Here is a 57,671-nt window from a genome sequence, read left to right as displayed (position 1 = left end):
GCAACGGATTAGACAGATGCGGTTTAATCCCACACCTGAACAACGCAAAATAGTCGAGTTGTCATTCCGCGCCGCCATTAACGCGGGAACCGAGCATCTACTCTTACCCACATATCAGCCAAGATTCCTGGAGTCAGTAGATGAAACAGACTAAAAAACAGCTTACCAGTAAGGTTGTGCCATTCACCGGCGAATTTTACCCAGTTCCCGATCCTGAACCTACACCAGTTGGGAATAACCTTGCTGGTTATTTGGTAATCATCGCGGCTGCACTGGTTGCTGGTTTAAGCATGGGTGCAATGTCAACTTACCAAAGCGCTTCGCAAGTGCAGTTACGCGAGATGAAAGCTCAAAGCCAACAGCTTGAGAAGGTTAAAAGTCAAGTTTGTAATAGGAACTAAACAATGGGAATCCTTACCCGAATTACCAGCGCTGCAAAATCCAGTAGCAACAAGAGTAATGAATCAACGCTCTCCACTGGGGGCCACGGCATAGATAAAAATCGAGTGCTTGCCCCCACAGATCCAACCGTCATAAACCCGATGAACGCGGGAACTTGGGAGACTGTCAGAACTGCACCGATCAACGATAAACCCCGCTACTTTAACAAGGCTGAGGCTGATGCACTTAAAGTTGTTGCACGTCAAAAAAGAGAAGAAGCGCGTCAGGCTAAACGAGCTTATAAATCGCTCAAAAGCCTGGAAGAAGCTGACGCGCAGGTGCATACCGCGCATCGTGGGTACATCAAGAAAGTCGCGGATCATGAATTGACTAAAAAACGCGCTGATGCAACGACTGCAAGGCATTTACACACCTTGCGACCTGAGTATGCACAGTTAGGCTTTGGGCTAGACCGCGCCGAAAACAAAGCCCAACAACGCATTGAAGAGTTAAAAGCCAAAATCAAGGAAAAATATTAATGGCAAAGGCGGTACACCTGGGGGCTTGGTTTCTTCTAGGCTGTATCGCCTCTAGCTCTGTGGCTTGGCTAGGGGCGTTACATCCGGCTTTGTTTCGGGTGATGTGGGTAATTTACATCATGTCTGGAGTGGCTTTAGCCCTTGCCCTGCTTACCGATGACGCGGTAAGACAGTTTCTTAAATTGTCTGAATCAGATTATTACGCCTTGTTAATTGCGATCTCCGTTTCGATTGTCTTAGGAGGAATGCTGTCATGGCTGATAGGTGGTTAAAAACCAACTGTTTGTTAGCTAGTGCAACAGCTTTTTGGCTGACTGCACTTTCTCCAGTTCCCGCGATCGCAAAGGGAGTTAGCTACAGTCTGGCGCTAGTGGCATCAGTGCAACTTGTTGGTGAATCACGCCGCTTGATTGTACAAGATGCCCGACGTACAGCACTCGCGGCTATGAACCAAGAGCTAGAACAAACAGAAATTGCACTGCACAGCCAACAGCAAGAGCAAGCGCTCTATGAAATTTACGGCACAACACCAACTTACCCTAAGGAAGTCAGGGAGGAATTAAAAACTAGCCTAGAACACTTATATAAGGAGCCGAGCGCGGATTATAGCGGTGAAACTTCCGCTTCCACAAACGACGACAAAGCCTTCTATTTGGCTGTGAAGTCACTACTGGAAGTTAGAGGGGAGACTTATGTGATTGAGCAAGTTTTGAAGATGGGGGGCCGCCGATGGGAGTCTGGCAAGCGGCGATTGCAACAGATATTGCAGCAAGGCAGGCAGGAGGAATGGGACTAATTTCAAAGCGATGGCGATCCATGAGGAACGCGATCGCTTTATCGATATCAACACTTCAACACGTTTACAAGTAAAAAATATCACATTTATGTGCGATGACAAAACATGACACTTGGGTAAAACTCAAGCCCAATAGCCCTTATGAGCCAATTTTGGATTTATTTCCAGATGGCATGATACCCATGCGCGATCCATTTGCGTTAGAGCGTGTGACCACATCGGACGGTGATGTGGTTGCCCTGTGGATAATTGACATGGAGCGCCTCAGTAGCTTTCAAGCCCAAGCCTTAGCCCAAATTATTGCCATCCACCACAACACCGATCCGCTTGAAGTAGCGCAAGAGGCAGTATCCATTGGTGGGTTTGCAATAAATAACGAGTGGGTTGAATCAATGAAATGCTGGTGTGAAGGTTTCGAGCGAGGTAGAGAACTTGCTGATTTTTTAGAAACTTCCCCACCACAAGGGACTCGTGAAGGTACTACAGCATTCTGGGAATTTCACCAAAGCCAACATGACCGATGGATTGAGGGGAACCAAGAGCCGAGGCCAATTAATTCCATTGAAGATATTCATCCATCGCTACGTACCCCTGAACTTGAACGATTAATCAACATGCATCAGGTTGAGAGTGCGATCGCGCAGGGTGGTTACTCAGTGCTGGACGTTCTCACGGGTCGAGCAATGGTTGATTCTCTAAATATCATTGACCCAGAAAACTCATATTCATTAGTTGGATATGATGACGAGTTTGAAGACGATGAAATTTATGAAGATAACTAAAACCGCCTGATGAGCCGATTGACTCGCCGGCGAAACGCGATCCATTATCGCGTCGCGGACTGGAGTCCAACCCAGACGTACAGCACATACACACAGCAGCTTAGGGCTTTTGGCATGAATCAAGCTTTTAAGCTTTTGCACTTTCGTAAGCTCGGCTACTGTAAGTGTGCTGTTCCCTCCCTATGTCGCCGGAGTTCGCGCTCCGGCATTGCCTTGAGAGTGAACTAGGCTGTTGTGGCCTTCGGGTGATTCGCAGGCATGGCATCAGGGACAAGACGAAACCACCCAGGAGGAACTGAATGATTAGAATTTTGGGACTTGATGTCAGCAAGTCCTCTGTTTCGGCTTGCCTGCTTACGGAGAAACCCGAAGACCCACGTCAATTTTATTATGAATGCCCGTTTTTGAAGTTGAGCGCTGATGCAAAGGGAATTCAAGATTTACTCGCGCTCAATGCGGACATTGCACTGTTAGAACCTACTGGCAACAATTACAGTAAGTTGTGGGGTACTCATTTAGCACGAAGCGGGGTAGAAGTTCGGTTAGTTGGTCATAAAGAACTGAGGAATTATCGAGCAAATCACCTAGCACTGCCTGATAAAGATGATGATGCAGATGCACTGGCACTCGCTTGCTACTACTTTGATTACCACCAAGATCCGCGTCGATTTGTCCAAATTCGCGATCGCAACATTGTCAGAATCCGCGAACTGGTTTTGAGACTTGCTCACCTCAACCGGGTGCAGTCCCCGATCATGAATCGGGCGCGTCAGGATTTGGCCTGGCAGTTTCCAGAAGTTGCACTAGTAAAGTCCCGCCGGGGTGAAGCTGGTGAAGCGCCTTTGCTCTGGGGTTGGCTTGCTGGAATTCGCAAAAGTACGCGCTATGACCGCCTTTACTCGCAAACTGTCGGCTTGGGAATCACCGAAACAGTTCGAGAACACGCAAAACGGATTTGTGACCTCCAGCGTGAGGAACATGTCATAGAGGGAGAGTTAAAAGAATTGCTTGCTGATCCTCGGTTTGACCATTACCGCACAGTTTTTAAACGGTTTGGATTTGGCGATCGCCTAACTGCGATCGTTCTCTCCCAGATTTACCCCATTGAGGGATTCTTAGATGCGGAGGGTAAACCAGAGGTGAGAATACGCCAGGGGCGAAACTCTAAAAAACCCACCAAACGCCACCTTTCATTGAGGAGATTTCAGAAAGCCCTCGGCGCTGCTCCCTCGATGGAAGCTTCCGGCGATAGCAAGAAAACCAAGGTCATAGGCGGATCGGATTTATGCCGCAAGTCTTTGTGGCAGTGGGTGTTTACCAGAATTGAACCGAAGCAAGCGCGCCTCAAAAATGATATTGGTAAAACATTGGGTGAACAATTAGACGCTGAAAAATTGGCGGGTCGTCCGGTAAAGCTTGTCAGAAATCGGATTGCAGCCAAAGGAGCGCGACTGCTATTTAGAGAACTGATTCAAGCCCACAATAAATTGTTAGAGTGAAAGTGCTGTGAAACATGAGAATTAAGATTTTAAAACGCAAAGGAGCGCAAAGGGAAGCGCAGAGGTTCGCAGAGGAGTTAATTCTCTGTGTTCCTCTGCGTAAACCTTTGTGTCCCTCTGCGTTAAAAAAAGGATATAAGTTATGACAACATTGGATGCCCTAATTAATTCTCTAGAAGGTATAGAAACCATCACCGACTCCGCCCAAGTCGCAAAATTATCCCAGGCTTATCACACCTTTAGCCCGGTACTTGTGCCGAAAAGTTATTGACCCTGAACAGTTAAAATTTAAGGAAATAGTTGACCCATATCAATTGATGAATCCCGGTAAAAGCAAGGTTCTTCAATTGCAAATTCAAAATTAGCAAACTACAAAAAACACATATCAGAACTTTTTCTGTATATTTGTGTAACTTGTCTTCAAAAAACTAGCTGCTAGACTTTATAATTTGTGGTTTGATTTTAAGAGCCGTGGGGATAACCCAAAATCCACCATTCCAAAATCGCCCATGATTGAAATTGACGGTTCCTACGGAGAGGGAGGCGGACAAGTTCTTCGCACTTCCTTAAGTCTAGCGGCCATCACTGGCGAACCCATACGAATTTCAGGCATTCGCGCTGGACGTAAAAAGCCAGGATTAGCAGCACAACACTTAACAGCAGTTCGGGCTGCGGCGAGGATTTGTAATGCCCAATTACGGGGTGATGCTTTGGGTTCAATGCTGCTAGAATTCATCCCAGGTAGTGCTGTGCAAGCTGGAACTTATACCTTTGATGTTAGTAAAGCACAAGTTGGTGGTTCTGCGGGTGCGATCGCTCTAGTTTTACAGACAATTCTCTTACCTTTGGCACTAGCATCTGGCAATTCTCAAGTGACACTCAAGGGTGGAACTCATGTAAACTTTAGCCCAACAGTGACGTACATTGAGCAAGTTTATCTGCCGATATTGCAACGCATGGGTGTAGAAGCTCAAGTCAAGTTAGGCGCTTGGGGATGGTTTCCCAAAGGTGGCGGAGAGGTACAATTGCAGGTAGATGGCGGTGGTAAACTCAACGGGATCAACTTACTAGAACGGGGAGAATTACAACAGGTGCGAGGGCTAGCAGTGGTAACAGAATTGCCTTCGCATATTCCCCAACGGATGGCGAATCGGGCCGAGAATTTGTTACGGGAAGCCCATGTGAAAGTTGCTGTACACGCTTTGCGAGAAAGAGGTATAGCACCGGGAGCGGGTATTTTTTTAACTGCTGAGTATGAGAACAGCTTGACAGGCTTTGGTGGATTTGGGCGATTACGATTATCGGCGGAAACTGTTGCAGAAATTGCTTGTCAGCAACTGCTTGAGTTCCATCATACCGGTGCAGCAGTAGATGAACATTTAGCAGATCAGTTATTATTACCAGCTGCTTTAGCTTCACAGGAAAGTCATTACCGGGTGGCTGAGGTGAGTAGACATTTAACGACAAATGCAGCCGTAATTGAACAATTTGGGTTGGCGCAGATTAGGGTAAATGAAGCTGAGAAAATTGTGTCGGTAAAGAGCTTGACTAGCTGAAGTAGAAGAAGCTTTAAGAGATTGCTTTATGTAAGAGTCTTCGGTTTACCAGATACCCTATAACAATATTAACCGTGCGGTTTGCGCTGCATAGAAATTTGCCTCATTTCCAAGAGTGGGAATGAGGCAAAGGTATTTTATTTAAGCGGAGACAGAAAACTTTTGATAGTTTATTTAAGAGGATTTGCAATCAAACTTGTAAGCTGCATGTGTTGTAACAATCAGCGACCAACCAATTTACAAGGCAATGCAAATGTAGTTGAGACTGAGTTCAGTTGTCTCTGATACTTGCTGTTTAATTAATTATGGAACAGAGCCTTTGAATTTACCTCTATCAAAGGCATATACTTAGGTGAAGTCAGTTTGCGATCGCAAATACAAGAAATTAGTCATTGGGCGTTGGGAATTCGTTTGGTAGAGCCTTTGAACTCCATTAATGAGTCTTTGATACTCGTTCATGAACAAGCATAAAAATTTACCTTGTCCCCTTGTCCCCTTGTCTCCCCTGCCTCCACTCCCCACTCCCTTAACCCCCCTTCTTCTCTTGCCGTTCTTTGAGTTTCAGCATGATCTCTGCGTGCATCTCGCGGGTAATTGGGTAAAAATACGTTAAAACTAAGCCACAAAGCAAACAAACTGTAGGTATAGGCCCAACAGCAATACGAATCGCAAACAGTGCAGATTCAGGTTGGATGGGTAGTGGGCTTCCGGCTACAGATTCTTTGAAACCGGATATTTGCAAAGCATTTCCCACCAAAAACAGCCCGAAAGCTAAACCAAATTTTTGCAGCAAAACCATGAAGCCATAAAAAATACCTTCTCTGCGTTGTCCGGTTTGCAGTTCATCTAATTCAATTACATCTGGAATCATCGACCAGGGAATTAGATAAGCTGTGGAGACACCAATACCAGCCATGACAGCCATCACATACATCAAAACTATTTGACCAGGCTGTAAGAAAAATAATCCGGCGGCGGCTATTATCCACAAACTCATTCCCAGAAAATAAACAACTTTTTTGCCGACTTTTTTACTCAACTCACCCCAGACAAATAGCATCAGCAGGGCAGTTGCTTGGACTGCAATCAGCACTGTGGGCACATCTGATTCTTTAAGAGCCATACAATTGACTACAAAATAGGGAATAATGCTGGCTGTAATCTGCACACCTAGCCAAGAAAAAAGATATATACCAATAACAAATAAAAAAGGTCGGTTGCTGAAGACTATTTTTAGCTGTTCGCCGAAGGGGAGAGATGCAGGTTCCTCGACTAGGATGCGTTTAGCCTCAAAAGCCAAGATGCGATCGCGGACTCCAAAAACGCACCAATATAACCCTAAAATCGAAATTACAGTACAAACTGCTGCTAAAACGAGATATGCTTGTTGGCGATCGCTAATTTTGATAAAAATAATTAGCGCTAAAATCAATGATAGAATGCTGCCACCAATAGAAAATGTAAAGCGAAAGCTGTTAAGGCTGGTGCGTTCGTCGTAATCTTGAGTTAGTTCTGGAGTCATCGCCGTATAAGGCAAATTCACAACCGTGTAAAACGCTTGAGATAGAATCCCAATCGCTACGTAGTACCAGAACAACGGCCAAATATTCTCACTCTGATTTGCACTAAATTGCGGTACAATCCACTGCAAGAAGAATAAAATTCCAAAGGGGATTGCTCCATAAAACATCCAAGGAAGACGACGGCCCCAACGCCGAGATTTCGTTTTATCAGTCAGGAACCCGACAAGCGGATCATTTACCCCATCCCAAATTTTGCCAATCATCAAAATAGTGCCAGCTAAACCCGCAGGGATACCAGCAACATTAGTAAAGAAAATCAGCAGATAAAAGACAGAGATATTTGCAGTAATTGCTGGCCCTAAATCCCCTGCACCGTAAGCTAGCTTGGTTTTCAAGTCGAGTTTTTCAGTAAGAGGATTTCGTTGGCTATCACTATCAGCAGTAGAATCATTCATAAAACTTTGCACTCATACTAAAATAAAAAGTCTGCGTAGGCATAGCCCGTCGTAGACATCGCCTTCAATACTAGCTATCTACCACTCCCGTTAGACTTATGCCAGACCTTTATGTTTCTTGGTCAGATTATCACCAAAAAATTGAACAACTGGCTATTCAGATTTATGAATCCGGTTGGGAATTTAACCAGATTATCTGTCTTGCCAGAGGAGGACTAAGAATCGGAGATATTCTCTCCCGCATATACCAGCAGCCGTTGGCAATTTTAGCAACCTCATCTTACAGTGGTGCTGGTAAGCAAGAAAGAAATAATTTAATTTTCTCCCGCCACTTAACGATGACTGCCGAAAAGTTAGGTTCCCGCATTCTCCTAGTGGATGATTTAGTAGACTCTGGCATCACACTCCAGCAGACTATACCTTGGCTCCAGCAAAATACTGATTTTCCTATTGAGGAAATTCGCACCGCCGTTCTTTGGTATAAAGCTTGTTCTGTTATAGCACCCAATTATTATGTTGATTATTTGGCTGATAACCCCTGGATTCATCAACCTTTTGAACACTACGAGCAGATGAACCCCGCAGAACTTACGCTTAAAGTAAATAAAGTTAGAAGTTAGGAGTGATGAGTGAGGAGTTATTAATTCAAAACTCCTAACTTTTAACTCCTAACTCGCCAAACTTAGGACTCCACCATCCTTTTTGCGTACTGAAATAAGCTACATCTTTATGTTTGGTATCCTTACGGGATTGTGCGTTAGAACATCGCAACATTGTCTTACTCTGCCCCTCTTTGATATAACTGTACTCCTCTAGAGGTTTCTTACATACTGGGCAGGGATATGCCGTCATTTTCACGGGAGGCTTTTGTTGATTTTCAGCTTGAACTGTTTTAGCTTGTGGTGGCTGCCAAGTTTTGTTAAAGTCGCTCCAAAACAACACGACATTTTCACAACCTTTTGTGCATTTGAGGAAATATTTCTTTTTAACTTTACTACTCGGAATTTTGGCGAGAAAATTTTTGCATTCAGGGCATCGCGTCCTGGAAGTTTCATATTTGCGCTCAGTTATCACATTAGCTTTACCTGTTGGGGAACTCGCAACTACAGTTTTAGCTTTGGAAAGCGCTGGTACAAAATAATTCTGATTCCAACTAGTTAAATAATGCTGCCAAGAGTTTTTTCCTTCGGAAATTGCATCAAGGGCATCTTCCATTTTTGCTGTGAATTCCGCCTCTAGTAAATCAGGCAGTGCTTTGAGCAAAAACGCATCAACTTCTAACCCTAACGGTGTCGGTTGCAGATGGTCTTTTTTCAACTCAACATAATTTCGTTTTTTTAAAGTAGCAACAGTAGGAGCATAGGTACTTGGGCGACCAATTCCTTTACGTTCCATCAGTTGCACTAATTTTGGTTCACTATAACGGGGTGGTGGCTGCGTCTGCTTCTTCTCATGTCCAGCATTCTCCAGTTTCAGCGCTTGTCCCTGTTGTAATGAAGGTAAAACACTATCCTTGCTAAGATTATTCCAGTACCGGGCATAACCGTAAAATTCAATCACTTGCCCTCTAGCTGACCATAGTAGAGAACCAGACTGAGTAATAACCAAAGTTTTACGCAATTGAGCAGCCCGACACTGAGAGGCAATTGAGCGTTTCCAAATCATCACATACAAATTAAACTCATCATCAGGCAGTTCTAAACGCAACTGAACTGAGGGACGAAACACATCTGTTGGACGAATCGCCTCATGTGCTTCTTGAGCCGATTTGCTACTGCGATGCTTGGCGACTTGCGACGGTACATTCGGCGGGTCATTTTGCTCTAACCATTTACGGGCGCTGGCACAAAATTCTGGACTCAGCATAACTGAGTCTGTTCGCATATATGTGATAAGCCCTGCCTCATAGAGCTTTTGGGCAACAACCATAGTTTTATCGGGAGCAAACCTCAACTTTGAACCGGCTGCTTGCTGAAGGCTGGAAGTTGTAAATGGTGGAGGTGGCTGGCGGTTAACGATTTTTCCTTCAAAATGAATCACCTGATGAGGATGTTGCTGTGCTTCTTCTACTAAACGTGTAGCCTCTGCTTCGGAAAGAACACGCTTAGACTCCGGTGTTTCTGGACTATTACCTACTTTCGCGTCATCGTGAGTTTCAGTTTCTTGGTCTGCTGCATCTTTTGGAGAATCGACCGTCCCTTTGTAAAAAGCCCGAAATCCTTCCGCATAATCTACCCAGACACTCCAGTAATCTTGGGGAACAAAAGTCAGAATTTCGTTTTCTCGCTGACAAATCAGGTGCAACGTCGCGCTTTGGACTCTGCCAACACTCTTAGCGCCGTTATTCAATGCCCAAACTAAAGGGCTACCTTTATAACCTACAAGCTTATCTAGGCAATCTCGGCACAGCCCAGCACCGATTAAGTTTTGGTCTAGCTTTCTGGGATTAGCGATCGCACTCTGCACCGCCGATGGTGTAATCTCAGTATAAATTACTCGTTTCGGTTCCCTTAAACCCAGCGTTTCTTTGAGATGCCAAGCGATTGTTTCACCTTCCCGGTCTGGGTCTGTTGCTAAGACAACTTCATCAACCTGCTTTACCGCAGACTTGAGCTTCTGAATTGTTTCCTTCGCTCGTTGGTCACGCGGAATGTAATTGCACCGAACATTACTGCCGTCCATGACAAAGCCCAAGGAATCGTCTCCTTCATTGCTGAGTTCTCGGATATGACCACAACTGGCTAGAACTTTCCAATCCGAACCCAGAATTTGACTGAGTTTTTTGACTTTTCCGGGAGACTCTACCACAAGCAGGCGTTTGATCATAGCAACTGCGTTCTAAATTTTGACCAATAAACTGGCGATTGTAATGAGCGATCGCCTATTCTCGTGATATGGATTTTCTAGAATACTCTACCAAAAAGCTTTAGCAATTGCTGAACTTTGAAGTAATTTTTTTGTACTTAAACCTTTGCTTGAGTTCTAGGTGTTTAGCATTAGCTTTTGCAACAAAACCGCTATCGTCCGGTGCAGGCGTTTATTATGCTGCATACATTAATAACAGTACATCTGTACACGGTAAAAACAATCTTTTAATTTAGCATCTTCAACAAATTATTGCTACTCTTAAAGCAGTAAATTACTATTTATTCACAATTTTCTGTCTGAAGCCTAAACTTCATCCTATGCTTATTGAATTTAGTGTCGGTAACTACAGATCGTTTAAAGAGCAAGTCACTTTTAGTATGGTGGCAGCAAACCTTGTCACAAAAGACAAAAAACTCGACGAAAACAACGTTTTTGAAATAGATAATGATTTAAAACTACTTAAAAGCGCCGCAATATACGGTGCAAATGCTAGTGGTAAAAGTAATTTGGCTACAGCTTTAGGTTTCATGAGATGGTTCATGATTAATTCTTCTAAAGAAACTCAAAGTACGGAAAAAATAGGTGTTGAGCGATTTAAACTCAGCACTGAAACCGAAGCTAAACCATCTTTTTTTGAAATTATATTTTTAATGAGTGGTAAGAGATATAGATATGGATTCGAGGCAACTATTGAGAAAGTTGTTTCTGAATGGTTATTCTATGTCCCTAAATCAAAAGAAACTAAACTTTTTGAGCGCAAACTGGACAAAATTAGTGTTTCTAAAACATATAAAGCTGATGGCATTCAGCAAAAAACAAGACATAATGCCCTTTTCTTGTCTGTATCTGCTCAATTTAATGTCCAGATTGCAGAGAAAATCTTGGATTGGCTAACAAACAGAGTTCAACTTATCTCTGGTTTAGATGATCGAGGCTATCGAGGATATACAGTTAATTGTTTAATGAATAATGAAAATAAAAATGAAATTATTCAGTTGCTCAACAAACTAGATTTAGGATTTGGTGATATTAAATTAGAAGAAATTGAGGTTACTGTTGATTATTGGTCTAGTGAAGTACCAGATGAAATCAAATCAATAATATTAAAAAATGGCGCAAGAAAAGTAACAACAGTTCAAACCATGCACCAAAAATTTGATAAAAAAGGAAATCCTGTATCTACAGAGATTTTTAACTTATATGTTCAAGAATCTGAAGGTACTCAAAAAGTCTTTGCTTTGGCAGGGCCTCTTGTTGATACACTAAAAAACGGTAGAGTCTTAATTATTGATGAATTTGATGCGAGAATTCATCCTTTAATCAGTCGTGCAATTGTGGAATTATTTAATTCTAATGAAACGAATCCAAATAATGCTCAGTTAATATTTATGACGCACGATACCAATTTGCTTAACAATAAGCTTTTTCGTAGAGATCAGATTTGGTTTACTGAAAAGAATAGATATGGTGCAACAGATTTATACTCTTTAGCAGAATACAAAATATCTGACGATGCGCCATTTGAGAGTGATTATATTCAAGGTAGATATGGCGCAATTCCCTATATCGGAAATTTGAATCATCTAATCGACTCTCATGGCTAGAACAAAAGCAAACTCTCGTGGATATTCACTGAGAAAAGTTAATACTAGGGAAGTCAAGCAGAGATTCTTAATCGTATGTGAAGGAGCAAAAACTGAACCTAACTACTTTAGAAGCTTTCGTGTCCCTAAGAATGTCGCTGAAATAGACGTGCAGGGTTTAGGAGAGAATCCCAGCAAACTAGTTCAAAGCGCCAAAGAACTGAATAAGCAAGAAGAGTATGATCAGGTTTGGTGTGTTTTTGATCGTAATTCTTGGACTATAGAAGATTTTAATAACGCTATTAAAAATGCTGAGGCTCAAGGGTTTAAAGTAGCTTATTCTAATGAAGCATTTGAATTATGGTATGTTTTACATTTTGAATTTCTCAATACTGGTATTCCTCGAAGTGATTATCTGAGGAAGTTAACTTCTTTATTTGGTCGGACATATGAGAAAAATAGCGAAACGATTTATGATGAGCTATTTGAGAAGCAAGGTATTGCTATTAAAAATGCTGAAAATCTTCTTAAACAATATGCTCCTCACATTCCAGCTAAAGATAATCCATCAACAACGGTACATTTATTAGTACAGGAACTCAATAAGTTTATTCTGTAAATAGGCTCGGAGTAGCTGTTTCATGATGTCCATTTACCCTTATATGTGCTAGTTTTTGGGAAGGCTGAGGTAGCTTTGTGACTGTTTTCCAAGAAAATTCCCGACTTTTTTAAAAAGTCGGGAATATGAATTATTTGGATTTTTACTAGTGCAGCACAGCGTAAATCCAGCTACCATCTCAATTAACAAGACTTAGGGTAAAATCCTCTTGTTAAATATAGGCAAACTTCCGCCACAATATACTAGGGAATGTCTTCTATTCCCTAATGAGGTATAGCTATTTGTGCATCGGCTACCTGGGTATTGTCAGCAACAATTTTGCGGAATAAATCGCCTTCAATTGTTTCCTGTTCTATTAACAAATCTACTAAACGCTCCAAAACTATGCGGTTTTCTTGCAATAGTTCTATTGCTCTAATGTAGGATTTGTTAACAATTTCGCGCACCTGTGAATCAATTTTGGCGGCGATTTCCTCAGAATATTCTGATTTATTCATCCAGTCACGCCCCAAAAATACCTCTCCACTCTGATTTTCTAGTGACAATGGGCCTAATTCTGACATCCCGAAGCGTGTCACCATCTGCCGTGCCATTCCTGTAACTTGTTGTAGGTCATTACCTGCACCTGTGGTCACTTCTGGCTTCCCAAAAACAATTTCCTCGGCGGCGCGACCACCCAAAGTGGCAGTAATCCTAGCTTTGAGTTGGGAACGCGAAATTAAACCCTGTTCTTCGTTGGGAGTAAACCAAGTTAATCCTAGTGCTTGTCCCCGTGGAATGAGTGTAACTTTTTGTACAGGGTCATGCCCTTCGAGGAATGTACCAACTAAAGCATGTCCAACTTCATGATAGGCAATCAACCGCTTGCTTTTGCTGTCTACTAAGGCGGTACCTTCCATACCTGCAACGACTCTATCGACAGCAGCATCAATTTCTAAAAGGGTAACAGCTTCTTTGCGCCTCCTAGCAGTAAGAATGGCAGCTTCGTTGAGTAAGTTGGCTAAGTCTGCGCCAGTAAAACCAGGAGTGCGACGAGCGATCGCTTCTAATGATACGCTAGGATCAATTTTCTTATTCCGCGCGTGGACTTTCAAAATTTCTAGTCGCCCTTTAAGATCCGGTGCATCCACCATCACTTGTCTGTCAAAGCGTCCTGGTCTGAGCAGCGCTGCATCTAGAACATCTGGGCGGTTAGTGGCAGCAATAATAATAATGCCTGTGTTACCTTCAAAACCATCCATTTCGGTGAGCAGTTGATTCAGGGTTTGTTCGCGCTCATCGTTACCGCCACCGATACCAGCACCCCGTTGTCTACCTACTGCGTCAATTTCATCGATAAATATTAGACAAGGGGCATTCTCTTTGGCTTTCTTGAAGAGGTCGCGCACGCGAGATGCACCCACACCAACAAACATTTCTACGAATTCTGAACCGGAAATACTGAAGAATGGTACACCTGCTTCACCTGCGATCGCTTTTGCTAGTAAAGTTTTACCAGTACCCGGAGGGCCAATTAACAACACTCCTTTGGGAATACGTGCGCCTACTGCGGTAAATCTTTCTGGCTGTTTCAGGAAAGTTACAACTTCTTCGAGGTCTTCTTTAGCTTCTTCAACCCCGGCTACATCTTCAAATTTTACTCCAGTTTTTGCTTCCATTTGGAAGCGAGCTTTGGATTTACCGAAATTCATCGCTTGGCTAGAAGCATTAGTAGAGCGACGCAGGAACAATAGCATTAGAGCTACCAATGGCAAAATCCACATGAGATTGATCAACAGTCCAACAGCAGCTCGACTATTAGCTGAAGAAACTTCACCAAAATCAACATTCTTATCTTTAAGGATGTTAATCAACTCTGTGTTTTGTGCCAGAAGTCTCACCTGTTGCGGTGGTGTATCAGCCTTTTGCCCTTTGAGATAAACCTTTGCTAGCTGTTCTGTTTCGTCAAGCTCTACTTTTTGGATTTCTCCCGCCTTCGCTTTCTTGATCAAGTCACCATAATTTAAAGAGGTGCTTTCTGCCTTTTGTGCCAAGACGGGAGTACTCCCAAAAATTCCTGGTAACATAATCAAACTAGCTGCAATCGCACCAACCCAAGCACCACGCTTTGGCGACTGTCTTTTTATCAATGGTTTTTTTCCCAAATTTGTCATAATAATTACCCTTTGTCTGCTGGCACAAGTTGAGCTATGGTTTTATGCCTATTCTTCTACCAAAAATTGTAATAACTGGAAATTACACTTTTCTTATCTAGTCTAACTTCCACACAAAACCATTCCCAAGTTTCTTCCGGTTATTACATGAAGTTGAGCAACCAAGATCATTATCTAGATTTATGTAGCTGTTCAGACTGGGCATTGGGAAGAGGACTTGGGGACTCTTGAGAATTGGGGACAAGGGGAAACACTTGTTGCAAGTTCTGATTTAAGTCTCCTTGTCCCCAAGTCTCCCCTACCCCTGCTCCCTCATCTCCCCCAGTCCCCAGTAGATATTAATTTGACACATTCTGACACAAATCGCTAAGATAAGCATAGTCATAACGATTCCGTTTTTTCAGAAATTTGGTAATAGTAGCTAGTTAATAGTTTGTGAGTTAATTAATTATGGTGAAAATTGTTGGCATTGGTGGTAGTTTAAGACCCAACTCCTATACCCAGGTTGCTTTACTTTTAGCTGTGCAAAGGGTAGAAGCCCTTGGAGCAGAGGTAGAAATTATTGATTTAAGACAGTTGCAGCTACCGTTTTGCACTGGCGCAAAGGAGTATCCAGAATACCCAGATGTTTTGCGGTTACAAGATACAGTCAGCCGCGCTGATGGGTTAATTTTAGCTACACCTGAGTATCATGGTAGCGTTAGTGGTGTCCTGAAAAATGCCCTAGATTTGATGAGCTTTGAGCAACTGTCTGATAAAGTGACAGGATTAATCAGTGTATTAGGGGGTCAGTCTAATAGTAATGCTTTAAACGACCTACGGCTAATTGTCCGATGGGTGCATGGTTGGGTGATTCCAGAACAAATTGCGATCGGACAAGCTTGGGGTGCATTCAGTCCTGAAGGCAAGTTGCTAGATGAAAAACTATCTCAAAGATTTGATCAATTTGCTCAGAGTTTAGTTGATAACACTCGCAAGCTGCGGGGTGTTGATTAATTCTATCGTAGGCAAGTTCGTAGTAAGAATTTTAGTCCTTATTTTGATTTTTTAATCACTAAAGTGCTTACTACAAACCCTCAAAATGATCTTGACATACTAAGCTAACGCGCCTATATATTGCACTATTTTCTGTGTAGACCGTCATTAGTCATTAGTCGAGAAGTATTTACTAAGGACAAAGGACAATTGACAAAGGACAACCTCACCAGTTGATGTGCAATCTTATTTGCGTAACAGCTTACTAAATATTGATCTTTTGAATGGTTGGGATAACCGTTTTGATTAATGAGGAATCCTATACCTCAGCCTCGTCGTTTCTCGATTTAGACCCAATTCCTGTTTACAAAAAGGGTGAAAAACACACATTCAGTGGTAAGCGAATAAAGAGGGCTTGGTATAGATCCAGTAATGGCAAACTTATTCATGCAGATATAAATGCCAGCCTGAATATTACAAGAAAGGTAGTCCCAGCGACGTATAGTTTAGGGATAGAGGATATTGCAGTTTATCCATTCCGCGTAACACCGGGAAAAGTTGCTTGAGGACATTTGTCCATAAAGTTACTAACTGTTCTACTACAATTGGCCAGCTATCTCCTGATTTGCGTTGGATGGTAATCTCAAAGGTGTTCATTGGTTGGGTTTTTTAGTGTTTTGAAGCGCAAAGGGACGCTAAGGTTTGAGGTGAGGCAATTTTTTGGCGAATAGTTCGTGAAATAATGTACTAAGAAACCTGACTTCTACGTAAAATTACGAAAAGCCAGGTTTCTCAGATTTGCAGTTAATTAAGTTTCTTCAAGGTGTCAACTAAACTAACTACAGCTAAAAGCGCCGCCTGAAGTTTTTCCGTGCGGTCAACTGAAGCTTGCTCAACTGTGTTGACAAACTTTTCTAGGGCTTGGGTTAAGTTTGCCTGGGCTTGACCAATTGCTGATGTATCAGATGCTTGGGGTGTTGCAGGGGCGGCGGGTAAATTTATTGATGAGATGACAGAGCGATCGCTTGTTTGATTGTCACCCACAACTAACTTAACTGCGGGGTCGCCAATAATCGCATAACTACGAGCATCATTGTTTGCCGTCCACATACCAGATATATTCATCGGATCGGCGATCGCACCATATTTAATTTCTTCTAATTCTGTACTCAAATCAGAAGAAAGTTCAGCGTAGCGCTCGTTGAAATACTCAACAGCTGACCCCACTGGATGACCATCTAGCAATCGCTTTAAGGTGCTTTGAAAAACTGCCAATTGCTTACCAGTTTTTTCCCATACGAAAGAGCAACCCCAAGCTCGTTCCACATGACCGATGACAGCCAAAGCACCGCCGTTGGGGTGGCTTAAGAGTCTGCGGGGTAAAGGTGCAATAAAGGCATTAGGAGCGATCGCTGCTCTTTCATTGGAGCCTTTTCTATGTTCAAAGAAGTTCCGATTTTATCTTCTATTAACATCCGTAAATCCTTGTGAATCAGGGTTTGATTTCTATATATAATGCTAAGTTCGGAGAAAAACAGTGTATTGCTTCCACAAGAATTCTGGCTGTTCGATAACAGCACGCTAACTTTTTTGCCTAAAAGTACACTTAGGCAAATACTTCACCAATAAATTCTTTTGGATACACTGTAACGCAGCGAACTTTTGGCGCGTTTCCCACTCTCTTTATATTTGTGTGGGTTTACACCTGTATTTTGGGATTGGCAAATGACTAGTGGTTGATGTCATTGCTTCAAAAGAGATTTGAGTATCTTTACACAGAAGTGCTGTATGATAATTAATACCTACAGCTAAAAATTGTTTCTGCTTTAGATCAGTTTAGAGGTTGAGTTAGCGGATAAGCCTGTCAATTACTGGCTAGTTAATCATTAAGAGCTTGTGGATGCTCATTTGGCTTCCTTGGCTTGCGATCGCTTAACACGTAGTCAAGTCGATATCATTGGGTACACGATAACTTTATCAATTCTAAATATCCTGAGTAATAATACTGGGTTTACTCGGAGATTTACTTAAGAATGATTAAAAAAATAATTTTATCTACATACTGTGAAGCATAGGGAAATTTAAGCGTAAGTAAGGCATAAAAAATCCCACGCCTTGAAGCGTGGGAATGTCAATATAATTCGTAGTTGTAATCAGTGCTTGCTCTGCCCGTCTTAATTACGAATTAGTAATTATAGAGCAAAGCTTTGCCCACCCTACTTAACTTAATGATGGTGGTGATGGTGGTGATGGTGATCCCCAGCTACTTGGGGATTAACTGCCAAAGCTTGCTCTGACAACAACTCTGCAATATGAGCATCAGCCCATTGGGCCACCATTGCCAAAAATTCTGGATGATCGTTAACGCAAGCCATTTGCACGTAGTTCGTACCAGGATGCTGTTTTTCCAAAGCATGGATGATATGGTGTACATCCAATAAAGTTTCGTGGTTTTCTGTAGCAAAGCCAATAGGCATAAAAATTACCACTTTTGCACCCAGTTGAATCAGGTTATTTGCAGCTTGCTCTGCATTTGGCTGTGTCCAATCAATTAGGGGCGTGTCATGGTTAAGCCAACCCACCGAGATTAAAGGATAACGATTAATCAACTTATCCCTAACCAAATCGTACATTGCTTCACTTTCGGCAATCCCAGAAGTAAAGCCTTTAGCTTTATGAGGACAGCCGTGATTCATTAACACAATACCGATTTGAGAAGGTAGATAAGCTGCGGCTAACTCAGCAATTTTCTCCTCAACCAGATGAGCCATCAAATCGATGTAAGCTGGTTCGTTGAAAAAAGAAGGAATATAACGCTGTGCTTTAACCCAGTGTTCTTCACCATCAGTCAACTCAACCAGAGCATTGTTAACTTGCTCGATCGCAATCCCACTAGTAAAGATAGAATCAACAACCAGCAGTGGGTAAATCAGCAGCTTCTCGAAGCCTTGGTTTTTGATTTCTGCTAAAACTTGATTGGGTAAGAAAGGGGCGCAGAAGTTGAAAGCCTTGAAAACTTGAACTTTATCACCCCATTTTTCTTGTAAATTCTTCTCAATCCCAGCCCGTTGCTGTTCAAAGATGGCATTGTGTGGGGAGATAAAATCGTGGTGTGTGTGTCCCCACTCATGGCGGTCAAATAGCGCCAAAAGCTTTGCCAGAGGAGGATAAATCCAGGTTGGGACTGGTGCGAATTTTGCTGTCAGTAGATTTAAAGCCTGTTCGTTATAGTTGGCGAAATCTTCGTAGCTTTCGACTTCGCCGTAGCCCATAAGCAGTACGGCTACACGGTCTTTACCTGATAGATGCTCGTGGGTGTGTTGTACTTTTTCCGGCGTGGCAACCACAATTAGTTCCTCAATATAACCAGAGTGCAGAGAGATTTGGAGTTAGAGAGTAGTTTGCACATTTTCCCTACTTGTAACTTATTATCCCATCCTGGGGGATAGGATAGGTGGGAAAATCAAGATAATACATCAAAAGACATACAAAATTTACGTGGGGCATTGGATATGCAAAATTGAACCAATGCGGCATCTGCTATATTGCGGGAATAGCAAGAGCGGTCAGCCCCAGCCCCTTTGTGGAAGTCAAAAGTCAAACAGGAGTTATAAGTCAGAATTTATAAAAGTTTGACATCGAACCTTCAAGTTATCTCCTGAGCTTTCCACTATTCTGACTCTTGAATTCTTACATTTTGCTAAATGCGTCTATCCAGATTTAAATCTTCAACAATTCCCAACATCAAGTTGAGAGTTTCAAAATATTCTCTTAGAGGCGCAAAGCTTAACACACTTTTGTATAAATTAGGATCAAATATATTATTTTCTACTGCTTCTTCAATGGCTATATACATCATATCTTCAACAAAGGAAATATAAATATTTCTATTGGTTTTCTTACGAAAGTTTACTATTTTATCCATTAAACTAGTAGACAAAACATAACGTGCTTCTATTTGGTCATCACCATAAACAGTGAACAGTTTAGCAAATTCTGGATCTTCTAATTTAATTACCTGTTTTTTAGCATGATTAAGAGCATGGATATTAGCGTTGATAATTTTTGGCTGAACAATTGTAACAGTCCGCAAATTTTTGTTAAACTTAGTTTTAAAAAACAATCCTTTAAAGATTAAACTTGTTCGGGTAACTTGATTGTTTAAAACTTCAGATTTAAATCTTTTGTACTCAATATTTTTTCCACATAAAATATTAATGAATATATATGGAATAATTTTTACAAGTCTAGTAATTAAAGCACTAAATGTAAATGGTAAAATAAAAATTAACAAATATATAGAACGTAAAAATGAAAATATAAACAGATAAAATATATTATATTGAATTATTGTTTCATATCTCCTACTTCTAAAAAAGATAGGATCTAAAAAATTAGTCCAATCATGTTTTAATTCTAATTCTGCACGAATATTCGAGAAAGAGATATCAATACCATTGATTTTACCATAAATATAAACATTATGTTCAATCTTGTTTGGATTGATAAGTCCTTTGAATAGTTGGCTATGTTGCAAAAAATTAATACCATCTTCTTTGGAGTAAGAACTCAGATATTTTAAATTCTTATTTTGATTGACAAAATTAAATATTTTTTCAGATATTTTGTCTGTAAAACCTGCGGAAAAGCCTTCAAAAGCTCTTGAATACAAAAATATCCAAATCCAAAAAGCTAAGAAAAATCCCAATAAATAATTGAAAGATGAAAAAAGAAAAATTATCAATATACATATAAATACTACAGCTATTGGTGTAGAGTGACTTTCAAATAAGGAAGGTTCTTCAATATAAATATAATCTTTGATATCAAAAGATATCAGAGAAAGAAGCTTGAACGTTATAATTAAAAAAGATAAAAAAAGTACATGAAGAATAACTATAGATAATAAAGCTTGTTTCCTACGAGATTCAAATACTTTTAATTCTACCAATAAATTTTGCTGACAAAATACTTTGAATTCCTTTAATGTTTTAGGGGTAAATTTTTCAATAGCTGGTTCGGGTTCTTCTGGCAAGGTTTCGCTTGGTGGTTGTAGCTTAACTTCTGATTCAGTGGAGTTTGGTGAAGTTGCAGACACATTAATATCATCTGTAAATAGGTCTGTAAATAAAACTTGCCTTGCCCATTTTCTTGTTGGTTCGTGTTCATTAATTAGAAGCTGCTGACAAAGAGCGATCGCTTGATTAGTTTGCCCATTCTCGTGATAGGCTTTTATCAGCCATTTGTGTGCTAACAAATATTTTTTTGTAGCCGGAGAAGCAGCTTGACAAAAAATCTTTAATGCTTGGATTGCTTTTTTATAGCGTTTTTTAGTAATAGCTTCATACCCAGTGTTTATAAGTTCAGTTTCTTGTGTAGGGGTGAGTGAACTTTTAGTTGAATTTAGCGATGATTTTTGTGCTTTAGGTTTAGTTTCTGTAAATATTTCGGCAAGATAGTATTGTGCTAATATCTGAGTCGTTTTATGTTTACTATTGCTCAATTCTTGGCATAAGTTAATTGCTTGATCAAAGCGTCCATTGTAGAAGTATGCGTCTAAAAGCAATACTCGTGCATACAAATACTCTTTTGTATTAGATTCTGTATTCTTTTGGAAAAAACTTTCCAACCCCTGAAGTGCTAAATTGTAGTTTTTGTATTCTAAGAGTTTAGCTATTCCATTTAATAATTCTTGATTTTGTGTGGAACTAAATTTTGGCATATTTTTTAAAGTTATTTATGGTTTATTTGAATACTTACATTATTTCTTGCTTGTGAATTAGCTTGAAACTGCAATTTTAATTGAAATTTCAGGCACGAAGCTATAATATTTGTCGGAAACATTTCTACAGCATTATTATATTCAGTTACGGCAGAGTTATAAAATCTTCTAGCGGCGGAAAGTTGTTCCTCTACTTCACTTAAAGAATATTGTAATTGGATAAAATGGTCGTTTGTTTTTAATTCGGGATATGCTTCAACTATTACTATAATTTTCTTTAACATTCTCGAAATTTGGTCTTCTACAGCAACTCGGCTATTGTCGCTTAAGTTTTTTGAAGTTGCTCTACTTCTGAGTCTGCTAATTTCTATCAATGTTTTTTGCTCAAATTGCATATATATTTGAGCTAAGGTCACAAGTCTAGGTATCAAATCGCTTCTTTTTTGCAGAATCACATCAATAGTAGAAAATGCATTATTAACTTGATTCTTTTTCTGTATTAAACTATTATATAAAACAATAAAAATAGTTACTAATAAAACTATAAGGATAATTAGGTAATAAATAAACATTTGATTGCTGAGATTAATCTAATATTATTTATAATCAAAATTAATAGGTTTTTAAAATAGTATTATTTCGGAAAAATATATGAAGAGGCTATAATTTACTCAGTAAAAATATGGTAATATATATAAAAAATACTTGATTTTTGAAAAAGCTCTGTACATCGGAAGAGTAAAAAAAATCAAAAGTAGTGTTAAAGATGAGTATAATTATTTGCCCTGGAATCCATGAACCAGAGTTAACTGAAAGCTTTAGAGTAGGATTGTTAGATATAGTTGCTAATAGCGCGATCGCACACAATCCCGCAAATATACTGGTTTATCCGGGTAAAGATTTTTTAGTTTTATCTGCCTTGCATATTTTGCAGTTTTTGCACGTTAGCGTAGCTCACCGCAGGTATCCCTTGACCGACTCTTTAAAATCACCAATTATATTTATTAGCTTTAGTGCTGGCGTAGTCGGGGCAATAGGGGCGGCGCATTTGTGGCAACTTTTGGGTGGTCATGTCAAAGCGTTTATTGCTATAGATGGATGGGGAGTACCACTACAGGGTAATTTCCCTATTCACCGGATGAGTCATGATTATTTCACCCATTGGAGTTCTTGTTTGCTAGGTTGTGGGCAAAATAACTTCTATGCAGAGCCAGCAGTTGATCATTTGTCCATCTGGCGATCGCCCCAAATTGTCCAAGGCTGCTGGGTAGATTCATCCATTGAAATTTCTCCACCTAAAGGTCGTCTGACAGCAACTGAATTTTTGCTTATGCTGTTAAAGCACTACGAAGCAAATTAATCCGGACAATGGAGTAAGTAAACAGGAGTTAGGAGTGAGGAGTGAGGGAGTGAGGGAGATGAGGCAGAAGAGGGAGCAGGGGAAGAATTAATAACCAATGCCCAATACCCCATGCCCAATGCCCAATGCCCAATGCCCCATGCCCAATGCCCAATGCCCAATGCCCAATGCCCATCTACCTAAAGAAAGTATCTAAATGTTTCCAACTGAACCAGCTGCTGTTAATAACGGGTTTAGCGCACTGCTAAAAAACCGTGGTTTTATGCTCCTGTGGATTGGGCAATTGGTATCCCAGTTAGCAGATAAAGTCTTCTTCGTTTTAATGATTGCTCTGCTAGAGAACTACTCACCGCTTCCTGGGTTGGCACAAAACTCAATGTACTCAACCTTGATGCTATCGTTTACAATACCAGCCATTTTATTTGGCTCTGCCGGTGGTATCTTTGTTGACCGTTTGCCAAAAAAGCTGATTATGGTCGGCTCAGATATTGTTCGGGGAATATTGACACTGTGTCTTCCCTTGTTACCTCGACAGTTTCTGATTTTGTTAATCCTGACTTTTGCCATTTCCACAGTGACGCAGTTTTTTGCACCAGCCGAACAAGCAGCCATTCCCTTATTAGTGAAGCGAGAAAATTTGTTGGCAGCCAATGCGCTCTTTAGCAGCACGATGATGGGAGCTTTAATTGTTGGCTTTGCAATAGGAGAGCCAATTTTGAGTTTGGCGAAAAGCTTAATGGGAGAACAATACGGTCAAGAGATTGTAGTTGGTGGATTATACATATTATCAGCTGCGATCATGCAGCCAATTAAGTTTAAAGAACCCAAATCAAAAGAGCATCAAGCATCAAATCACCTTTGGGCTGAATTCACTGAAAGCCTGCGCTATCTAAAGAAAAACCCTTTGATCTTGAACGCTATGCTGCAACTTACAACTTTATATTGTGTGTTTGCAGCCTTAACGGTGCTGACAATTCAATTAGCTGAGGAATTTGGTTTAAAAGAAAAACAGTTTGGCTTTTTCTTGGCAGCAGCAGGCGTGGGTATGGTATTTGGTGCGGCAATTTTAGGTCACTGGGGTGATAAATTACATCACAAACCCCTACCTTTAATTGGATTTTTAATAATTGCGCTAGTTTTAGGGGTGTTTACTTTTACGCACAACTTATTACTGGCGCTAGGACTTTGTGCCTTTTTGGGTGTAGGTGCTTCCTTAATTGGCGTACCCATGCAAACTTTAATTCAACAGCAAACACCACCTAACATGCACGGTAAAGTATTTGGCTTTCAAAATCATGCCGTTAACATCGCTCTGGCGTTACCTCTGGCCATTACTGGGCCATTAACTGATGCTCTGGGCTTGCGAACTGTACTGGTAGCAATGAGTATTGTTGTCGTAGTTGTCGGTGTTTGGGCTTGGCAAAATACCCGCAAAGTCTTGCAAAACGTAATTTAATTAATGTAGGCTAGTAGTCTAGCTTGATATCTCATATAAAAATTAATAAAATTTTGATTGAAGTTTTCAATTAAAATGAAATCTTAAATACAGAATCCAGTATTAACTTTAGCTATAGTCTGAGGTTTGACCGTGCGTTCACAAAGTGTCTCCGCAGGAGAATTGCTTTCCCAAATCACTCTGCCACAAACCGAGAATCACAAACAGTCTCGTGCTTCTAGCCCCCCAGCCGTCCCCAAACGTGCATCTGGCGGTTTTGCTCTGCTTGACAGCCTTCATCGCCACGGCGTTGATTATATCTTTGGTTATCCTGGTGGAGCAATTTTACCAATTTACGACGACCTGTATAAGGTGGAAGCAACTGGTGCTATGAAGCACATTCTCGTGAGACACGAACAAGGCGCAGCCCACGCCGCAGATGGTTACGCCCGTGCGACTGGGAAAGTAGGAGTATGCTTTGGCACTTCTGGCCCAGGAGCAACTAACTTGGTCACAGGCATCGCCACCGCCTACATGGATTCAATCCCGATGATTGTTGTCACGGGACAGGTAGCACGGCCGTCAATTGGTACAGATGCGTTTCAGGAAACCGATATTTACGGGATTACGCTACCAATCGTCAAGCATTCTTATGTAGTGCGCGATCCTAAAGATATGGCGCGAATTGTCGCCGAAGCCTTCCACATCGCTAGCAGTGGGCGACCGGGGCCAGTTTTGATTGATGTCCCCAAAGATGTAGCTTTAGAAGAATTTGACTATGTGCCTGTAAAACCAGGTTCAGTGAAGTTACGCGGTTATCGTCCCACGGTAAAGGGAAATCCCCGGCAAATTAATGCCGCAATTCAGTTGATTACTGAAAGCCGCCGTCCTCTACTGTATGTCGGTGGTGGTGCGATCGCAGCTAGTGCCCATGAAGAAATCAAAGAACTAGCTGAATTATTCAACATCCCTGTCACCACAACCTTAATGGGGATCGGTGCATTTGACGAACATCATCCCCTCGCTTTGGGAATGTTGGGGATGCACGGCACTGCTTACGCTAACTTTGCCGTTAGCGATTGTGACTTGTTGATTTGCGTTGGCGCTAGATTTGACGATCGCGTTACAGGTAAATTAGACGAATTCGCCTCCCGCGCCAAAGTAATTCACATCGACATCGATCCCGCAGAAGTCGGCAAAAACCGCATTCCTGAAGTGCCCATCGTCGGCGATGTGCGGAACGTGTTAGTAGACTTGTTACGTCGCTGCAAAGAAACAGGCGTTAAGGCCACCCCTAATCAAAACCAAGAGTGGTTAAATTTAGTTAATCGTTGGCGCGATGAGTATCCTCTCATAGTGCCGCAGCATCCCGACAGCATTTCACCCCAAGAAGTAATTGTAGAAGTCAATAACCAAGCACCCAACGCTTTCTACACCACAGATGTTGGACAGCATCAAATGTGGGCAGCACAATTCCTCAAAAACGGCCCAAGGCGCTGGATTTCTAGTGCTGGTTTGGGAACGATGGGTTTTGGCTTACCTGCGGCAATGGGCGCTAAAGTAGCGTTTCCTGATGAAGAAGTCATCTGTATTAGCGGTGATGCCAGTTTCCAAATGTGTTTGCAGGAACTTGGTACACTTGCACAGTATGGAATAAATGTCAAGACAATAATCATCAATAACGGCTGGCAAGGGATGGTGCGCCAGTGGCAGCAAGCCTTCTACGGTGAGCGTTACTCATGCTCTAACATGGAAGTAGGGATGCCAGACGTAGAGTTATTGGCAAAAGCTTATGGCATTAAGGGTATGGTAATTAGCGATCGCAGTCAATTAAAAGATGCGATCGCCGAAATGCTAGCACACAAAGGCCCAGTAATCTTGAATGTCCACGTCACCAGAGACGAGAACTGCTATCCAATGGTAGCTCCTGGCAAGAGCAACGCTCAAATGGTCGGCTTGCAGAAGCAACCGCCCAAAGCGGCAGCAGAGCCGGTGTATTGTAGTAACTGCAATGCCAAAAATGCTCCTACCCACAACTTCTGCGCTGAGTGTGGGACGAAGCTGTAACGCTTTTTGATAATTCAGACTAGAGAGGTAGGGGAGCAAGGATAAGGGGAGAAAGATAAAGGAATTCCCCTACTTCTGCTCCCTTTCCTCTTGCGTAGAGATAGCTTAATCTTCCTGATTAGGTTGAGGTAAAGAAATATTTCCTAAGTAATTCACTAAATCGCTTTGACTGGAGAAATCTAACAGCGCCTCAGCTAACTCTTCTAGTTGAGTTATGGATAATGTGCGAATCTGCTGTTCTATCTCTGGCTCAATTGCAGCAAACCGACGTGTTAACTGACGCAAAATCAGTTGTAGCGCTTCCTGTTTCTTTCCTCGTTCTTCTCCCTTTTGCAGAATGTCTTGGTAAATCACAGATTCTTGCATAATTTCCTCTCTGAAAAGCTGTGTAATCAAACTTTTATCAAACCGCAAACCAGCTAAAACTTGTACACAAGCTGATATATTTTGTCGCTCGTCTGTTTCTTCAATCATATCGACAGCAGTAGCGACTTGAGTTAACAAGTCTGCGGGTGAGTCGGTTCTGGCTAATGTCGCCAGTGGTAAAAGTGCAGGGTTAGCTAGCAGTGGTGTGGGATCTTCTTCCCATAAACGAATCACTCGATACTCATGTCTGGTTTTTTTATCTACATACTGGGTATTAAAAACAATTTCTGAGGAGGTGGGTTGTAAGAAAATCAACACCTGCTCAATATCACACCAGTATTCTCGCTTTAATCTGGTGTAGTAATCCAGCATCCGAAAATCAAGTGGGGTTTTGGATTTTGGTGTCGTTTGAAACTCTAAATGCAAGATTTGGTTGGCGATTTGCAGGAATGTCACCGAATCAGCGCGAATGGGTTCGAGGTTGAGTTCGGTTTTGAGTACTTGGATATCTGAGGTGTCAGATGCAAGTAACCATCTGGCAAAGTCACCAGGGTATTTTTCGGCAAGGTATTTGCAAGTGTTATCGTAGGCCAAGGCGATCGCGTTATATATTGTGGTTTAATATGTCAGCAAAATACAACCCCGACTTTTCAAAAAAATCGGGGTTTTGTTTCAAGTTATGAAACTAAAATCTGACGGCTTAAAATACTCATTACCACGCCAGGGTTAGATCTAGAAATAATTTCGGATAATTTATTTTTTGCAAGTCCCTTAATGCACAAATTTAGAGTTTACACGGCACTAGATTTATGCAAAAAGTGGATTATTGCAGCAAAGGAGTTGTGCCGTTACCGTTAGTTGACGCATTCGCAATTGCAGCTTGAGCCGGTTGACTGGCAAGAACCGCTACAATTGGAGCAACTTTTGAACTAGATTTTTTATTTCTTTTTCCATTAGAGCCGCCAGCTTTGGAATACTCTATACTGTTTCTGCCGTAGATAGTTGCAACTCCACTTAGCATTCGTTCAGACATTTCGGAGAGGGCTTTATCCATCTGGATTATTGTTTTACGTGATTCTTCAAGATTGGACACAAGGGTGTTATGAGCTTCTAACGTCGAACGGGTAGTGTTGATGAGGTGGTTGTAGGCTTCAATGGTTAATCCATGTCCTAAATCTAGATTTTCATCAACGGATTTAAGCAAGGCAAGACGAAGTTGGGCTTTGTCAACAGCAGCAGAACTACGAGTTCTTAAAGACATGAGATATCCTTTTTTTTAATAATTCCTTTTTCAAGATAGTGGAGTATCCTTTTGCCTGAGATGGGTAGTTTTGGGGATTTATTTAATTAAAAGTTCAACGAAGTAATTACGAGTTTGTCTGTATTTTTACTCATTTTTCATATCGATTTGTTGTTTGAGAATAAGTGCAATCAGCAAATGCGAACGCTAAATCAGCAAATGCGAACCCCAAATCAACAAATGCGATCGCCAAATCAACAAATGCGATCGCCAAATCAACAAATGCGAACTCCAAATCAACAAATGCGAACTCCAAATCAACAAATGCGAACTCCAAATCAACAAATGCGAACTCCAAATCAACAAATGCAAACGCTAAATCAACAAATGCAAACGCTAAATCAACAAATGCAAACGCTAAATCAACAAATGCAAACGCTAAATCAACAAATGCAAACGCTAAATCAACAAATGCGATCGCCTTTATAAGCTATGGTGTACACCGTAGCCAATACATACGGGGAGGGTTAGGGTGGGGTAATTCGAGGACTGGTAGTGATCCGATAACTTGTGTGTACACCGTATCCCTTTAGGCTACGCAGCGTACACAAGCCCTAAAAACCTTGATCGCTCAAGACAACTTAACTGTTTTTATACGCAGATAATATATTTATCTACGTATTTTTTATGAAAAAAAGATTCATCCCAATGTATATTTCCGCATTATTTTGGGAATCATAAATCGAGGAAGCATGATAAACCGCAAAATATGACTTCCTGAAATATCACGTAACTTTTAAAGGATAATTATGTCTAAACGCAAATTGCCCAAAGGCCGTAGTGTTAGTTCAGTTGCTCTAGAACCAGAAGTTGCGATCGCCATTCTTGGACTGTTTTCCGCAGCTGCTGACGGTGAAGGTATTTCTTCAACAGAAGAATATGCTTTAAGTGAATTTCTCGGTCGGGTTGGCTTATTTGAAGATTACTCTGAAGAAGACTTTGAAGAATTGACCGAAAAAGTCGTCAGCTTGATTGAAGAAGAAGAACCAGAAGATTTAATCGCCCAGTCTATCGAATCCTTACCCAACAGAAATTATCGTGAAGCTGCATACATCACAGCTATATTAGTGGTAGGCATTGACGAAGAAGTTCCCGAACACGAACAAGATTATATTTCTGAGCTTCAAGAAGCCTTAAAAATTTCAGACGAACGCGCCCAAGAACTTATTGACGGAGTATTCGGAGAAGAAGAAGACGAAGACGAAGACGAAGAAGAGGAAGAGGAGTAATCCTTTTTCAATTACAGCCTCAACCATCTAGCATCGTTAATTTGGGGTTGCTAATTTAGAGTAAGAAATAATTTTGTTTGAGTTTAGTTATACCAATTTAAAAAAAGAATGCGACAAATAGATCATTTGTAGAGACGCGATTCATCGCGTCTTTACCCAAGGATGTGTTGCAATCATCAATTGAAATGGTATTATTCAGATTCCTGACTTCATAAAGAAGTTGGGAATTTTGCACGTTATCAAAATTAATTCCATAGACTAAAGACATCGCCCATGTATGAAACATGTGAACATCTTCCCTATACTAATTAAGTAACTTTACTGAGCAATTTCTTCTCTCTCCGGAAAGAAGTGTTTGGCAAGCTTAAAATATCTATCTTTGGGATAAGGAAAATCGGTGAAACTTAAGGCTTTCAATCAACCACTGGGTGTTTTGTTAATATTTTTGACTAGCCAGATAGGATTTAGTTTTATTGCGAAAGCACAAACCCAAGTCGCGCCAACAACCACTAGAAAATCAATTTGCTCTAACCAACTGGGAACAGCTATAGATGCTGTAATCAATCGTCCCTTATTTAGTCGGGTGCGTTGGGGAATTTTGGTACAACCTCTGTCAACAGGGCCAATTCTTTACAGTCGGGATGCTCAGAAATATTTTACTCCCGCCTCTAACCTCAAATTGCTAACAACAGCAGCTGCATTACAGCAATTGGGTGCTAATTTTCGGATTCGCACCTCTATTTATCAGAATGGCAATGGTGTTTTACGTGTTGTCGGTAGGGGAGATCCCAGCTTAAGTGATACTCAACTGCAAACATTAGCACAGCAGCTAAAACAAAAAGGTATTACTCAAATTCAGCGATTGATAGCTGATGATAGTTATATTCAAGGTGATATTGTTAACCCCACCTGGCAATGGGAAGATGTGCAGTCAGACTATGGCGCACCAGTTAGCAGCTTTATTCTAAATCAAAATATTTTTAGCTTAAAACTTGTACCGCAAGCTGTAGGTAAATCTTTACAAGTGGTGTGGATTGATCCTGGCGAAGCAAGACAGTGGCGAACAATTAATCAGTCAGTAACCGTTGCCCAAAATCAACCAACCTACGTCAATGTTACCCGCGAATTATCAGGAACAGTATTACGAATTCAAGGACAACTGACAACGAATTCTGAACCATCTTTAATAGATTTGCCTGTAGTTGACCCTAATTATTACTTCTTACGGCGCTTCCGTGCAGCTTTGGCAACAGAAAAAATTCCTTTAGAACAAATATCAGTAGCAAATGGCGGTGTCAATCAACAGGAAATAGCATTTGTAGAGTCGCCACCTTTATCTGAATTATTAATGGAAACTCTTCAAAATAGTAATAATCTTTATGCTGAAGCACTGTTGAGAGCATTAGCTATAGAAAAACCCAAACTGAAAAATCAAACTAGCGCTGATGTCGGTTTGGAAGTTGTCAAAGCCAGTTTAACTAAATTGGGAGTTGATCCAGCAAATTATATTTTAGTAGATGGTTCGGGTTTATCACGGCGTAACTTAGTGACACCAGAAGCTTTTGTCCAAACTTTGCGAGGAATCGCAAGAACACCAACAGCATATATATATCGCGCATCTTTACCCGTAGCTGGTAAAAGTGGAACCTTAAAAGACCGCTTTCAAGATACACCTGCTGAGGGAATTGTCCAAGCAAAAACAGGTACGTTAACGGGTGTAGTTTCTTTATCTGGATATATGAATGCGCCTAATTATGAGCCATTAGTTTTTAGTATTCTTGTCAATCAATCAGAACAACCTGCAACAGTTGTGCGGCAGGCCATTGATGAAATTGTTGTGTTGTTAACACAGTTGCAGCGTTGTTAATATTATTGCCATCAAATTAAACAACAGGTTTAGTAATTCGGAGTCCCATGATTACTAAATCCCGTTCAACACTGTCAATTTCGGCAACTTTAGGTAAATGTCCCCAAGGTTGAAAACCAAATGTTTCAAAAAGTTTTAAACTGGGTTGATTGTGGGCAAAAATAAAGCATAGGAGAGTCTTTAAACCCAAACTAGGACTTTCATTAATTGCTTGTGTTAATAGTTGTCGTCCTAAACCACATCGATGAAAGCCAGGGGCTATGTAAATACTAATTTCGGCAGTCTTACTATAGGCGGGCCGTCCATAAAAGGATTGGAAACTCAGCCATCCAGCAACTACTCCCTCTACTTCAATTACCCAAAGTGGACGTTGTGAAGGCGATCGCGCCTTAAACCAAGGAAGGCGACTTTCCACAGATACTGGCTCTAAATCAGCAGTTGCCATGCAACTAGGTATTGCAGCATTATAAATTGCCACAATTGCAGGCAAGTCAGTTTCAGTTGCATGGCGAATAGTCATTGCTACCGTCTCGGAAAAAATCTTGAGAAAATATTCAAAAATAATACAGCGTTACGCAAGCCGAAACACACCCTTCTCCCTTAGAAAAAGCGGTATCGTAGGGCTGCGATCGCAATCCTCGTCAAAATCATCCACAAGGGTTAGCTTGCAAAGTTTGTTTTATCCTAATATGGCTCTCATTTTATAATTCACCTCTGTAACTCAACTTTGCCCATGTTTCTGTATAAGATACTACGCTTTAGCTTAACTGGAACATAACAGCGTATTGTTACGACTAGTGAACGCTCTTTTACAACCACTGTTAAGAGCCATTAAACCAATTCGCAATTCGCACTCTTGCTAACGCCCCGCTCCGCTAACGCAATTCGCAATTACGTTTTGTGACGGGGATTTAGATTTGGGCATCAAAACGTGCTGCCTATCTTGCTGGGGACTTAAACCCCCAAAGTTCGTTAAAACTTGGTCTTCAATAATTAATTTAGGACGACGGTCTGGTTTCTTTTTCTTTTGCTCATCAGTTTTGACTACCTCAACCATTAGTTCATAGGAGCTTAAAAATTACTTTTTCTCACTTTTTTAGATTTGCTGTTTCTCACTTAAGCCTTGAATTCACAACAAAAGCACTTTTCAAATGATTCGAGAAACATCAACGAAACCTCCATGAAGACTAACAATATTTGAAACTTCAGAATACATACTTCCGACTTTACCTGATTGATGGGTAAACAAATTATGACAACCCACAATTATCAAAAGTTCTTGAGCGCGAGAAAATGCAACATTTACCCGTTCTGGCTTCTTCGCAAATCCCACATCTCCTTTGCTATTGTTGCGAACCATACTAACAATTACAACAGCTCGTTCCATACCTTGAAATCGGTCTACTGTACCAGTACGAATTTCTAATGAAGGGAAAAGTTCAGATTGCAGGCGCTCATCGATTTTTCTTAATTGAGCGCCATAAAATGTAATTACGGCAATTTCTTTTTTCGGTTCACCTTTAGCAACTCTAGAAGCCCAAGTAGTCTCGAACTGCTGACACAAATGTTCAATTGCATCAATTTCTTGAGTATTGAAGTAAGAAGTTCCGTTTCTTTGCTCTAAAAACTGATTCTCTATAGGCGTTTTTACCCAGATAAGATGGTGAGATTCTTGGATAATTTCGTCTGCTAGATGATGTGCGCGTTTTGTGTCAGGTTCTAAAATACCAGATTCTAGTTTACCATCGTAAAACTGATTGATTGCTCCCATAATAAAGGGATGCATTCGATATTGTGTAGTTAGCATTTGTTTAATGCTTTCATCAGCAGATTCAAACTGGCTTTTAAATAGTGATTCTTCTAAAAATTGTAGTTCATCTCGTGTGTTGCCAATTGTTTGAGCAACTTCTTCCAAAGTGCTAGTATCAAGCATGGGTGGTAATTGCCGATGATCGCCTACCATGACTAACTTTTTTCCTTTCAATGCTGGGATTAGTAATTCTGGTGGAGTACACTTACTAACTTCATCAATGATGACGACATCAAAAGATTTGAATTCTTCCGAAAAACCCCTATTTGCAGCTTGAACACAGGTGATCCCGACGACGTTGGCATTATCTAGATATATGCGCCTTAAATCGTCGCGGTCGCGCTCATTTGGCTGTCTTAATTTTCCTATCCAATCTTGTACAAAATTCTGATATTTATTGAGATAAGCTTCATCTTTTTGTAATTGCTGTTGCCAAGATTCAAAGCTAATATTTATACCACGTAATAACTCTATATTAAACAAGTCATTAGCAAACTTCTCTGGTTTAAATTTATTCGGTATTCTTTGCCATTCTGTCAACCACCAGCTTCTTTCTTCTATTAAACCTTCTGATGGCTGCGGTTGTAATTTTTGTTCTATTTCGCGTAGGCTAATTTGTAATTTTTGAAGTTTTTGTAGGGAAGTCTCAGTTTCTTGTTGTACCTTTGATAAATGCTCATAGAGAGAAGTTTTAATCATCTCCAAGACAGCAAAGGGTTCTAAGAATGAAATTAATTTTTCAAGTTGACTAATGGAAGTGTCCCAAGAATTGACTGGATTTAAAAATTCTTGTGGCTGCTCCCAAATCTTTGATTGTGTTGCGAGATATTGTTCAGTTAGAATACGTAATTGAGCAGGAATATTTTGTTGATTAAGTTCTTGCAAAATATTTATAACTTGTCCAAGCTGCAAGTTAGCATCCTGCTGTGCTTTTTCGGCTTCAGCTTGAGTAATGGATATTTGCTGTTGGCTAACTTCATTTTTTTGAAGTTCATTTAATTGGCGTTGCAGATGCTGAAGCTGTTGTTCAGTTTCTGTTTTTACTTTTAAAACGCATTGACGTGCATTTGCAAGGATTGTATCTAGCAATTCTTGTGTAATTCGGTTGAGAGTAGAGTCGATATTATTCCATTCCCATGATGTACCATAGGTTTTTTGCATTCTAATTAAGAAAAACTGGGTATTTTCAACTAATAATTTTCGCTGTTTGGGGTTGAGTAGCTGATAATTATTAAACTGCTGATAAGTTTGCTCCCATTGGGTGCGATCGCTCTTTGATAGCACCATTGGAATCTGACTAAAATTTTGTTGTAAAAAATAGCTAAAGTTATGCTGTTTACCTTGTCTGTCAGTAAAATTGCCGTCTATTTCATAAGCGATCGCTTTTGTCAATAACTCCCATTCTGGCAGGTTAATTTTGTAAACTTTTGGTACTATTGGTAATTTTAATGTATTAGCAAACATCAATAAACCTAGTGGCAAGTCAACTAAATTCTCTGTTAGTGATAAACCTGATTGATGACATTCTTTTAAAGTTTGATAGAGAAAAGAAGGTGCTGTAGATTTCCATTCCTTAACTGCTGAGATAATATAATCTATTTCGCGTTTGCGGTTTTCCCATATCTGGATTGTTTGCTGTATGTTTTGCAGTTTGGCAATATATTTCTGATAATCTGGTTGTAGCTGATTTAATGAGGCGAAATTTTGTTGGACAATTTGTACTGTTGCTGCAACTTCTGATATGGCTTTACTTGCATTTTGAGCAAAAGTTAAAGCTGTTTTAAATCCAGAAAGTTCTCGTACTACAGTTTCACGCAACCAAACCGCTAAACCAAAAGCACCAAGCGCCGGACGCACAAAGCCAAGTTCATCAGTATATTTGATGGTTTGACGAACATTTGCTAAAAATTCTTCTACTAAACTGTTACCTTCTGTATATGGCTTAAGAAGCGGCAAAAAATTTGTAACTTCTGGAGCTTCCCAGTTGATATTTGGTGCAGTATTTAGTATATTTTCTAGTCCTGCAATTAGGGATTCAACCACGTTCTGTTTTTCTACAGTTTCGTTATAAGATTTTTCTTGATTTTTAAAGTCGCTCTCTACTTTGAACTTATTTTGATTGAATTTAATTTGTTGTTGATTGAATTCTTCTTCTGCTTGAAAGTAGGCTGTAAATCTTTGTGATGATGCAAGTAATTGACTGAAAATTTGGATATTTTCGAGCCTTTGAGTGAGATTATTTTCACAATCATTTGCTGTATTTTCTAGCCATCTGCCAATCACTTGGTCTTCTAAAAATGGCTGTCCTTCCTCCCCAACTTTTTCGGCTCTACCTTTTCTTACAGCGCGAATTACGGGGTTGTGAACTAATCGACTCAGGGCGTTATCTACTGCTAAATTGGCTTGAGATGCGATTAGAGTACGTCCACCGCGAAGAGCTATTTGATAGCAAATCTCGGCAATTACGGTAGTTTTACCAGTACCTGGTGGGCCTTGGATGAGAACAAGATCCTTAGCGGCAAGTACCTTTTCTACTGCTGCTTTCTGACCAGGATTTGCAGAAGATAATAACAAATCTTGTGGTTGAAGTTCAACAGTTGTTTTGATTTGTCTAGCTTGAGAAGCATCGAATAAAAAGTTACCCAGATATGGATTTTGGGTGTAACCATTATTCAAATCATCTAAAGCTTTTTTCTTGCGCTGAATCTGCTGAATATCACCAACTGCTTCAAAACATAAAAATCCGGTATCTGGCAACTTATAACGCTCTGTTGCCATGAATTCAGCTAAGTCACGTTCTAATCTGAGGCTAATAATACAACGGTTGGGGTCAACTTCTTCAACAGTTCCTAATTGACGACCACTAATCCAATTTTTGCCGACGGGAGCAGTTTCAAAAAGCTTTAAATCTTCGTTTTTTGTACGTCTTGCTCGTTCCCAAAAGTTTTCTACATCGAGAGAATTTTGATAAAAGCCGTCAAGGGTGGCTGAAGCTACATCTATTTCAAAACTGATTCGTCTTTTGAAGTTATAGTTATGACTTACGTAACGCACACAAAACTGACGTGCTTTCGCAATTTTTTCTTCAATTTGCAAAAACGCTTTCCAAGCTTTAAGCTGATCTTCTGTGGGCACATTTTCGCCACAAACTGGCGCGGCTGCAATGCGTTTCAATGTTGCGGGTGGAATGTCGAGATGATGCTGATGATTAGGTAACAGACGCAAGCGACAAGGTATAGCATAACTATCAGCATGTCCCCGTGAGGGTTGTAACAATTGAGCCGAAAGTATTTTTATCCCGCCGCGTCCATCTTTTGGTACAGCCGCTCTAAATCCTAATGTTTTTTTAAGCTTCTCAAGTCTTGCGGGTAACTGAAAATCATCGGAGTCTGTTGCTATTGTCAAATCCCAAATTTCTTCTCTTGCTTCTTTCCCCGCGCCTTTGCGACGTACATAAAATAGGGAGGGCTTTTTACCGACACATTCATACATTAACTCATTGGCGCGATCGCGCCGCTCTCTAAAATCGGGATATGATTTTAAAGCGGTTTCACCTTCAAGATGACGGATAAAACTATCAATTGCTGAAGCTATAAACATATAGCCCCAATCTTCAGTATTTGTTTTAGTTTTCGAGGATTTTGCTGTTAGTTTATTTGCTATTGCACGAATACGTTCTGCATCGGATTCTGAGATTGTACTGGTATGGCTTTTGACTACAATTTTGAGCTTTTCGCAAATTAATAATAATTTCTTGCTATCAAAATTTAATTCTTTTGCTAGTTCGTATATTCTGAGTTTGCCGTTGTTCATCCAGTACTGCCTTTGCCAACAAAATTTTCAAGGACAATTGAGGGTTTAAAAACTCTACGATTTCGGTTACTATTACCCGTTAAATGACTATAGTTTGTACTGATGGTAAACTTCGCTAGCGGCCCGATGCAACAGGGAATGTCGCCATACCAAGGATTTCATATCATCAGCATAACCGCCGCCAATGACGCAAGCGACTGGATAACCGCTACTCATACAGGTACTCAAAACCTGCATTTCTCGGCGAAAAATCCCAGCATCTGTAAGGGCTAATTTGCCCAAGCGATCGCCTATATGAGGGTCAACACCTGCATCATAAAATACTAAGTCTGGCTTGACTTTAGATAATAAATCTGATAGATAATTCGCTAAAGTTTGTAAATAAGCATCATCTTCCATTCCCACGGGCAAAGGAACATCCAAATCGCTGTTTTGTTTAGTACCGGGGAAATTGACTTCGCAGTGCATAGAAAAAGTAAAAACGCTGTCGTCGTCTTGGAAGATAAAAGCAGTGCCGTCTCCTTGATGCACATCCAAATCTACAATTAGAATTTTTTGGACTAGTCCGAATTTTTGTAAAACGCGACAGGCGATCGCTAAATCGTTGAAAATACAAAAACCAGATCCATAACTAGGAAAAGCATGATGAGTTCCACCAGCCGTATTACAAGCTAAACCCTGACTTAGTGCCAATTTAGCAGTGAGTATCGTACCACCTACCGCCACACAAGTACGATTTGCTAATGCTGGACTCCAAGGCAAACCAATGCGACGCTGTGCTTTGGCATCTAAGGTTCCTTCACAGTAAGCTTTAACATAGTTTGGGGTATGGACTAATTCTATCAACTGTGACGGCGGGCATTCAGGCGTGTGAAATTGTTCTTGATTCGCCACACCATCAGCTAACAGCAATTCGTAAAGTTGTCGGAATTTAGACATCGGGAAACGATGTCCTTCAGGTAGTGGGGCAACGTAATCTGGGTGGTAAATAATTGGCAAGTCCATAAGGAAAGAAAATCTCAATCAGCAAGCACGGATTACAATTCCCTTTCCCATCAGAGAACTTTATCAGATTGGTAGCTTATATTATATTAATAAAAATTTGGACTAACTCTTTTAGGACTTACGCATATCTCTCAAACTCTTATTTCTCCGTGTCGCGCCAGTTGCTACAAGTCGGGGAACCGCAAGGGCGCACTAGCTTCTCTGCGCCTCTGTGGTTAGTTATTCCGTAACTCTTACGTAAGTCCATCTTTCTAAGGAAGATGCTTTGTAGAAACGAGAGGGAGACGGCGTTTATATCGTCCTTGCAGGTTCTTGGTGAGCAAGACACAGGCAAATATCGCAGTTGAAAGTAGCACCACGCTGGCTCCAGAGGCAATATCAAGGTAGTAGCTGAGGTAAATACCCACAAAGGAAATTGCAGTTCCTAAAATCCCAGAAATAATCATCAGATAACCAAAGCGATCGCTCATTAATCGCGCAACTGATGCTGGAATCACCACTGCTGAAATAATCAAAGTCACTCCCAATACATTCAATGTAGCCACCAATAAAGTTGCCAACATCAAAGCAAATAAAGTATCCATTGCAAAAACGGGTACGCCATGAACTTGAGCAACTTCCCGGTCAAAACACCAAAATAGCAATGGGCGATAAAACAAGAAAACGAGACTGAGTAAGACAATCGTTACACCAGTCACCACCCACAAATCGTTAGGAGAAACCCCCAACACATTACCAAACAAAGCAGCTTCAAAGTTTTGGCTAAATTTACGATAGCTACTGATTACAGCTACTCCTAAAGCAAAGCTAGCAGTTGTCACAATCCCAATAGCTGCATCCGAGTAAATTTTCCGTCCGGTCAAATATTGAATCAACAGAGCAGCTGCAAAACCCCAAATTCCAGAGCCAATATAGAAATTCAAGCCCAGTACATAACTCAGCACGGCTCCCCCTAAAATCGCATGAGATAAACCGTGGGCAATGTAACTCATTCTGCGAGTTGTTATATAAACTCCCATAATGCCGCATAATAGCCCCGCCATCATGCCTACTAGAATCGCACGGCTAAAAAATTCGTAGCGAAAGGGTGCTAGTAAAAGATCCATATACAGTTAAATTAAGCAGATTTCGATGAGTTGGAGGGGCGCAATATTTGGGGCAAGTTATCTTGCATTTGATGGCGTAGGGAAGTACCGCCGCTAGCAATCAGAATTCGGTCTTGTTGGTAGAAAACTACCATTTCTCCGCCAAAAGTTTGCTCAAGATTTGCGGGAGTGAAGACATCAATAGGTTGACCTTGACAAATTAAACCGTGGTTGAAACACACTACCCAAGGTAAATGAGTCGCCACGGAATTGAGGTCATGGGTGGAGAGAATAATTGTCAAGCCCTGTTGATTCAAATCAGCCAATAGGTGCAATAGTTCGTGTTGAACGTGCAAGTCTGAACTGCTGGTGGGTTCATCTAGAAGAACAATTTCCGGCTCTCCTACTAAAGCACGGGCAATAAAAACCCTTTGCTGTTGCCCACCAGATAGATTACCAATGGGTTGATGGGCAACATGGGCAACTCCAACGCGCTCTAGGAGTTCCCTAGCAACTTGGCGATCGCGCCGCGAAGACCAAGGCAATATCTTTTGCTTTTGGTAACGCCCCATCATCACCACTTCCAATGCCGTAACTGGAAAAGTCCAATCCACCGTTTCCACCTGCGGCACATAGCCAACCAAAGACGGTGCTACTCCTGGCTTTAAACGCCTTCCTCGAAACCAAATCTCTCCAGTCCAAGGACGAACTAGCCCTAAAATAGCTCTGATTAAAGTGCTTTTACCACTACCAGAAGGCCCTACCAAACCAGTAAGTTGACCTGGATAAAGCGTCAGATTGAGATCGGTAAACACTGGCTGGGTTTGATAACCACAGGTTAAATTTCTAACTTCGAGTATCGGTTCCATGCACTTAATTTTCTTGATACTACTTGGTTGCTGTTGGCCCAACAACATTTCCAGTGTTTAAATTCTTCACCAAATCAGGATTTCCTCCCAAATTAGAGGCGATAATCCGCATGTTGTTAGCCATCATGCCAATATAGGTATGCTCAGGATTAGTATTTTCCATTGCATTAGCTGAACCTTTACCTGGTAGTTCATCATCGGCAGTGTTGGCTGTTTTTACCTTCGCTTCGCGGGCAATTTGTTCTTCTACCTTGCTAGGGTAAACTTCAGAACCAAAAATGGCTGGAACACCTATTTTCCGAATTTGGTCAATTAGCTTTGCCACATCTTGAGCGGATGGTTCTTTGAAATCTGAAGGTTGAATCGCACCAATTACCTGGAAACCGTACTCTCTAGCCCAATACGCCCAAGAATCATGGTAGGTCAACAGTTTACGGTTTTTAGCGGGAATACTAGCAACGATTTCTCGTGTTGCCTTATCTAGGGCATCCAGACGTTGTAAATAATTTTTGAGATTAGTTGCATAGTAGTCTTTGCCAGCAGGATCTAAGGCGGTTAACTGTTGGGCGGCTAGTTTGGCGTAAGCTTCAGCATACTTGGGATTGACCCACAGATGAGGATTGGGATCGCCCTTTTCTTTAGGAAAGCTGAAGTCGAAAAGCCATTGGTCTTGGGTAATGGTATTACTGCCTAGTTCAAAGATTTTAGTTTCTTTGGGTTTTGAAGCTTTAGCTAGTTTTTCTGTCGGAGATTCCAAATGCAACCCATTGGCGATGATCAGATTAGCTTTGGATAGGATATCGGCATCACTGGGACGAGGCTCAAAGGTATGGGAGTCGGTTCCCTCTGGAATAATGCCTTTGACTTCTAAGCGATCGCCTGCAATGTTACTTACAATATTCGTTAAAGGAGCGACTGTCGTTACAACTAAAAGCTTATTCTGTGTCTTTTGCTCTCCTGCTTGAACCGGAGTACTGGTTACTTCGGGATTAGAAGACACCGTTTTATCCTGAGAGGGACTGCAAGCTACTACCATGAAGCTCAGTACAAATAGCAATCCAAGGAGGGTCTTCATTAGATTCAAGCCTTCTAAATTAGAGAATCAATCTTTGATTAGACCTTTTCCAATTATTAAAATGCAATGCCCCCTCAGGGCATTTTCGGTTGATTTTTAGATTTTTTTACCTAATATCCTACTTAAGTAATATTGGGGTAGCCGGGCTTTTCACATTCTGAATTTAGATTGCTAATGCTCGTTTTTCTAATGGTAGTTCAAAGCGATCGCCTGGTTTTGGCTCAAGTATCCGCGTTGAAAGATTGTTTTTTTCTAATAGCGAACGAAATTCCTCAGCAGTTCCTTTAGTCTGAATCAATTTCATCAGCAATCCCTCAAACGCCACATCACCACCAGCCGCAGTCGGTAATATTACTTGAGGTTGTAACGATTTTACTACTTCTAAAGCACTATTTTGTCCTTTAATAATCGACCCAAGCAAAGGCAATGTCATGTCAATAAACGGTGTAATTACTACATCTATAGGTGCAGCTTGCTTAAGTTCTGGGGAATGATACCCATGAGGCTCGTAGTATACAATTAAACCACTTTCCAATTCTTTGAGGAGATAACTATTTTCTACCAGAGTGGGCCCAATTGGAGAGCCTGGAAAAGCTTTGATTTCAACTTGATTATCTAAAGTGAAAGTTTCACCATGAGCCAATACTGTTACTTGGGTGTAACCTAACTGCTGTACAACCTTGGCAGCATTGGGAGAAGCTACAACCTTAATGTTGCGATCGAGTAATTTAAGCGTTGGTGGATGAGCGTGGTCTTCTAAACCTTGAGACAGCAAGATCAAATCAATGTTATCTGGTATTGGGCGATTTTGCGATCGCGAACCTTTAAATAACCAATCCAAATTGCTGAAAATTAACGAACCAACCAGCCAAGGGTCAATTAGTATTCGTTTACTACCAATTTCCAGCAGCCAAGAGTTACTGTCTAACCAAGTTAAAAACATAAACTTATGTGAAGATAACGCCTACCTTCATTATCAATCATGTCAGCTTTATTGCAGGGATTGAAGTTACTACTGCCTTCTCACCACAAAGCGATCGTAATTTCAATTATAGTAATTTTTACCTATCACTCTAAAAACCGTCTCGCCTCTTCCACCGATAAACTAAGAGTACTGGCAATCTGTTCTATACTCAAACCTAATTCCAATAATCTAGGTATTGCATCCTGTCGCGCTTGTTCTGCTTCTTGTCGCGCTTGTTCTGTTTCTTTATGGCTTAACAGTTTTCTCCCAGTTTGGGGATCAAAAAACCGCAATTCTCCGTCAATCAATCTAAGGTCTAAACCCAATACCTCACTGTGAAAAGACGAGACACCATCGGGTAAAAAGTTGGATGTAATGGGTTGATATTTGCCCTCAAATAAATAGGAACCCTTTAGTGGTGGGTTGAGGTAATCTCCGGTTGGGTCATACTGAAAATACTCTTGCACACCTAAAAGTGAATATTTCTTGGGTTTATCCTCTTCATCGTTTTCTTGAGTGCTTGCAGAAGTGATTTCCAAAATAAAATTAGGGACTTTACCCCCTTCTTCCCAAACCTTGTAGCTGATGCGCTTTTTTTTGTCTACCTCAAATACCACAAAGACATCAGGAGCAACCACAGCACTAGGAATCCCCTTTTTGTAGTAAACAAATAGATTCCCTGATACGTAAACATCATTTCGGTCTTGAAAATAAATGTCTAAGGCTTCTACAGCATAAATTAGATAATCCCGTGCTGGGTCGCTCTCTGCCATCGGTTTACCATCAGAGCTGGGGTAGATAATTTCGGTCTTGAGTTGGTTAGCAGAAAGGGTCATGGTCGCTTCTCTCCGAGACGCTGCGCGTAGCAAGATCCCCAAAGGGGTACGCTCCAATTCAAAATAGGTTACAGGGCAAAGAGTTTGACTCAACTGGGACTGGTTTAAATAATAGCATTTTGTTCAAACTTGATTTTAGGTCAGAGAACATTAATATATTTAAGAAACACTTTATTAATCTTCATAATGACTGTAACTACACAGCAGCTTGGAACTCAAGACGCTTTTGAAAAATTCATTTGGACTTGGCAGGGTTACAAAATCCAGTACACTGTTATGGGCACAGGACGCCCTTTGGTACTGGTTCACGGCTTTGGTGCTTCTATTGGACACTGGCGGAAAAATATCCCAGTTTTAGCTAATGCTGGCTACCAGGTGTTTGCTATAGACCTTTTAGGTTTTGGCGGTTCCGATAAAGCACCGATTGATTACACTGTGGAAGTTTGGGTGGAACTGCTAAAAGATTTCTGCACAGCACACATACACGAACCTGCTGTATTTATTGGCAACTCCATCGGCGCACTTTTGAGCTTGATTGTACTGGTAGAACATCCAGAAATTGCTGCTGGTGGTATTTTAATTAACTCTGCGGGTGGCTTGAGTCATCGTCCCCACGAATTGAACCCACCACTACGGATGGTGATGGCAGCTTTTAATCGGTTTGTGCGATCGCCAATTACAGGTAAATTTGTCTATAACCGCATCCGTCAAAAAGCCCAAATTCGCCGCACCCTCTACCAAGTTTACAAAAAGCGTGAAGCCGTCACCGATGAATTAGTTGATTTACTTTATACTCCCTCTTGCGACCCAGGAGCGCAACAAGTTTTCGCCTCTATTCTCACCGCCCCTCCTGGCCCAAGCCCAGAGGAACTTTTGCCCAAAGTAGAACGTCCTCTATTAGTAATTTGGGGTGCTGATGATCCTTGGACACCAATCACCGGGGCGAAGATTTACGAAGAGGCGCGTGAGAATGGCAAAGAAATCAAAATTGTTCCCATTCCTAATGCCGGTCATTGTCCTCACGATGAAGTTCCAGATATTGTTAATGCTCAGATTGTCAATTGGCTAGCGCAAAGTTAAGAATTTCCCGCCAAGACGCAAATGCAAAGACACTTTCAGCCGATGCGCCTTGGCCTGTGTAGGGTAGAAATGGTGCTAACAATCTGGGAGAGTTGATCTTAATCTTTATAATTGCACCTTGACAGAATCAAACTCGTATGGTGTGTAATGGAGCTTGATGTGCGTAATGGACATAAAGGGGCAATTCCCTTAAATCACCATCCAGATTTTTCCAAACAAGGCTATCAAGTTATCAGCGAACTAGGACGCAACCGAGAAGGGGGGCGCATTACTTACTTAGCTAATGTCCTCAACTCTAAGCAACAGGTGGTGATTAAAGAATTTTGTTTTGCTCGTGTGGATGCTGATTTATCAGGTGTGAAAGCATATCAGCGCGAAATCGAAATTTTGCAGCAACTAAATCATTCTCGCATCCCTCGCTATCTAGATTCTTTTGAAATACCAGGGGCTTTTTATCTAGTTCAGGAATATAAAAAGGCCCCATCTTTAGGCTTAACGAGCAGCTTTAATCCAGAGGAAATAAAGCAAATTGCTTTGTCAATTTTAGAGATTTTAGTTTATCTACAAAAGCAAATTCCGCCAATTATTCATCGTGATATTAAGCCAGAGAATATTTTGGTTGATGAGCAACTAAATGCTTATCTGGTTGATTTTGGTTTGGCTAGGATACAGGGTGCAAAAGTAGCTCTAAGTAGCTTTGTAGCAGGAACTCCAGGTTTTATGCCACCAGAGGAACAGTTTGGCCATTCCCTAACTGAGGCATCAGATTTATATAGCTTAGGAGCAACATTGATTTGCTTACTTACTAATACCCGTTCTGTTGAGATTGGGAAATTAATTGATGATAACTATTGCTTTAAATGTCAGCAATTAGTTCCTCAAATTAGTCCGCGTTTTCGGTCGTGGTTGATGAAAATGGTGGAACGCAAACGGAAACGTCGTTATGCTAATGCAGCTGTTGCTTTGGAAGCACTTGGGCCAATTCAGGTTATTGGTAATGCCACCAAGATAGATACTTTAATCAAGAAAATAATACCTAGAAAACGAGCTACTTTATTGGGATTAGCGACTATTATTACACTGGTTGCAATGGGGGCAACTTTAATTAGTTGCCAGCGTAGTAATACGGTTAGGCAATTACTAGAAGCTACAGAATGTCAAAGTTTTGATTTAAACGCAAGTTGTCAAGAAAAAACTGGAGATTAAGATTAATTAAAGCAGCTTAAGGAATAACCTAATTATTAATTTCTAATAACCCAGGCGGTGGCGTAATTTCAATCCGATTGGATTTTAAGTTTACTACTGGTGCGATCGCTTCCACAAATGGAATCAAAACAGTCTTTTGTTTTTTGTCATTTGTTGTTTGTCCTTTGTCAGTGGCAAAAGATAGATGCAATTTTACTTCTAACAAATCATTGCCAGCCGGGATGATGTCTACCACCGTACCCACGAGTTCGCCAGATGCTTGCATGAAGACTTCCAAGCCAATCAAATCGAGGACATGATATTCATCTTCGCCTAGTTGGGGGCGATCGCTTGCTGGAACCATTAATTTACAACCGCGCAACGCCTCCGCCTGATCGCAATTTTCCACGCCAGCTAATTTGATCACATACAAGTTTTTGTTACTGATATAACGTCCTGTTAATAATTCGATTGGTTGCGGTTCTGTGTCACCTGAGCGCAACAACCAACGTTTTCCCGCCACCTCAAATCTTTCGGGGAAGTCAGATACAGGATAAACCCGTAATTCTCCAGACAACCCTTGAGGGGAAACAATCGTACCAATTTCTAGCCAATTGTCGAGATTAGGGGCTGGGGATTGGGGGCTGGGGACTGGGGATTGGGGATTGGATTTTTTTGATTTTCCTCTTACTCCTCTACTCCTGGGCGCCTCTGCGCCTCTGCTCCCTATCTCTTTATTTGCTTCTTCGTATTTCATTTCTATTTTCCCTACTAAGCAGTCACCGCCGCACCTTTATAAGCTTCTTCAGCCACTTTTGCTAAACGTTGCATAGCAGTGGCAATCTCTTCATCGGTGCCTGTAAGGCTGATGCGGAAGCATTGGTGCTTGTGGGCCCACTCTTCCTCTAAACCGGGGAAGAAGGTACTTCCAGGGACAATAATCACACCTACTTGCTTGAGTTGCTGGTAAAATTCCCAGTCACTGATGGGTAGATCCTGTAACCACAACCAAGCAAAAATTGCTCCTTCACCGCGATGGAGGAACCAAGGTAAATTCTTGGGCATCGCTTGTTCTAAGCTGGTTTCTAAAACAGTAAATTTATTTTGGTAAAAGGGACGGATGACAGTGTGAGAAATTTCCACTAAAGCGCCAGATTTAATTGCAAGAGCTGCGATCGCTTGGCCGTAACGTGAAGAATGAAGACCAATATTTGCTTGGAAACACTCTAGCACTTCAATCCACTTTTCATCCCCAATGGCAATACCAACCCTTTCTCCTGGTAATCCAGCTTTTGATAAACTCATGCAGTGTAAAATATTATCACCAAACACTGGTGTCATTTCGGTAAAATTCAATGCCGGGAAGGGAGGCGCATAAGCGGAATCAATTAATACGGGCAAATTGTAAGGCGAAGCCAGGGCAGCAATCTTTTTCACCTCATCATCAGTGAGGACGTTACCAGTGGGATTACAAGGGCGAGAGAAGAGGACACAACCCGTATCTTCTGTAATCGACAGTTGGCTGAAGTCGGGGCGATATTTAAATCGGTGGGCGACTTCATCAATATCCAGAGTCGGTTTGTAAGCAATTAAGGCTTTTGGAACTAAGCAGATGCCGCCGTAACCGGTGTAGTCAGGGCTGAGGGGCAAAACGATTTGTTTTAACTCGCCGCTAGGGTTATAGCCACCGAAGCTATTCACGGCGTAGAAGTAGAGGGTTTGACTACCGGGGGTGATGAGGATATTGCGATCGCTTAAGTTTAACCCGTAGCGTTTGTTAAAGTCGTTGGCGATCGCTTCAACTAACGGTGCATAGCCCTGACTTGAGCCGTAGCGACAAACTACCTCACCATATTCTGGGCTAGCCAAAAGCTGTGCAGTACAATCCCGCCATAATTGCTCTACCTCTGGCAAAATCAACGGATTACCAGCACTCAAATTAATAAACTGCTGCCCTGCACCTGCTCGTAATGTTTCGATAATATCCTTCATGATTGCTCTGACGCCAGTCAGGTTGGACATTTGAGCGCCAATTTGAGTTAGGGCAGGGTTCATAAGCTGTGACAAAATGTATTAATCGAGGGTGGACAAATTATTTGGGGGTTGCTGCTGACATCCAGTTTACATCGTTGTCAAAACAGCTGTTGCCGCCTTTAACCAATCTAGCTAGAGAATGATATTTTAACAAAGTAATATTTATCGATATAGGGACGATCATCCTTAGTAAATAGGATTAAGTGAGACCAAAGTAGCAACGGCGGGCTAGCCCCTAAATTCATTTATGGGGGTTAGCCGTTGGCGATTTCAAGACGCTCGATGACTCGCTACCGCTACGCTATCGCCGTCAAGTTTCTTTTTGGTTTTGGATGTACATTTTCACCGCTTCCAGTGGTGCGCCTCCCACTGTCGAAACAAAATAAGAATTAGTCCACAAAGTAGGTAATCTACTTTTCAACTCTGGAAATTCTAATCGCAAATACCTAGAAGTCGCACCTTTGAATCTCTTCACAACACGGTGTATTCCAAATTGCGGGTCAACTTCTACTAGTAAATGTACATGATCTGGCATTATTTCCATCTCTATAATTTCAACTTTAATGTCAATTGCTATTTGAGCAAGCAACTCTTTCAGTCGAGAGGCGATTGCATTCACAAGCACTGGCCTTCTGTATTTAGGGCAAAAAATAACATGATATTTACACGAATAAACAACATTGTTGTTTGATTTAAACTTTTGCATGGAACCTTGTTGACATTATATAGCCTGTAACTATATAGTATTTCAGGTAATGCTGTATATCAAGGAGGTGATTTAAGAGTGTTAGTAATGGAGTACAAAGCAGTTGTCAAAAAACCACAAGCAAAAGCTATAGATGAAGCTATTCGCACAAGTCAGTTTGTCAGAAATAAAGTGCTTAGATATTGGATAGATAATCGTGGTATTGGCAAGAAAGAATTGTACCAATACAACACTCAATTAAGAGCAGAATATGAATTCGTGAGAGATTTGAGCAGTCATGCTTGCCAAGCATCTGTTGAGAATGTAGAACGTGCTATCAAGCGTTTCTACGACAACTGCAAAACTAAAAAGCAAGGATTGAAGGGCTATCCAAGATTTAAAAAACATAGTCGCTCTGTTGAATACAAACAACAGTCTTGGAAATTACACCCAACAAAACGACGAATAACATTCACTGACAAGAAAGGTATTGGTGAACTCAAATTATTGGGCAAGTGGGATATCCATACTTATCCTGTTGAGCTAATCAAAAGAGTTAGGATCGTTCGTCGTGCAGATGGGTATTATGTGCAGTTTTGCGTAAAAGTTGATAACAAGCAGGAAGCACCATTAACTAATTCTGTTATTGGTATTGATGTGGGATTGGAATACTTCTACTCTGATTCTTTCGGCAAGCATGAAGAAAACCCGCGATACTTGCGTAAAGCTGAGAAAGATATCAAACGGGTTCAGCGTAAAATTTATAAAAAGAAAAAGGGGTCATCTGGTAGAAGGAAAGCTCGTGGTGTTTATGCTCGTAAACATTTGAAAGTAACTCGACGAAGGAATGAACACGCCAAAAAATTGGCGCGTAACTTATGCCTAGCTAACGCTAAGGTTGTCTTGGAAGATTTAAATGTTAGTGGGTTGGTGAGAAACCACAAACTTGCCAAGAGTATTTCTGATGCGTCTTGGTACAACTTCCGCCAGTGGCTTGAATACTTTGGAGAGAAATTAGGTCGGGAAATAATTGCTGTCCCCCCTCATTTCACCAGTCAAGAATGTAGTAACTGTGGTGCTAGAGTTCAGAAATCACTTAGTACTAGAACTCATTCTTGCTTGCATTGTGGTCACGTTGAACAACGTGATGTGAATGCTGCCAAAGTAATTTTAGGTCGTGCAAACGCTACCGGAGGGCATCCGGGAAGTAACGCCAGTCGAGATGTTCCCTCTACTTCTGTTGGACGCAAGTCCAGTAAAAGCAAGGAGCGTCAGTGACGCTGGAATCCCCTGCCTTCAGGCATGGGGAGTGTCAAAAAAGTGTATTATACGCTCAATGGCTAAAGGGTATTAGGGAAGGAGCAGGGGAGACAAGGGGACAAGGGGACAAGGCGACTTAAATCAGAACTTGCAACAAGTGTTTCTCCTTGTCCCCAAGTCCTCTTTCCAATGCCCAATCCCCAATGCCCAATCCCCAATGCCCAATCCCCAATGCCCAATCCCCAATGCCCAATCCCCAATGCCCAATAACAAAACTATATAGGAGCGCTGACATTGGAAGTTAAAGCAGCAGTAGCTTACAGCGCAGGTAAGCCATTGACAATTGAAACCGTTCAACTATCTGGGGCAAAAGCAGGCGAAGTGTTAGTTGAGGTGAAAGCAAGCGGAGTTTGCCATACGGACGCTTTTACCCTATCTGGTGACGATCCTGAAGGTTTATTTCCGGCAATTTTGGGGCATGAAGGTGCTGGTGTGGTAGTGGAGGTAGGCGCTGGTGTCACCAGTCTCAAACCAGGGGATCATGTAATTCCTTTATACACTCCCGAATGCCGCCAGTGCGAATATTGTTTGAGTTTTAAAACGAATCTTTGTCAAGCCATTCGCTTAACTCAAGGACGCGGTGTTATGCCCGATGGCACTAGCCGCTTTAGCATTGATGGACAGATGATTCATCATTATATGGGTACATCCACTTTTGCTAACTATACGGTGCTACCAGAAATCGCCCTGGCAAAAATTCGGGAAGACGCCCCATTTGATAAGGTTTGTTACATTGGCTGTGGTGTGACGACTGGTGTTGGTGCAGTCATAAATACTGCCAAGGTGGAACCGGGAGCAAATATTGTAGTTTTCGGCTTGGGTGGTATTGGTTTAAATGTCATCCAAGCGGCGCGGATGGTAGGGGCAAATATGATTGTCGGCGTGGATATTAACCCCAGCAAACGCGCAATAGCCGAAAAGTTTGGCATGACGCACTTTGTCAATCCCCAGGAAGTAGAGGGTGATTTAGTTCCCTATCTGGTTGATTTAACAAAAGGCGGTGCTGATTACAGTTTTGAATGTATCGGTAATGTCAAAATTATGCGTCAAGCATTAGAATGCTGCCATAAAGGTTGGGGTGTCAGTGTGATTATTGGTGTTGCTGGTGCTGGACAAGAAATTAGCACTCGTCCTTTTCAATTAGTAACTGGGCGCGTTTGGAAAGGTTCAGCATTTGGTGGCGCGAGAGGACGTACAGATGTGCCAAAAATTGTTGATTGGTATATGGAAGGTAAGATAAGTATTGATGATTTAATTACCCATGTGATGCCGATTGAGCAAATTAATGATGCTTTTGAATTAATGCACAAAGGTGAATCAATTCGTAGCGTGCTGACTTTCTAATTCGTACTTCGTACTTGATGCTTATGGAGACAGTCATTTTTCAAATAAGCTTTAAATTTCTATCTGAAACACAATTATGAATTTTGAAATTATATAGACACTACAAACCTGAAAAACGGCAAAAAACGGATGCAAAACTTGTATAAAGCAGACTTTTACAGTTGGACTCAAGAACAGGCTAACCTTCTGCGTTGTCACCAATGGAACCTGCTTGACTTGCCAAATTTAATTGAGGAAATTGAATCTTTGGGAAGAAAGGAACGCCAAGAATTGAGAAATCGTCTTAGTATATTAATTGGACATTTGCTCAAATGGGAATATCAACCAAAGCAACGCAGTCGTAGTTGGTTAGCAACAATTAGAGTACAACGACGGGAAATTATCAAGTTGTTGAGCGAAAATCCTAGTCTGAAACCTTACCTTGAAGAAGCACTCCAGGAATCTTATGAAAATGCTAGGGATTTAGCATCAGGAGAAACTAATCTGCCACTCTCAACTTTTCCCCAGCAATGTTTATATCCTTTTGAGGAAATTTTGAGCGATCGCTTTTATCCGGGTGAGCCTGCAACTGATAATTTAATGGGATAAAAGCGATGTCTACGATGGGCTACGCTTACACATTCATGAGAAAGTATCGATCAATTTCTGCGGTAAGTATTTCAAAGTCCACTGGCTTAGTCAAGTGACATTTAAAACCAGACTTCAGCGCCAGATCCCGATCCTCTTGGCCACCGTAGCCAGTGAGTGCAATCAAAATTGAGTGATTAAATTTAGAATCTTTACTCAGTTCTTGTGCAACGGCGAATCCATCCATTTCGGGAAGTCCGATGTCACAAATAATCACATGAGGCTCAAGCTCTCTTGCAGTTTGTACCCCTGAAATTCCATTATTGGCAATGGAAACCTCATGCCCAAAATGCTCAAGCACTGCTTGTAATGTTACAGCTGAATCGTCGTTATCTTCGATGACTAAAATCTTCAACGATTTTTTAGCCTCTTCTATAATCTCCGGGTCGTTATCCCAAGCTGTAATCTCTTCGCATACAGGAAGAGTAACTTTGAATTCTGCTCCCAAATTAATCCCTCTACTTGAGGCTTCAACATTACCACCATGAAGTTCTACAAGACTTTTTACTACCGAGAGTCCCAGACCTAACCCGCCCCTCGAACGGTCTAAACTGCGATCGGCTTGGGTAAACGGCTCAAATAGTTCTGGTAAAATTGTCGGATCTATCCCTATGCCTGAGTCTCTTACAGATAAAACCCCTACACTACCTAAGCCATTTTCACCTGGAATAAATGAGAGATCCACCCAGATCGTCCCATCTGGCTGGGAAAACTTTAAGGCGTTATCAAGAAGGTTCCCAAAAACTTGGAAGAACCGTGTCGGGTCAACATAAGCCCACAGAGGCTTGTTCGGTAGGTTTTGGACTACGTTAAGGTTCGATCTCTTTATTGCTTGTGCATGGTCATTGAGACTTTGGCGAACCAATTCCACCAAATTAACTTTCTCCAGGTTTAATGAAATCTTCCCATAAGTAATGGACGATACATCAAGTAACTCATCGATCAATTTCGAGAGGTGCTTAATCTGGTGTTGCATCATTAAAACTGTTTGTCCGACTGCACCAGTCTCGCCTAGCTTTAATTTGAGAAGCTGAACCCCATTTGAAATGGGAGCAACGGGATTTCTCAACTCGTGAGCTAGCATCGCAATAAATTTATCTTTAAGGGCGTTTTGATTCGTCAATTTCTGGAAAAGTTGAACGTTTGCGATCGCAACTGCTGTAGTATCGGTCAAAATCTCAAGCAGTTCTATCTCTTCGGATGTGGCCCGGTGGCGTGTACTCCAGTAAGCTCCAATCGCACCCAGTGGATCAGAAATCCGTATGGGAACCATCACCAAACTCTTGACAAAAGTTACTTTATAAGCCTCAATCGGAATTCGAGCATCCTGGTAAATGTCTTCAATCACGGCTGCTTGTTTATTGAGCATCGCCCAACCGGAGATGCAAGACCTGAGCGGAAAACGCATACCTTTCCAAAGTGGGCCGATGGCGTTTTCATCGACGTAGTGGCAACATTCACCATCCCGCAGTACAAAAGTTACCCCATCAGCATTAGTCAGATCGCGAGCAGCTAAACGCACAATCTCAATAATTTCCTCAATAGTCCGTACACAAGCCAAATCCTTCACAACCAAAAGCAGTCTATTGTAAGACGAAATACTATAACTCTGATGTGAATTCTGTTCTTGTGAGATGCAGGTTTGTAATATATTTTTCATAAATAACTCCGAACAAAAGAGATGTCTGAGTAAAAACTCAGGTAAGGCGGGTAGGTTTCAGCAGACACCTACTATTAATCGTAATCTGAACTTTGATGTTGAGACTATGACCCGTTACCGCATTTTGGGTTTTTTGTACTTATGGTATAAATATACTTAACTATAATCAATATTGCCTCGTAGATATACTTAAATAGCTAATTGTGAAGATGAAAGACGCGTAAGTGTATCCCGTTATGGTTAGGAGATATTTCGGTGTATATCATAGTGTGAGGATTTTTTAGCGATCGCACTCTATCTGAAGTTGGTCGTTCAAGCTTTTGAAGACCAAATTCCGTTAATACACAAGATAGTATTTTTGTACAGTGCCTAAGTCCTAATTATTTAGCAATCGACAGATAATACTCAAATCGCTCTTGGAGTTGTTCAACCGTTAAATTTTGAGTCCAGTATTCTACTAAGGCGTGACCAAATGCCCAGGCGTTGTGATCGGGTGAAGCGGAATTTTCCAGCAGTAGCGGCCAGAGGGATAGCAATTCAAAGTTGAGCGGGTTAGGGTTACTTGTATTCAAGAGCGAGAAAAGCTCATATCCCATTTGGAGTTTGCCAATCACAATCGGCAATTGTTCCACGGGAATTTGCTGTGCCAGCATATATGCTAGGGTTGGAGATCCGGTTGAGAGCGTAGAAACAAACTGGAGGACGGGACTTTTGAGCAATGCTGTTAGTCCCTGTGTTGTCGCCATTTGGAAGGTATAGTGGTCGATAATTTTAGCAGCAGCAATAGTGCGGGCTTCAAGGTTACGCAAAAAGCGGGCAAGACGGAGTTGCTTAGTAGGTGCGATCGCATCTATTAATCCCAATGATAGCGCCTCTACTCCCCAAGCAGCTCGACTTGTTTTGCTATCACCTGTAACCAGGGGTAGAACTAGATTACAAAAGTTTCCCAGCAGTTTTGCACGATATTCAGTCGCTTCTCGAATAGCAATTTCCTTGGCGCGATCGCCCCATTCCCAATCATAAGGGGGTTGCCATTCGCGGATAGGACGCAAACGATCTACTTGAGTGACGATCGCGATTCCAGGTAAATCTGCAACTTCTGCTTTGATATCTTGTAAAAAGTCTACATCCATTTGCAGGGCAGGATCGAGGGCAGGGGTGACTAACAGCAGCAAATCTGCGTTGATGGCATAATCAAGCACTAGATTTCGGAGATCGGCACGGTTGACTTGTTCATAACCAGGTGTATCCCAAAGGGTTAGTGTTTCTCCGCTTTCAGCCTGCCATTGGTAATTTTGAATGCGATCGGTACTAGGTAAAACATCAACGGCTGCGAGATCCGCCTGAAATAGCGTGTTAATCAGGCTACTTTTACCTGACCCCGTGCGCCCCACCAGCAGAATATTCACAGGTTTTTGCTCAACCACCTCGGCTGGTTCGGCTTGAGTCAGGATTTCTCGGAGTGTTTGAGTTTTTGCCTTGGGTAGAGTTGGTGTGGAAACTACGGTTGCTGAAACTGGTAATGTAGTACGTCCGTAAAGAGCGATCGCCTGCTGACATAAGTTTCTCAGAGCAGCTTCTCGAAATAACTGGCTCAAATTCCCCAATAATTGCTGAGTTGCTTGGTTACTAGAACCCTTACTGACTTGTTTGGCCACCGCCGCCACCGGATTTAAAAGCCACTGTGCCCAGTTCCAAGCTTTCCAGAATTTCCGAGCCGATGGTTCCAACTTGCGATAGACTTCGTAGCCTTGGTATGCTTGCCCAACCGTCACCTGATTGAGGACGGGGGATAACTTTTGCATCCACCGATCCATATCATCCACCGTTCCCCGAATCAGCCCGTAAGCTTGGGGGACGTAAATGTTCAGTAGCGGATATTGAATTTGAGGATTGTAGATATGAGCGATCGCTACAACCAAATCTTGACATCGCGTCCAAAAAGTTTGCCAATCTTCCCAAATTGGGCGATCGCTTTGTGCTGCTTGCAAAACCTCTTGAAGGGCGGCTTCTGCAAGCTTTGTAACATCACTTCCGACTGGTAGCCCGACTGTATCCTCTGCTTTGGATTCTAGTTCTTCTTGGACTTGGGCTAATACAGCTTCTACTTGGTTAACAGCAGGTTGAGTCCATTTCACCAATAGCCAGCGCCAACCCACGAATAGAAGGGTGAATACACCCCAAATCCAGTTAATGCCCCACGCATGGATTTGCAAACCGGCGGATACCAGTAAGAAAATAATGATAAACGCGATCGGGATTGCTAAGACGACCCACTGCCACGGTTTTAATCGCACCATTGCCGCATACCTGCTTTAAAATGTTGGGAAATTCGAGTTTTTGCAAAAATTACTCTTATAAAAAGTCTATCGTTTTCAATCTAGGCAAGATGTTGGGTATTCTTGGATTAGTGCTAGACTCCTAATTATTAGGGATAAATGTTTTATTTGACTGTGAGTAGTTAAATAAATAACAGGACATTTATATTGCTAGATTAGAATAAGTTTTAAATTGCTCAGTTGCTTATGGGAGTAAAATTTAGTAAACAAGCTATGCAAACCATTACCGACATTGGCACGCTGATTGTCAGCACACCGGGAACCTGTGGTGGTCGCCCTCGGATTGCGGGACACCGGATTACGGTACACAACATTGTGATCGACTTCAACACAGGCATGAAACCGGAAGAGATAGTTGTCCAAAGACCACAGCTAATGTTGGCACAAGTTTATGCAGCGCTAGCTTACTACTATGCTAACAAGGAAGTAATTGACACGGAGATTGCCGCAGAAATAGAAGAATACGACCGTTTGGAAGCTGAATATACGGCGAAAAGACAGTGAGCCAAATTCGTTTGTATTTAGATGAGGACACTGTTGAGAAGTCCCTAATCAAAGCTTTCTGTAATGCAAACTTGGATGTTGTGACAGTCGCCGATGTGAGCAGGCAGAGCTATCCTGATGATCAGCAGCTAATTTGGGCAACAGAGCAAGGGCGTGCCATCTATAGCTACAACCGAAGAGACTTTTGCTGCTTGCATAACGAGTTTTTAGCCATAGAAAGAAATCATGCCGGCATTATCTTGTTGCAGCAGCAACGCTATTCCGTAGGGCAGCAGTTACAAGGGTTGCTCAAGTTGGTTGCTACTCATTCGGCTGAAGATATGGTAAATCAACTGGTATTTTTGAGTGCTTATATTGATAAAAGCTATTAAACCACTGTCAATTCTTTAAATGTCCTATAACCACTTCCATGAAACGCTATGACTATTGTCATCACTTCCGATAGCTGCATCTTTGATTTACTGCGCCGTTCTCCTGTTATCGATGGCAATTGTGGCACTTGCTGCCACTAGTTTTCCCATTGATTACAGAAGTCATGAAAGTACAGAAAATTTGCGTAATATCGAGTAGGATATGGTGGCGGCAATTTCATTAATTTATTGAGTCAACTCAAAATTAATTTAGCAAGCTTCGACTTTTCAAATCTGACAATTTGGCAAGCCGATCTGAGGCGGGTAAATTTGGCTGGTGTTAATTTTCAGAACGCCGCTTTTGCTAAGTCTGTGTTTGCTCAAACCTTAAGCAGTGTTTTGTCGGTGGCCTTTAGCCCCGATGGCAAAATATTGGCGACGGGCGATGTAAATGGGATAATCAGCTTGTGGCAAGTGCCAGATTGTCAGCAATTGTTGACCTTGAAAGGGCATCATGGTTGGGTATGGGCGATCGCCTTCAGTCCGGATGGTCAAACCCTTGCTAGTGGCAGTAATGACTCCAGTGTTCGGCTGTGGGATGTCACTTCTGGCGGCTGCGTAAGAGTTTTGCAAGATCACACCAGTGGAGTCTGGTCGGTCAGCTTTAGCCCAGATGGCAAGCTCCTAGCTACTGGCAGTCAAGACTTTTTGGTGCGGTTGTACGATGTGTCCCACGGTAAATGCCTGAAAGTTTTGCACGGACACACTAATGGGGTGTGGGCAGTCGCCTTTAGTCCAGATGGTCAGATCATAACCAGTGGCAGCGCTGACCAAACAGTTCGGTTGTGGGATGCCGCTGAGGGTGCGTGCCTCAAAGTTTTGTACGGTCACAGCAGTTGGGTACGTTCATTAGCTTGGAGCCTGGATGGTCGGATGCTCGCCAGTGGCAGCCAAGATGAAACGATTAAGCTTTGGGATGCCAAAACAAGTGAGTGCAAAAAAACGTTGATAGCCGATCGGCTATATGAGGGGATGAACATCACTGGTGTTACAGGTTTAACTGTAGGGCAAAAAGCAACACTCAAAGCTTTAGGGCAGTAGAGTGCGATTTGATGATTAAGGGGTGAATGTAGTCGGGTAGGAGGAATATATGGTATTTTATTTCATTACTCTAGTTGCGTTAAAAATTGCAAGTAAAGCTACTCCCACGTCAGCAAATACGGCTTCCCACATTGTCGCTACGCCTAAAATACCCAATCCAATGAATACACCTTTAATTGCTAACGCAAAACCAATATTTTGCCAAACAATCTGCCTTGTTTTTCTGGCGATTTGTATTGCTTCTGCCACTTTTGAGGGTGCATCTGTCATAATCACAATATCGGCAGTTTCGATCGCTGCATCTGAGCCTAACCCACCCATTGCTATACCAACATCTGCTCTAGCAATCACTGGCGCATCATTAATGCCATCCCCAACAAAAGCAACTTTACTATGCTTACCAACGGTGCTGAGTAACTTCTCAATGGCATTGACTTTTTCTTCTGGTAATAACTCTGCTTCGTAAGCATCTATACCTAGCTGTTCAGCAATGCGGGATGCGATCGCTTCATTATCTCCTGTCAACATTACTGTTTTCTCTACACCCATTCCTTTGAGTGCTTTAATAGCAAGTCTTGCATCTTCTTTGGGTTCATCAGCAATGACAATATACCCAGCGTAAATATTATCTACTGCTAGATGAATAACTGTTCCCTCTAACTGGCAATTATCATGACTAATATTCTCTCTATGTAATAAGCGATCGCTTCCCGCTATCACTACCGTATTTTCAACCTTGGCTCTAATTCCATAGCCTGCTATCTCTTCATAATCTCTCACCTCAAATTCATCGATTTTTCCACCATAAGCTTTGCGGATAGATTGAGCAATGGGATGATTTGAGTGCAATTCTACTTTAGCAGCTAATTGCAACAATTCTTGTTCAACGTAGCCATTTGATGGTACTACT

54 protein-coding genes and 2 pseudogenes (2 of these 56 only partly in view) are annotated in these 57,671 nt (G+C 41.5%); 27 read left to right on the top strand and 29 right to left on the bottom strand.

The window, feature by feature from the left end; genetic code table 11:
• From CDC33_RS23805 to rtcA, 9 genes are all read left to right on the top strand, one after another.
• On the top strand, positions 1 to 154 hold the 3' portion of the coding sequence (locus CDC33_RS23805) for a MerR family transcriptional regulator (protein ID WP_109011018.1). 317 nt of this gene lie to the left of the window's left edge; the window shows 154 of its 471 coding nt (coding positions 318–471); its start codon lies off the left edge, out of view; the stop codon is at positions 152 to 154.
• Positions 141 to 401, top strand: a complete 261-nt coding sequence (locus CDC33_RS23800; RefSeq protein WP_109011017.1) for a hypothetical protein — start codon at positions 141 to 143, stop codon at positions 399 to 401. The genes CDC33_RS23805 and CDC33_RS23800 overlap by 14 nt, the downstream gene beginning before the upstream one ends.
• Before the next feature lie 3 nt (positions 402 to 404).
• Positions 405 to 920: a hypothetical protein gene (locus CDC33_RS23795; protein ID WP_109011016.1), complete on the top strand. Its 516-nt coding sequence runs from the start codon at positions 405 to 407 to the stop codon at positions 918 to 920.
• Positions 920 to 1,192, top strand: coding sequence for a hypothetical protein (locus CDC33_RS23790; protein ID WP_109011015.1), 273 nt, complete (start codon positions 920 to 922; stop codon positions 1,190 to 1,192). Before CDC33_RS23795 ends, CDC33_RS23790 begins: the two co-directional genes overlap by 1 nt.
• Complete coding sequence (locus tag CDC33_RS23785) at positions 1,174 to 1,716, top strand: hypothetical protein (protein ID WP_109011014.1); 543 nt, start codon at positions 1,174 to 1,176, stop codon at positions 1,714 to 1,716. The genes CDC33_RS23790 and CDC33_RS23785 overlap by 19 nt, the downstream gene beginning before the upstream one ends.
• A gap of 95 nt (positions 1,717 to 1,811) precedes the next feature.
• Entirely contained in the window at positions 1,812 to 2,498 is a 687-nt protein-coding gene (locus tag CDC33_RS23780) for a hypothetical protein (protein ID WP_109011013.1), read from the top strand.
• Positions 2,499 to 2,797: 299 nt separating this feature from the next.
• Complete coding sequence (locus tag CDC33_RS23775) at positions 2,798 to 3,997, top strand: IS110 family transposase (protein ID WP_109011012.1); 1,200 nt, start codon at positions 2,798 to 2,800, stop codon at positions 3,995 to 3,997.
• A gap of 142 nt (positions 3,998 to 4,139) precedes the next feature.
• Positions 4,140 to 4,268 carry a hypothetical protein gene (locus tag CDC33_RS41380; protein WP_280524466.1) on the top strand — a complete coding sequence of 43 codons (129 nt, stop codon included), beginning with the start codon at positions 4,140 to 4,142 and terminating at the stop codon, positions 4,266 to 4,268.
• Positions 4,269 to 4,506: 238 nt separating this feature from the next.
• Positions 4,507 to 5,553, top strand: a complete 1,047-nt coding sequence (gene rtcA, locus CDC33_RS23770; protein ID WP_109011011.1) for an RNA 3'-terminal phosphate cyclase — start codon at positions 4,507 to 4,509, stop codon at positions 5,551 to 5,553.
• A 526-nt stretch (positions 5,554 to 6,079) separates the two neighbouring features.
• Here rtcA and CDC33_RS23765 read toward each other — a convergent pair.
• Positions 6,080 to 7,531 carry an MFS transporter gene (locus tag CDC33_RS23765; RefSeq protein ID WP_109011010.1) on the bottom strand — a complete coding sequence of 484 codons (1,452 nt, stop codon included), beginning with the start codon at positions 7,529 to 7,531 and terminating at the stop codon, positions 6,080 to 6,082.
• Between the two features lie 98 nt (positions 7,532 to 7,629).
• Here CDC33_RS23765 and CDC33_RS23760 point away from each other — a divergent pair, with 98 nt between their 5' ends.
• A complete protein-coding gene (locus tag CDC33_RS23760) occupies positions 7,630 to 8,151 on the top strand; it encodes a phosphoribosyltransferase (RefSeq protein ID WP_109011009.1) in 522 nt (173 codons plus the stop codon).
• Positions 8,152 to 8,185: 34 nt separating this feature from the next.
• Here CDC33_RS23760 and topA read toward each other — a convergent pair whose 3' ends face one another.
• On the bottom strand, positions 8,186 to 10,357 hold the full coding sequence (gene topA, locus CDC33_RS23755; protein WP_109011008.1) for a type I DNA topoisomerase: 2,172 nt from the start codon (positions 10,355 to 10,357) through the stop codon (positions 8,186 to 8,188).
• Positions 10,358 to 10,716: 359 nt separating this feature from the next.
• On the opposite strand from topA, the gene CDC33_RS23750 reads away from it, so the two are divergent.
• Together CDC33_RS23750 and CDC33_RS23745 are read left to right on the top strand one after the other, a co-directional pair.
• Positions 10,717 to 12,003 carry an AAA family ATPase gene (locus tag CDC33_RS23750; protein WP_181374113.1) on the top strand — a complete coding sequence of 429 codons (1,287 nt, stop codon included), beginning with the start codon at positions 10,717 to 10,719 and terminating at the stop codon, positions 12,001 to 12,003.
• Positions 11,996 to 12,601, top strand: coding sequence for an RloB family protein (locus CDC33_RS23745; protein WP_109011007.1), 606 nt, complete (start codon positions 11,996 to 11,998; stop codon positions 12,599 to 12,601). The genes CDC33_RS23750 and CDC33_RS23745 overlap by 8 nt, the downstream gene beginning before the upstream one ends.
• A 263-nt stretch (positions 12,602 to 12,864) precedes the next feature.
• Here CDC33_RS23745 and ftsH read toward each other — a convergent pair whose 3' ends face one another.
• A complete protein-coding gene (gene ftsH / locus CDC33_RS23740) occupies positions 12,865 to 14,754 on the bottom strand; it encodes an ATP-dependent zinc metalloprotease FtsH (RefSeq protein ID WP_109011006.1) in 1,890 nt (629 codons plus the stop codon).
• 450 nt (positions 14,755 to 15,204) lie between these two features.
• On the opposite strand from ftsH, the gene CDC33_RS23735 reads away from it, so the two are divergent.
• Complete coding sequence (locus CDC33_RS23735; RefSeq protein WP_109011005.1) at positions 15,205 to 15,750, top strand: NADPH-dependent FMN reductase; 546 nt, start codon at positions 15,205 to 15,207, stop codon at positions 15,748 to 15,750.
• Positions 15,751 to 16,203: 453 nt separating this feature from the next.
• Here the strand turns inward: CDC33_RS23735 and CDC33_RS39015 are convergent, their stop codons facing one another.
• The 6 genes from CDC33_RS39015 to CDC33_RS23710 form a co-directional block, all read right to left on the bottom strand.
• Positions 16,204 to 16,386: a hypothetical protein gene (locus CDC33_RS39015; protein ID WP_181374112.1), complete on the bottom strand. Its 183-nt coding sequence runs from the start codon at positions 16,384 to 16,386 to the stop codon at positions 16,204 to 16,206.
• A 147-nt stretch (positions 16,387 to 16,533) separates the two neighbouring features.
• Complete coding sequence (locus tag CDC33_RS23725) at positions 16,534 to 17,073, bottom strand: hypothetical protein (protein ID WP_244919331.1); 540 nt, start codon at positions 17,071 to 17,073, stop codon at positions 16,534 to 16,536.
• A gap of 20 nt (positions 17,074 to 17,093) precedes the next feature.
• Positions 17,094 to 17,309 (bottom strand): hypothetical protein, encoded by a 216-nt coding sequence (locus tag CDC33_RS39900; RefSeq protein ID WP_219930060.1) that lies wholly within the window; start codon positions 17,307 to 17,309, stop codon positions 17,094 to 17,096.
• Between the two features lie 645 nt (positions 17,310 to 17,954).
• The gene (locus tag CDC33_RS23720) at positions 17,955 to 19,076 is read right to left on the bottom strand and encodes a ferrochelatase (RefSeq protein ID WP_109011004.1); all 1,122 of its coding nucleotides are present in this window, start codon (positions 19,074 to 19,076) and stop codon (positions 17,955 to 17,957) included.
• Positions 19,077 to 19,429: 353 nt separating this feature from the next.
• Complete coding sequence (locus tag CDC33_RS23715; RefSeq protein WP_109011003.1) at positions 19,430 to 21,451, bottom strand: DUF3137 domain-containing protein; 2,022 nt, start codon at positions 21,449 to 21,451, stop codon at positions 19,430 to 19,432.
• Between the two features lie 11 nt (positions 21,452 to 21,462).
• On the bottom strand, positions 21,463 to 22,023 hold the full coding sequence (locus CDC33_RS23710) for a LemA family protein (RefSeq protein WP_109011002.1): 561 nt from the start codon (positions 22,021 to 22,023) through the stop codon (positions 21,463 to 21,465).
• Positions 22,024 to 22,217: 194 nt separating this feature from the next.
• Between CDC33_RS23710 and CDC33_RS23705 the strand changes: the two genes are divergently transcribed.
• The 3 genes from CDC33_RS23705 to ilvB all read left to right on the top strand — a co-directional run bounded on the left by CDC33_RS23705 (position 22,218) and on the right by ilvB (position 26,313).
• Positions 22,218 to 22,811 carry a hypothetical protein gene (locus CDC33_RS23705; protein ID WP_109011001.1) on the top strand — a complete coding sequence of 198 codons (594 nt, stop codon included), beginning with the start codon at positions 22,218 to 22,220 and terminating at the stop codon, positions 22,809 to 22,811.
• Positions 22,812 to 23,007: 196 nt separating this feature from the next.
• Positions 23,008 to 24,267 (top strand): MFS transporter, encoded by a 1,260-nt coding sequence (locus CDC33_RS23700; RefSeq protein WP_109011000.1) that lies wholly within the window; start codon positions 23,008 to 23,010, stop codon positions 24,265 to 24,267.
• A gap of 132 nt (positions 24,268 to 24,399) precedes the next feature.
• Positions 24,400 to 26,313 (top strand): biosynthetic-type acetolactate synthase large subunit, encoded by a 1,914-nt coding sequence (gene ilvB / locus CDC33_RS23695; protein WP_109010999.1) that lies wholly within the window; start codon positions 24,400 to 24,402, stop codon positions 26,311 to 26,313.
• A gap of 105 nt (positions 26,314 to 26,418) precedes the next feature.
• Here ilvB and CDC33_RS23690 read toward each other — a convergent pair whose 3' ends face one another.
• The gene (locus tag CDC33_RS23690) at positions 26,419 to 27,273 is read right to left on the bottom strand and encodes a DUF4351 domain-containing protein (protein ID WP_109010998.1); all 855 of its coding nucleotides are present in this window, start codon (positions 27,271 to 27,273) and stop codon (positions 26,419 to 26,421) included.
• Between the two features lie 229 nt (positions 27,274 to 27,502).
• Positions 27,503 to 27,940 (bottom strand): hypothetical protein, encoded by a 438-nt coding sequence (locus CDC33_RS23685; protein ID WP_109010997.1) that lies wholly within the window; start codon positions 27,938 to 27,940, stop codon positions 27,503 to 27,505.
• A gap of 177 nt (positions 27,941 to 28,117) precedes the next feature.
• Here CDC33_RS23685 and CDC33_RS23680 point away from each other — a divergent pair, with 177 nt between their 5' ends.
• Positions 28,118 to 28,408 carry a coiled-coil domain-containing protein gene (locus CDC33_RS23680; RefSeq protein WP_146195853.1) on the top strand — a complete coding sequence of 97 codons (291 nt, stop codon included), beginning with the start codon at positions 28,118 to 28,120 and terminating at the stop codon, positions 28,406 to 28,408.
• Positions 28,409 to 28,728: 320 nt separating this feature from the next.
• Positions 28,729 to 29,208, top strand: a complete 480-nt coding sequence (locus CDC33_RS23675; RefSeq protein ID WP_109010995.1) for a tellurite resistance TerB family protein — start codon at positions 28,729 to 28,731, stop codon at positions 29,206 to 29,208.
• Positions 29,209 to 29,305: 97 nt separating this feature from the next.
• Here the strand turns inward: CDC33_RS23675 and CDC33_RS37920 are convergent, their stop codons facing one another.
• Positions 29,306 to 29,494: a hypothetical protein gene (locus tag CDC33_RS37920; protein WP_146195852.1), complete on the bottom strand. Its 189-nt coding sequence runs from the start codon at positions 29,492 to 29,494 to the stop codon at positions 29,306 to 29,308.
• A 111-nt stretch (positions 29,495 to 29,605) separates the two neighbouring features.
• On the opposite strand from CDC33_RS37920, the gene dacB reads away from it, so the two are divergent.
• Positions 29,606 to 31,075, top strand: coding sequence for a D-alanyl-D-alanine carboxypeptidase/D-alanyl-D-alanine endopeptidase (gene dacB, locus CDC33_RS23670; RefSeq protein ID WP_244919330.1), 1,470 nt, complete (start codon positions 29,606 to 29,608; stop codon positions 31,073 to 31,075).
• Between the two features lie 16 nt (positions 31,076 to 31,091).
• Here the strand turns inward: dacB and CDC33_RS23665 are convergent, their stop codons facing one another.
• From CDC33_RS23665 to CDC33_RS23625, 9 genes and pseudogenes are all read right to left on the bottom strand, one after another.
• Entirely contained in the window at positions 31,092 to 31,595 is a 504-nt protein-coding gene (locus tag CDC33_RS23665; RefSeq protein WP_109010994.1) for a GNAT family N-acetyltransferase, read from the bottom strand.
• Positions 31,596 to 32,048: 453 nt separating this feature from the next.
• A pseudogene (locus CDC33_RS23660) lies at positions 32,049 to 32,132 on the bottom strand (IS5/IS1182 family transposase); the annotation flags it as partial.
• Between the two features lie 90 nt (positions 32,133 to 32,222).
• Positions 32,223 to 36,698 (bottom strand): translation initiation factor IF-2 N-terminal domain-containing protein, encoded by a 4,476-nt coding sequence (locus CDC33_RS23655; protein WP_109010993.1) that lies wholly within the window; start codon positions 36,696 to 36,698, stop codon positions 32,223 to 32,225.
• 87 nt (positions 36,699 to 36,785) lie between these two features.
• Positions 36,786 to 37,703 carry a histone deacetylase family protein gene (locus CDC33_RS23650; RefSeq protein WP_109010992.1) on the bottom strand — a complete coding sequence of 306 codons (918 nt, stop codon included), beginning with the start codon at positions 37,701 to 37,703 and terminating at the stop codon, positions 36,786 to 36,788.
• 251 nt (positions 37,704 to 37,954) lie between these two features.
• Positions 37,955 to 38,809, bottom strand: a complete 855-nt coding sequence (locus tag CDC33_RS23645) for a metal ABC transporter permease (RefSeq protein WP_109010991.1) — start codon at positions 38,807 to 38,809, stop codon at positions 37,955 to 37,957.
• 11 nt (positions 38,810 to 38,820) lie between these two features.
• Positions 38,821 to 39,657 (bottom strand): metal ABC transporter ATP-binding protein, encoded by an 837-nt coding sequence (locus CDC33_RS23640; RefSeq protein ID WP_109012683.1) that lies wholly within the window; start codon positions 39,655 to 39,657, stop codon positions 38,821 to 38,823.
• 19 nt (positions 39,658 to 39,676) lie between these two features.
• The gene (locus CDC33_RS23635) at positions 39,677 to 40,732 is read right to left on the bottom strand and encodes a metal ABC transporter substrate-binding protein (RefSeq protein WP_109010990.1); all 1,056 of its coding nucleotides are present in this window, start codon (positions 40,730 to 40,732) and stop codon (positions 39,677 to 39,679) included.
• Positions 40,733 to 40,895: 163 nt separating this feature from the next.
• On the bottom strand, positions 40,896 to 41,675 hold the full coding sequence (locus CDC33_RS23630; RefSeq protein WP_109010989.1) for an MBL fold metallo-hydrolase: 780 nt from the start codon (positions 41,673 to 41,675) through the stop codon (positions 40,896 to 40,898).
• A 125-nt stretch (positions 41,676 to 41,800) separates the two neighbouring features.
• Complete coding sequence (locus tag CDC33_RS23625; RefSeq protein ID WP_109010988.1) at positions 41,801 to 42,532, bottom strand: Uma2 family endonuclease; 732 nt, start codon at positions 42,530 to 42,532, stop codon at positions 41,801 to 41,803.
• 186 nt (positions 42,533 to 42,718) lie between these two features.
• Between CDC33_RS23625 and CDC33_RS23620 the strand changes: the two genes are divergently transcribed.
• Positions 42,719 to 43,612 (top strand): alpha/beta fold hydrolase, encoded by an 894-nt coding sequence (locus CDC33_RS23620; RefSeq protein WP_109010987.1) that lies wholly within the window; start codon positions 42,719 to 42,721, stop codon positions 43,610 to 43,612.
• Between the two features lie 147 nt (positions 43,613 to 43,759).
• Entirely contained in the window at positions 43,760 to 44,818 is a 1,059-nt protein-coding gene (locus CDC33_RS23615; RefSeq protein WP_109010986.1) for a serine/threonine protein kinase, read from the top strand.
• A 28-nt stretch (positions 44,819 to 44,846) separates the two neighbouring features.
• On the opposite strand, the gene rimM is transcribed toward CDC33_RS23615, so the two are convergent.
• The 3 genes from rimM to tnpA form a co-directional block, all read right to left on the bottom strand.
• Positions 44,847 to 45,554, bottom strand: a complete 708-nt coding sequence (rimM, locus tag CDC33_RS23610) for a ribosome maturation factor RimM (RefSeq protein WP_109010985.1) — start codon at positions 45,552 to 45,554, stop codon at positions 44,847 to 44,849.
• Between the two features lie 14 nt (positions 45,555 to 45,568).
• Positions 45,569 to 46,852 (bottom strand): valine--pyruvate transaminase, encoded by a 1,284-nt coding sequence (locus CDC33_RS23605; protein ID WP_109010984.1) that lies wholly within the window; start codon positions 46,850 to 46,852, stop codon positions 45,569 to 45,571.
• Positions 46,853 to 47,141: 289 nt separating this feature from the next.
• On the bottom strand, positions 47,142 to 47,537 hold the full coding sequence (gene tnpA, locus CDC33_RS23600; protein ID WP_109007719.1) for an IS200/IS605 family transposase: 396 nt from the start codon (positions 47,535 to 47,537) through the stop codon (positions 47,142 to 47,144).
• 87 nt (positions 47,538 to 47,624) lie between these two features.
• On the opposite strand from tnpA, the gene CDC33_RS23595 reads away from it, so the two are divergent.
• Positions 47,625 to 48,794, top strand: a complete 1,170-nt coding sequence (locus CDC33_RS23595) for an RNA-guided endonuclease InsQ/TnpB family protein (protein ID WP_244919277.1) — start codon at positions 47,625 to 47,627, stop codon at positions 48,792 to 48,794.
• A gap of 118 nt (positions 48,795 to 48,912) precedes the next feature.
• On the opposite strand, the gene CDC33_RS39895 is transcribed toward CDC33_RS23595, so the two are convergent.
• Positions 48,913 to 49,071: a hypothetical protein gene (locus CDC33_RS39895; protein WP_219930059.1), complete on the bottom strand. Its 159-nt coding sequence runs from the start codon at positions 49,069 to 49,071 to the stop codon at positions 48,913 to 48,915.
• On the opposite strand from CDC33_RS39895, the gene CDC33_RS23585 reads away from it, so the two are divergent.
• Both CDC33_RS23585 and CDC33_RS23580 read left to right on the top strand, forming a co-directional pair.
• Positions 49,071 to 50,180 carry an S-(hydroxymethyl)glutathione dehydrogenase/class III alcohol dehydrogenase gene (locus tag CDC33_RS23585; protein WP_109010982.1) on the top strand — a complete coding sequence of 370 codons (1,110 nt, stop codon included), beginning with the start codon at positions 49,071 to 49,073 and terminating at the stop codon, positions 50,178 to 50,180. The genes CDC33_RS39895 and CDC33_RS23585 overlap by 1 nt on opposite strands.
• A gap of 129 nt (positions 50,181 to 50,309) precedes the next feature.
• Positions 50,310 to 50,768: a DUF29 domain-containing protein gene (locus tag CDC33_RS23580; RefSeq protein WP_109010981.1), complete on the top strand. Its 459-nt coding sequence runs from the start codon at positions 50,310 to 50,312 to the stop codon at positions 50,766 to 50,768.
• Between the two features lie 25 nt (positions 50,769 to 50,793).
• On the opposite strand, the gene CDC33_RS23575 is transcribed toward CDC33_RS23580, so the two are convergent.
• The gene (locus tag CDC33_RS23575; RefSeq protein WP_109010980.1) at positions 50,794 to 52,467 is read right to left on the bottom strand and encodes a hybrid sensor histidine kinase/response regulator; all 1,674 of its coding nucleotides are present in this window, start codon (positions 52,465 to 52,467) and stop codon (positions 50,794 to 50,796) included.
• 380 nt (positions 52,468 to 52,847) lie between these two features.
• Positions 52,848 to 54,767 (bottom strand): GTPase family protein, encoded by a 1,920-nt coding sequence (locus CDC33_RS23570; protein ID WP_109010979.1) that lies wholly within the window; start codon positions 54,765 to 54,767, stop codon positions 52,848 to 52,850.
• Between the two features lie 252 nt (positions 54,768 to 55,019).
• Between CDC33_RS23570 and CDC33_RS23565 the strand changes: the two genes are divergently transcribed.
• Together CDC33_RS23565 and CDC33_RS23560 are read left to right on the top strand one after the other, a co-directional pair.
• Positions 55,020 to 55,310, top strand: coding sequence for a DUF433 domain-containing protein (locus CDC33_RS23565; RefSeq protein ID WP_109012682.1), 291 nt, complete (start codon positions 55,020 to 55,022; stop codon positions 55,308 to 55,310).
• Positions 55,307 to 55,681, top strand: a complete 375-nt coding sequence (locus CDC33_RS23560) for a DUF5615 family PIN-like protein (protein WP_109010978.1) — start codon at positions 55,307 to 55,309, stop codon at positions 55,679 to 55,681. The genes CDC33_RS23565 and CDC33_RS23560 overlap by 4 nt, the downstream gene beginning before the upstream one ends.
• An 11-nt stretch (positions 55,682 to 55,692) precedes the next feature.
• On the opposite strand, the pseudogene CDC33_RS41985 reads toward CDC33_RS23560, so the two are convergent.
• Positions 55,693 to 55,883 (bottom strand): annotated as a pseudogene (locus CDC33_RS41985) (IS982 family transposase); the annotation flags it as partial.
• Between the two features lie 26 nt (positions 55,884 to 55,909).
• On the opposite strand from CDC33_RS41985, the gene CDC33_RS23550 reads away from it, so the two are divergent.
• A complete protein-coding gene (locus CDC33_RS23550) occupies positions 55,910 to 56,761 on the top strand; it encodes a WD40 repeat domain-containing protein (RefSeq protein ID WP_219930058.1) in 852 nt (283 codons plus the stop codon).
• A 57-nt stretch (positions 56,762 to 56,818) separates the two neighbouring features.
• Here CDC33_RS23550 and CDC33_RS23545 read toward each other — a convergent pair whose 3' ends face one another.
• Positions 56,819 to 57,671, bottom strand: the 3' end of a protein-coding gene (locus CDC33_RS23545) for a heavy metal translocating P-type ATPase (RefSeq protein WP_109010976.1). It continues 1,136 nt past the right edge of the window; the window shows 853 of its 1,989 coding nt (coding positions 1,137–1,989); the start codon falls outside the window, past its right edge; it ends in the stop codon at positions 56,819 to 56,821.

It is taken from the genome of Nostoc commune NIES-4072 (assembly GCF_003113895.1).
GTDB lineage: Bacteria > Cyanobacteriota > Cyanobacteriia > Cyanobacteriales > Nostocaceae > Nostoc > Nostoc commune.
This window is presented reverse-complemented; position numbering and strand designations above follow the sequence as displayed.

Coding starts and splice junctions, on each gene's coding strand:
- CDC33_RS23800 (WP_109011017.1), top strand. CDS start 141: ATGAAACAGACTAAAAAACAGCTTACCAGTAAGGTTGTGCCATTCACC.
- CDC33_RS23795 (WP_109011016.1), top strand. CDS start 405: ATGGGAATCCTTACCCGAATTACCAGCGCTGCAAAATCCAGTAGCAAC.
- CDC33_RS23790 (WP_109011015.1), top strand. CDS start 920: ATGGCAAAGGCGGTACACCTGGGGGCTTGGTTTCTTCTAGGCTGTATC.
- CDC33_RS23785 (WP_109011014.1), top strand. CDS start 1,174: ATGGCTGATAGGTGGTTAAAAACCAACTGTTTGTTAGCTAGTGCAACA.
- CDC33_RS23780 (WP_109011013.1), top strand. CDS start 1,812: ATGACAAAACATGACACTTGGGTAAAACTCAAGCCCAATAGCCCTTAT.
- CDC33_RS23775 (WP_109011012.1), top strand. CDS start 2,798: ATGATTAGAATTTTGGGACTTGATGTCAGCAAGTCCTCTGTTTCGGCT.
- CDC33_RS41380 (WP_280524466.1), top strand. CDS start 4,140: ATGACAACATTGGATGCCCTAATTAATTCTCTAGAAGGTATAGAAACC.
- rtcA (WP_109011011.1), top strand. CDS start 4,507: ATGATTGAAATTGACGGTTCCTACGGAGAGGGAGGCGGACAAGTTCTT.
- CDC33_RS23765 (WP_109011010.1), bottom strand. CDS start 7,531: ATGAATGATTCTACTGCTGATAGTGATAGCCAACGAAATCCTCTTACT.
- CDC33_RS23760 (WP_109011009.1), top strand. CDS start 7,630: ATGCCAGACCTTTATGTTTCTTGGTCAGATTATCACCAAAAAATTGAA.
- topA (WP_109011008.1), bottom strand. CDS start 10,357: ATGATCAAACGCCTGCTTGTGGTAGAGTCTCCCGGAAAAGTCAAAAAA.
- CDC33_RS23750 (WP_181374113.1), top strand. CDS start 10,717: ATGCTTATTGAATTTAGTGTCGGTAACTACAGATCGTTTAAAGAGCAA.
- CDC33_RS23745 (WP_109011007.1), top strand. CDS start 11,996: ATGGCTAGAACAAAAGCAAACTCTCGTGGATATTCACTGAGAAAAGTT.
- ftsH (WP_109011006.1), bottom strand. CDS start 14,754: ATGACAAATTTGGGAAAAAAACCATTGATAAAAAGACAGTCGCCAAAG.
- CDC33_RS23735 (WP_109011005.1), top strand. CDS start 15,205: ATGGTGAAAATTGTTGGCATTGGTGGTAGTTTAAGACCCAACTCCTAT.
- CDC33_RS39015 (WP_181374112.1), bottom strand. CDS start 16,386: ATGAACACCTTTGAGATTACCATCCAACGCAAATCAGGAGATAGCTGG.
- CDC33_RS23715 (WP_109011003.1), bottom strand. CDS start 21,451: ATGCCAAAATTTAGTTCCACACAAAATCAAGAATTATTAAATGGAATA.
- CDC33_RS23710 (WP_109011002.1), bottom strand. CDS start 22,023: ATGTTTATTTATTACCTAATTATCCTTATAGTTTTATTAGTAACTATT.
- CDC33_RS23705 (WP_109011001.1), top strand. CDS start 22,218: ATGAGTATAATTATTTGCCCTGGAATCCATGAACCAGAGTTAACTGAA.
- CDC33_RS23700 (WP_109011000.1), top strand. CDS start 23,008: ATGTTTCCAACTGAACCAGCTGCTGTTAATAACGGGTTTAGCGCACTG.
- CDC33_RS23685 (WP_109010997.1), bottom strand. CDS start 27,940: ATGTCTTTAAGAACTCGTAGTTCTGCTGCTGTTGACAAAGCCCAACTT.
- CDC33_RS23680 (WP_146195853.1), top strand. CDS start 28,118: ATGCGAACGCTAAATCAGCAAATGCGAACCCCAAATCAACAAATGCGA.
- CDC33_RS23675 (WP_109010995.1), top strand. CDS start 28,729: ATGTCTAAACGCAAATTGCCCAAAGGCCGTAGTGTTAGTTCAGTTGCT.
- CDC33_RS37920 (WP_146195852.1), bottom strand. CDS start 29,494: ATGTTTCATACATGGGCGATGTCTTTAGTCTATGGAATTAATTTTGAT.
- CDC33_RS23665 (WP_109010994.1), bottom strand. CDS start 31,595: ATGACTATTCGCCATGCAACTGAAACTGACTTGCCTGCAATTGTGGCA.
- CDC33_RS23655 (WP_109010993.1), bottom strand. CDS start 36,698: ATGAACAACGGCAAACTCAGAATATACGAACTAGCAAAAGAATTAAAT.
- CDC33_RS23650 (WP_109010992.1), bottom strand. CDS start 37,703: ATGGACTTGCCAATTATTTACCACCCAGATTACGTTGCCCCACTACCT.
- CDC33_RS23645 (WP_109010991.1), bottom strand. CDS start 38,809: ATGGATCTTTTACTAGCACCCTTTCGCTACGAATTTTTTAGCCGTGCG.
- CDC33_RS23640 (WP_109012683.1), bottom strand. CDS start 39,657: ATGGAACCGATACTCGAAGTTAGAAATTTAACCTGTGGTTATCAAACC.
- CDC33_RS23635 (WP_109010990.1), bottom strand. CDS start 40,732: ATGAAGACCCTCCTTGGATTGCTATTTGTACTGAGCTTCATGGTAGTA.
- CDC33_RS23630 (WP_109010989.1), bottom strand. CDS start 41,675: ATGTTTTTAACTTGGTTAGACAGTAACTCTTGGCTGCTGGAAATTGGT.
- CDC33_RS23625 (WP_109010988.1), bottom strand. CDS start 42,532: ATGACCCTTTCTGCTAACCAACTCAAGACCGAAATTATCTACCCCAGC.
- CDC33_RS23620 (WP_109010987.1), top strand. CDS start 42,719: ATGACTGTAACTACACAGCAGCTTGGAACTCAAGACGCTTTTGAAAAA.
- CDC33_RS23615 (WP_109010986.1), top strand. CDS start 43,760: ATGGAGCTTGATGTGCGTAATGGACATAAAGGGGCAATTCCCTTAAAT.
- rimM (WP_109010985.1), bottom strand. CDS start 45,554: ATGAAATACGAAGAAGCAAATAAAGAGATAGGGAGCAGAGGCGCAGAG.
- CDC33_RS23605 (WP_109010984.1), bottom strand. CDS start 46,852: ATGAACCCTGCCCTAACTCAAATTGGCGCTCAAATGTCCAACCTGACT.
- tnpA (WP_109007719.1), bottom strand. CDS start 47,537: ATGCAAAAGTTTAAATCAAACAACAATGTTGTTTATTCGTGTAAATAT.
- CDC33_RS23595 (WP_244919277.1), top strand. CDS start 47,625: ATGGAGTACAAAGCAGTTGTCAAAAAACCACAAGCAAAAGCTATAGAT.
- CDC33_RS39895 (WP_219930059.1), bottom strand. CDS start 49,071: ATGTCAGCGCTCCTATATAGTTTTGTTATTGGGCATTGGGGATTGGGC.
- CDC33_RS23580 (WP_109010981.1), top strand. CDS start 50,310: ATGCAAAACTTGTATAAAGCAGACTTTTACAGTTGGACTCAAGAACAG.
- CDC33_RS23575 (WP_109010980.1), bottom strand. CDS start 52,467: ATGAAAAATATATTACAAACCTGCATCTCACAAGAACAGAATTCACAT.
- CDC33_RS23570 (WP_109010979.1), bottom strand. CDS start 54,767: ATGGTGCGATTAAAACCGTGGCAGTGGGTCGTCTTAGCAATCCCGATC.
- CDC33_RS23565 (WP_109012682.1), top strand. CDS start 55,020: ATGCAAACCATTACCGACATTGGCACGCTGATTGTCAGCACACCGGGA.